This window comes from Flavobacterium piscis, assembly GCF_001686925.1.
In the GTDB taxonomy this organism is placed as follows: Bacteria; Bacteroidota; Bacteroidia; order Flavobacteriales; family Flavobacteriaceae; genus Flavobacterium; species Flavobacterium piscis.
Map to the genome: position 1 here is coordinate 1 of NZ_LVEN01000008.1, position 57,671 is coordinate 57,671.

31 protein-coding genes (1 of these 31 running past the window's edge) are annotated in these 57,671 nt (G+C 36.0%); 30 read left to right on the forward strand and 1 reads right to left on the reverse strand.

The window, feature by feature from the left end; all coding sequences use genetic code 11:
* The 5 genes from FLP_RS04915 to FLP_RS04935 form a co-directional block, all read left to right on the forward strand.
* Nucleotides 1-3,579 (forward strand): DUF7507 domain-containing protein (locus FLP_RS04915; protein WP_131798886.1); only part of this gene is annotated, 3,579 nt, incomplete at its 5' end.
* A 66-nt stretch (nucleotides 3,580-3,645) separates the two neighbouring features.
* Nucleotides 3,646-4,551, forward strand: coding sequence for a PorP/SprF family type IX secretion system membrane protein (locus FLP_RS04920; protein WP_065448412.1), 906 nt, complete (start codon nucleotides 3,646-3,648; stop codon nucleotides 4,549-4,551).
* An 11-nt stretch (nucleotides 4,552-4,562) separates the two neighbouring features.
* Nucleotides 4,563-6,503 carry an OmpA family protein gene (locus FLP_RS04925; protein ID WP_065448413.1) on the forward strand — a complete coding sequence of 647 codons (1,941 nt, stop codon included), beginning with the start codon at nucleotides 4,563-4,565 and terminating at the stop codon, nucleotides 6,501-6,503.
* 347 nt (nucleotides 6,504-6,850) lie between these two features.
* Entirely contained in the window at nucleotides 6,851-9,838 is a 2,988-nt protein-coding gene (locus FLP_RS04930; RefSeq protein ID WP_065448414.1) for a SusC/RagA family TonB-linked outer membrane protein, read from the forward strand.
* An 11-nt stretch (nucleotides 9,839-9,849) separates the two neighbouring features.
* Nucleotides 9,850-11,457 carry a RagB/SusD family nutrient uptake outer membrane protein gene (locus tag FLP_RS04935; RefSeq protein ID WP_065448415.1) on the forward strand — a complete coding sequence of 536 codons (1,608 nt, stop codon included), beginning with the start codon at nucleotides 9,850-9,852 and terminating at the stop codon, nucleotides 11,455-11,457.
* A 519-nt stretch (nucleotides 11,458-11,976) separates the two neighbouring features.
* Here FLP_RS04935 and FLP_RS04940 read toward each other — a convergent pair.
* Nucleotides 11,977-12,819, reverse strand: a complete 843-nt coding sequence (locus tag FLP_RS04940) for an AraC family transcriptional regulator (protein ID WP_065448416.1) — start codon at nucleotides 12,817-12,819, stop codon at nucleotides 11,977-11,979.
* Nucleotides 12,820-12,956: 137 nt separating this feature from the next.
* On the opposite strand from FLP_RS04940, the gene FLP_RS04945 reads away from it, so the two are divergent.
* The 25 genes from FLP_RS04945 to FLP_RS05065 all read left to right on the forward strand — a co-directional run.
* The gene (locus FLP_RS04945; protein ID WP_065448417.1) at nucleotides 12,957-13,871 is read left to right on the forward strand and encodes a dihydrodipicolinate synthase family protein; all 915 of its coding nucleotides are present in this window, start codon (nucleotides 12,957-12,959) and stop codon (nucleotides 13,869-13,871) included.
* Between the two features lie 20 nt (nucleotides 13,872-13,891).
* Complete coding sequence (locus FLP_RS04950; protein ID WP_065448418.1) at nucleotides 13,892-15,460, forward strand: aldehyde dehydrogenase (NADP(+)); 1,569 nt, start codon at nucleotides 13,892-13,894, stop codon at nucleotides 15,458-15,460.
* A gap of 3 nt (nucleotides 15,461-15,463) precedes the next feature.
* Entirely contained in the window at nucleotides 15,464-16,474 is a 1,011-nt protein-coding gene (locus tag FLP_RS04955) for a 4-hydroxyproline epimerase (protein ID WP_065448419.1), read from the forward strand.
* 77 nt (nucleotides 16,475-16,551) lie between these two features.
* Nucleotides 16,552-17,787 carry an NAD(P)/FAD-dependent oxidoreductase gene (locus FLP_RS04960; protein WP_065448420.1) on the forward strand — a complete coding sequence of 412 codons (1,236 nt, stop codon included), beginning with the start codon at nucleotides 16,552-16,554 and terminating at the stop codon, nucleotides 17,785-17,787.
* Nucleotides 17,788-18,560: 773 nt separating this feature from the next.
* On the forward strand, nucleotides 18,561-19,976 hold the full coding sequence (locus FLP_RS04965) for an APC family permease (protein ID WP_065448421.1): 1,416 nt from the start codon (nucleotides 18,561-18,563) through the stop codon (nucleotides 19,974-19,976).
* Nucleotides 19,977-20,354: 378 nt separating this feature from the next.
* The gene (locus FLP_RS04970) at nucleotides 20,355-22,604 is read left to right on the forward strand and encodes a S9 family peptidase (RefSeq protein ID WP_065448422.1); all 2,250 of its coding nucleotides are present in this window, start codon (nucleotides 20,355-20,357) and stop codon (nucleotides 22,602-22,604) included.
* Nucleotides 22,605-22,626: 22 nt separating this feature from the next.
* Complete coding sequence (locus FLP_RS04975; RefSeq protein ID WP_065448423.1) at nucleotides 22,627-25,677, forward strand: beta-L-arabinofuranosidase domain-containing protein; 3,051 nt, start codon at nucleotides 22,627-22,629, stop codon at nucleotides 25,675-25,677.
* Nucleotides 25,678-25,796: 119 nt separating this feature from the next.
* Nucleotides 25,797-27,488 carry a DUF885 family protein gene (locus tag FLP_RS04980; RefSeq protein WP_065448424.1) on the forward strand — a complete coding sequence of 564 codons (1,692 nt, stop codon included), beginning with the start codon at nucleotides 25,797-25,799 and terminating at the stop codon, nucleotides 27,486-27,488.
* A gap of 312 nt (nucleotides 27,489-27,800) precedes the next feature.
* Nucleotides 27,801-30,491 (forward strand): DUF5695 domain-containing protein, encoded by a 2,691-nt coding sequence (locus tag FLP_RS04985; protein WP_065448425.1) that lies wholly within the window; start codon nucleotides 27,801-27,803, stop codon nucleotides 30,489-30,491.
* A gap of 2 nt (nucleotides 30,492-30,493) precedes the next feature.
* On the forward strand, nucleotides 30,494-32,593 hold the full coding sequence (locus FLP_RS04990) for a beta-galactosidase (RefSeq protein ID WP_065448426.1): 2,100 nt from the start codon (nucleotides 30,494-30,496) through the stop codon (nucleotides 32,591-32,593).
* Between the two features lie 386 nt (nucleotides 32,594-32,979).
* Complete coding sequence (locus FLP_RS04995) at nucleotides 32,980-35,124, forward strand: family 43 glycosylhydrolase (protein WP_065448427.1); 2,145 nt, start codon at nucleotides 32,980-32,982, stop codon at nucleotides 35,122-35,124.
* A 45-nt stretch (nucleotides 35,125-35,169) separates the two neighbouring features.
* Nucleotides 35,170-36,381 carry a M24 family metallopeptidase gene (locus FLP_RS05000; RefSeq protein ID WP_065448428.1) on the forward strand — a complete coding sequence of 404 codons (1,212 nt, stop codon included), beginning with the start codon at nucleotides 35,170-35,172 and terminating at the stop codon, nucleotides 36,379-36,381.
* 222 nt (nucleotides 36,382-36,603) lie between these two features.
* The gene (locus FLP_RS05005) at nucleotides 36,604-38,814 is read left to right on the forward strand and encodes an alpha-galactosidase (protein WP_083195791.1); all 2,211 of its coding nucleotides are present in this window, start codon (nucleotides 36,604-36,606) and stop codon (nucleotides 38,812-38,814) included.
* 196 nt (nucleotides 38,815-39,010) lie between these two features.
* Nucleotides 39,011-41,242, forward strand: a complete 2,232-nt coding sequence (locus tag FLP_RS05010) for a DUF6055 domain-containing protein (RefSeq protein WP_065448430.1) — start codon at nucleotides 39,011-39,013, stop codon at nucleotides 41,240-41,242.
* A 338-nt stretch (nucleotides 41,243-41,580) separates the two neighbouring features.
* Nucleotides 41,581-42,270 (forward strand): SGNH/GDSL hydrolase family protein, encoded by a 690-nt coding sequence (locus tag FLP_RS05015; RefSeq protein ID WP_065448431.1) that lies wholly within the window; start codon nucleotides 41,581-41,583, stop codon nucleotides 42,268-42,270.
* 286 nt (nucleotides 42,271-42,556) lie between these two features.
* A complete protein-coding gene (locus FLP_RS05020) occupies nucleotides 42,557-43,498 on the forward strand; it encodes an ROK family protein (protein WP_065448432.1) in 942 nt (313 codons plus the stop codon).
* A gap of 32 nt (nucleotides 43,499-43,530) precedes the next feature.
* On the forward strand, nucleotides 43,531-44,046 hold the full coding sequence (locus tag FLP_RS05025) for a cupin domain-containing protein (protein WP_065448433.1): 516 nt from the start codon (nucleotides 43,531-43,533) through the stop codon (nucleotides 44,044-44,046).
* Between the two features lie 572 nt (nucleotides 44,047-44,618).
* Entirely contained in the window at nucleotides 44,619-45,644 is a 1,026-nt protein-coding gene (locus FLP_RS05030) for a LacI family DNA-binding transcriptional regulator (RefSeq protein ID WP_065448434.1), read from the forward strand.
* 538 nt (nucleotides 45,645-46,182) lie between these two features.
* A complete protein-coding gene (locus FLP_RS05035) occupies nucleotides 46,183-49,227 on the forward strand; it encodes a SusC/RagA family TonB-linked outer membrane protein (protein ID WP_207797813.1) in 3,045 nt (1,014 codons plus the stop codon).
* 11 nt (nucleotides 49,228-49,238) lie between these two features.
* Nucleotides 49,239-50,861: a RagB/SusD family nutrient uptake outer membrane protein gene (locus FLP_RS05040; protein WP_207797814.1), complete on the forward strand. Its 1,623-nt coding sequence runs from the start codon at nucleotides 49,239-49,241 to the stop codon at nucleotides 50,859-50,861.
* A gap of 29 nt (nucleotides 50,862-50,890) precedes the next feature.
* On the forward strand, nucleotides 50,891-52,015 hold the full coding sequence (locus FLP_RS05045) for a SusE domain-containing protein (protein ID WP_065448437.1): 1,125 nt from the start codon (nucleotides 50,891-50,893) through the stop codon (nucleotides 52,013-52,015).
* Between the two features lie 61 nt (nucleotides 52,016-52,076).
* Nucleotides 52,077-53,258 carry a glycoside hydrolase family 76 protein gene (locus tag FLP_RS05050; RefSeq protein ID WP_065448521.1) on the forward strand — a complete coding sequence of 394 codons (1,182 nt, stop codon included), beginning with the start codon at nucleotides 52,077-52,079 and terminating at the stop codon, nucleotides 53,256-53,258.
* Nucleotides 53,259-53,434: 176 nt separating this feature from the next.
* A complete protein-coding gene (locus FLP_RS05055) occupies nucleotides 53,435-55,243 on the forward strand; it encodes a glycoside hydrolase family 2 protein (protein WP_089477430.1) in 1,809 nt (602 codons plus the stop codon).
* 3 nt (nucleotides 55,244-55,246) lie between these two features.
* Nucleotides 55,247-57,550, forward strand: a complete 2,304-nt coding sequence (locus tag FLP_RS05060) for a GH92 family glycosyl hydrolase (RefSeq protein WP_065448439.1) — start codon at nucleotides 55,247-55,249, stop codon at nucleotides 57,548-57,550.
* A 36-nt stretch (nucleotides 57,551-57,586) separates the two neighbouring features.
* On the forward strand, nucleotides 57,587-57,671 hold the 5' portion of the coding sequence (locus FLP_RS05065; protein ID WP_065448440.1) for a glycoside hydrolase family 125 protein. Its footprint extends 1,346 nt past the window's final position; 85 of the gene's 1,431 nt are visible here — the first part of the coding sequence; it begins with the start codon at nucleotides 57,587-57,589; its stop codon lies off the right edge, out of view.

Here is a 57,671-nt window from a genome sequence, read left to right on the forward strand (position 1 = left end):
AAGCGCTACATGTGTGTCAGAGACCTAAATACGTCACCCGGTACTTTTCCTGTTACTTATACTATTTGTCAGGTTGCCAATCCAACCATTTGTGACCAACCTGTAACAACAGTAATTGTCACTACAATTGACGCCAAAGATGATACACCAGCTCCAATCAACGGAACAACAGGCGGAACTGTTGCTACTATTTTTGGAAATGATACTTTGGATGGATTACCATTCTTGCCGGCAGATGTAACTTTAACTACGTCAACAGTTCTTCCAACAGGAGTAACTTTAAATACGGATGGAACGATAACGGTTGATCCAAATACGACGCCGGGAACTTATCCTATCACATATTCAATTTGTCAAAAAGCGAATCCAACGATTTGTGACCAGGCTGTAACAACGGTAATTGTCACTACAATCGATGCCAAAGATGATACACCAGCTCCAATCAACGGGACAACGGGAGGAACAATCCCAACTGTTTTTGGAAATGATACTTTGGATGGATTACCATTCCTGCCAGCAGATGTTACCTTAACTACGTCAACAGTTCTTCCAACAGGATTAACTTTAAATACTGATGGAACGATAACGGTTGATCCTAATACGACACCTGGAACTTATCCTATCACATATTCAATTTGTCAAAAAGCGAATCCAACGATTTGTGACCAGGCTGTAACAACAGTAATTGTCACTACAATCGACGCCAAAGACGATACACCAGCTCCAATCAACGGGACAACAGGCGGAACTGTTGCTACTGTTTTTGGAAATGATACTTTGAATGGATTACCATTCTTGCCGGCTGATGTAACTTTAACTACGTCAACAGTTCTTCCAACAGGAGTAACTTTAAATACTGACGGAACGATAACAGTTGATCCTAATACGACGCCGGGAACTTATCCTATCACATATTCAATTTGCCAAAAAGCGAATCCAACGATTTGTGACCAGGCTGTAACAACAGTAATTGTCACTACAATTGACGCCAAAGACGATACACCAGCTCCAATCAACGGGACAACAGGCGGAACTGTTGCTACTGTTTTTGGAAATGATACTTTGAATGGATTACCATTCTTGCCAGCTGATGTTATTTTAACCACGTCAACAGTTCTTCCAACAGGATTAACTTTAAATACGGACGGAACGATAACGGTTGATCCTAATACGACACCTGGAACTTATCCTATCACATATTCAATTTGCCAAAAAGCGAATCCAACGATTTGCGATGAGGCTGTAACAACAGTAATTGTCACTACAATTGACGCAAAGGATGATACACCAGCTCCAATCAACGGAACAACAGGCGGAACTATTGCCACTGTTTTTGGAAATGATACTTTGGATGGATTACCATTCTTGCCGGCTGATGTAACTTTAACTACGTCAACAGTTCTTCCAACAGGAGTAACTTTAAATTCAGATGGAACGATAACAGTTGATCCTAATACGATACCTGGAACTTATCCTATTACCTATAGTATTTGTCAAAAAGCGAATCCAACGATTTGTGATGAGGCTGTAACAACGGTAATTGTCACTACAATTGACGCCAAAGATGACACACCAGCTCCAATCAACGGAACAACAGGCGGAACTGTTGCTACTATTTTTGGAAATGATACTTTGGATGGATTACCATTCTTGCCAGCAGATGTTACCTTAACCACGTCAACAGTTCTTCCAACAGGAGTAACTTTAAATTCAGATGGAACAATAACGGTTGATGCTAACACAGCGCCTGGAACTTATCCTATAACTTATAGTATTTGTCAGGTTGCCAATCCATTAATTTGTGATACAGCAACTGCTACAGTAATTGTCACTACAATCGATGCTACAAATGATACGCCAAGTCCAATCAACGGAACAACGGGAGGAACAATCCCAACTGTTTTTGGAAATGATACTTTGAATGGATTACCATTCTTGCCGGCTGATGTAACTTTAACCACGTCAACAGTTCTTCCAACAGGAGTAACTTTAAATACAGACGGAACGATAACAGTTGATCCTAATACGACACCTGGAACTTATCCTATCACATATTCAATTTGCCAAAAAGCGAATCCAACGATTTGCGATGAGGCTGTAATAGATCTAATAGTTCAGGTGCCTTCGATCGAAGTGATCAAAAAAGGATCTTTTAATGATGCCAATGGCGATGGTTTTGCTCAAAAAGGAGAAACCATTACCTATAATTTCTCAGTAGTAAACACTGGAACAATGCAATTAACCAATGTTGTGGTAACTGATCCAATGGTAACTGTTACAGGCGGACCAATTGCAGTAATGAATATTGGAACCAGAGATGATATAACTTTCAACGCTACTTATGTAATCACGCAGGCAGATGTTGATGCAGGTTTTATAAATAATCAGGCCTTAGTAACAGCAACTCCAATTGTTGGAACTCCAATAACTGATTTATCAGATAGCAATGATCCTGCGCTACCGGGGAAAAATGACCCTACTGTAACAAAATTATCTCAGAATCCTGGTTTAAAATTACTGAAACACGGAACATTTGAAGATACAAACCATAACGGGTCAGTAAACGAAGGCGATCGTATTAGCTATGTTTTTAAAGTAATGAATACAGGAAATGTTACTATGAAAGATATTGTAGTATCAGATCCTATGGTTACAGTTGTTGGCGGGCCAATTTCACTAGAACCATTAGCTTTTGATGAGACCACTTTTACAGCAAGTTATGTACTTACGCAAGCCGATATCGATTTGGGTGCTGTCTATAATTTAGCGTTGGTTACCGGAAATGATCCACAGGGAGTAAGTATCGATAATGATTCTGAAGATACTTCACCATTAACTCCAAATGATAAATTTTACATGCCTAGCTGTCCTACTTGTACGGTTACTACTTTGGAACAAAAATCAGGAATAGCCTTAATTAAGACAGCAGTGTTTAATGATGAAAACAACAATAAAAATGCCGAAGCAGGTGAAACCATAACGTATAATTTCGTGGTGACTAATACCGGAAATGTGAGGTTAACAAACGTTGTTGTCAACGATCCGCTTCCTGGAATTGTTATGACAGGAGGGCCAATATCGTTAGCTCCGGGAGAAGTTGACAGTACTACTTTTAAAGGAATATATGCTTTAAAACAAAGTGATATCAATGCTAAAAAAGTTTCTAATCAGGCAGTAGCAACAGGACAAAATCCTTTAGGTGTTATTGTAAATGATGCTTCTGATGACACAGATAATTTAGGAAATAATCCTACTGTTTTATCAATCGAAGGCTGTGTAATAAAAATCTTTAATGCGATGTCTCCAAATGGAGATGCCAAAAACGAACGATTCTACATTCAGGGCTTAGAATGTTATCCTGACAATACAGTCGAGATATACAACCGTTGGGGAGTTTTAGTATTCGAGCGTGAGAACTATAATAACGAAGAGCGTGCTTTTAAAGGAATATCTGAAGGACGTACAACAGTAAAACAATCCGATGGATTGCCGGTTGGAACGTATTATTATATTCTTAAGTACAAGGACAGCGATTCAAACGCACATCAGGAAGCAGGATATTTATACCTCACTAAATAATAGTTAAAACAAATTAAAATGGCTTAGTCCCTAAAAAAAGCTAAGCCATTATTAAAAGAAAAATAAATGAGAAAATTAGTTTTAGTTTTTATGTTTTTTTCCGCTGTAGGATTTGCACAACAAGACGCGCAGTACACACAATACATGTACAATACCATTAATATCAACCCTGCTTATGCAGGATCCAGAGGAGCAATGAGCATCTTTGGTTTGTACCGTACCCAATGGGTAGGACTCGATGGAGCACCGGAAACCAGTAGTTTTTCATTAAATACACCTTTAAGCAACAGTAATCTGGGACTTGGAGTTTCATTCGTAAACGATAAAATAGGGCCAACAAACGAGAATGCCTTATCAGCTGATTTATCATATACGGTACCAACATCTGAAACTTTTAAGTTATCTTTTGGAATCAAGGCAACCGCGAACCTTTTTAGTCTCGACGTCAACAAATTAAATCCGGAACATCAGGGCGACCCGCAATTTCAGGATCTAAAAAGCAAATTTTCGCCAAATGTTGGAGCAGGAGTTTACTACCATTCAGATAAGGCTTACATAGGCTTATCCGTACCCAATTTTATCGAAACCAATAGGTACGACGATAATGATACAGCGATCTTTAAAGACAAAATAAACTACTATTTAATAGCGGGTTACGTATTCGATTTAGATCCTTATATTAAATTCAAACCTGCAGTACTGACAAAAATGGTCGAAGGATCACCATTGCAGGTAGACCTTTCTGCTAACTTTATGTTCAATGATAAATTTGTAGCAGGATTAGCTTACAGATGGAGTGCAGCATTAAGTGCGATGGCAGGATTTCAGGTAACCGACGGATTATTTATTGGATATTCTTATGACCGCGAAACAACGAGATTAAATAATTACAATTCAGGTTCACATGAAATATTCCTGCGATTCGAATTCTTTAATAATTATAGCCGTATAACTTCACCAAGATTCTTCTAAATCCTTCAAAGATGAAAATTAAACATATAGTTTCTACTATTTTTTTAGCACTTATAGGGCTAAAAGGAAACACGCAGACAACAAGTCAAAATAAAGCTGATAAAGATTATTCACAATATGCTTATATTGATGCAATTGGAACTTATGAAAAAGTTGCAGAAAAAGGATACAAAGATGAAACAATGTTTCAGAGACTAGGGAATGCTTATTATTTTAATGGTGAACTGATTAAAGCAGGTAAATGGTACGATGCCCTTTTTGAAATGAATGCAGAACAGAAACCTGAATATTATTATCGTTATGCACAAACTCTAAAAGCAAAGGGAGATTACGCTAAAGCGGATAAAATCCTCGAAGCCTTCAATAAAAAAACGGTAACAGATAAAAGAGGGATTTTATTCGAAAATAATAAAAACTATCTCGAACAAATAAAAGCCAATTCAGGAAGATTCGAAATAGCGAACGCAGGAATAAATTCAAAGCAAACAGATTATGGAAGTGCTTATTACAACAATAAAGTGGTCTTTGCATCTGCCAGAGATACCGGTGGAGTAGTTAGAAAGACATTCAAATGGACGAATAAAGCATTTACGAATTTGTATGCAGCCGAATTAAAAGCTGATGGAACATTGGGAGAACCGGAACGTTTTCAAAAGAAAATCAATTCTAAGTTCAACGAATCGACACCTGTTTTTACAAAAGATGGCAAAACGATGTATTTTACCAGAAACAACTATCTTAAAGGAAAAAGAGGAAAAGATGATCAGAAAATTACCTTGCTAAAGCTTTATAAAGCAGAATTTATTAATGACAAATGGACAAATGTAACCGAGCTGCCTTTTAATAGTGACCAATACAGCACGGCACATCCCGCATTAAGCAATGATGAAAAAAAGTTGTATTTTGCTTCTGATATGCCGGGAACGTTAGGACAATCTGATTTGTACAGCGTAACGATCAATGATGATAAAAGCTTTGGTAAACCCGAAAATCTGGGAACGGCAATTAATACCGAAGGAAGAGAAACTTTCCCATTTATAGCTACAGACAATCAATTGTATTTTACCAGTGACGGACGACCGGGATTAGGCGGACTTGACGTTTTTGTATCGACAATTAAAACCGATGGTACTTTTACGGAAGTGCAAAATGTTGGCGCACCAATAAACAGTAAACAAGATGATTTTGCTTTTATCATCAATAGCGAAACCAGCAATGGATTCTTTTCTTCTAACAGAGAAGGGGGAATTGGAAACGACGATATTTACAAAATCACAGAAACAAGAAAATTGCTTTGCGAGCAACAACTAAAAGGAACTATTGTTGATTCAGAGACAGGCAAATTACTCGAAAATGCTAAAGTAACTTTGCTCGACGAACAATTTAAGAATATAGCTGAAGTTGTTACAAAAGCAGATGGAACTTACAGCTTTAATGTGGAATGCAGCAAAAAATACTACGTAAGAACTGCCAAAGAAGATTTTGAAACCAAGGAAGTTCCGGTAACTATAATAGAACAAACTGGCGAAACAAATTTAGTAGTACCAGTAGAAAAACGAATTAAATCTATAGGAGTAGGAACTGATCTGGCCAAAACGCTAAACATACCTATTATTTATTTTGATTTAGATAAATCATTCATCCGTAATGATGCAGAGTTTGAACTTGAAAAAATCCTGGTGGTAATGAAACAATATCCAAAGATGAAAATCGATGTTCGTTCTCATACAGATAGCCGACAAACTGCCCAATACAATATTGCTTTATCGAACAGAAGAGCAAAAGCAACCGTACAATGGTTAACAAAAAATGGTATTGCTTCTAGTAGATTAACTGCAAAAGGATATGGAGAAAGTCAGCTAATCAATAATTGCGCTGATGGTGTATCCTGTACAGAAGCGGAACATCAATTAAACAGACGAAGTGAATTTATCATTGTTTCGATAGAATAGTATTCAATACAATACTTGCATAATAAAAAGCCCTTTCTAAAAACAGAAAGGGCTTTCTGTTTTTATGAACTTATTTTTTTTAAAAAGAGATGCAATAACAAATTATGAGATAATATTATCGCAAAGTCATATTGAATAGTTGTAGGTGTTTTGGGTTTAAAAAGAGATATAATTTATTTTTTGACGTAATTTTCTGTTAAATTATTAGTCAATTTAGCAAATACAGATGTTTTTTTTAAAAAGAGGATAATATAGTATTAGCATATGGTAATATCAGCATTTCCGTTAACTCCAATTTAACATAATTTTACAAGTGTTAAAAATACACTAACCAATATAGTTAAATTATGAAACCAACCACGCATGTTTTTAAAAGTACTGCAACATCCTCTTACAGAGAAAAGATGTTCTTTACGATTTTGTTTTTGTTCGTTGTTTTTAGCTCATTTTCGCAACAGAAGATCAGCGGTAAAATTACAGATGCAAATAATATCCCCATACCTGGAGTATCAGTTTTAGAAAAAAACACCTCTAATGGCGCTGTAAGTGATTTTGATGGTAATTTTCAGATTACGCTTAAAAATAAAGATTCAAAATTGGTTTTTAGTTATATGGGCTTTATAACTCAGGAAATTGCTGTTTTGAATAAGAGTGTTGTAAATATAGCTCTTCAGGATAGTAAAGAAGAATTAAATGAAGTCGTAGTTGTAGGATACGGAACTCAGAAAAAATCAAGAGTCACCAGTGCAATAGCCAGTGTAAAGGAAAAAGATTTTACAAGAGGCGCCATTAATGATGCTTCAGATCTTATTAAAGGTAAAGTTGCTGGTCTAAGTATCAATAACGGTTCAGGTTCGCCGGGATCAACACCCAATATTACATTGCGTGGTTTCTCAACTTTAAAAGGAGGAACAGGGCCTTTGGTTTTAATTAATGGTGTACCCGGAAGTATTGATACGGTAGCTCCAAATGAAATTGCGTCGATAGATGTTTTAAAAGATGCTTCGGCGGCTGCAATTTATGGAACCAGAGGAGCAAATGGAGTAATTCTTATTACAACAAAAACAGTCAATTCAGAAATAGCGCCAACAATTACGTACTCGACATTTGCTACGACATCTAATTTTGCTAATAAAGCTAAATTTTTGGATGCAGGTCAGCAAAGAGGTTTGCGTGCACAAGGAGTTACCTTGCCTTTTACTGACGGTGGTGCCAGTACAGATTGGTTAGATGAAATTTCAAGAACAGGATTTTCTCAAAATCATAATTTAGCTTTTAAAGGTGGTACAGCTAAAACAAATTATATAGTAAACCTTAATTATGTAAATCAAACAGGAGCTTTTATTAATACGTTTAATAAAGAGTACCGATTTTCATTTGATGTTAATCACAGCATGTTCAACGATAAGTTAAAGATCAACTTAAGCTTACTAAACGGAACAAGTGATATGGGGATCGACGAAGGTATTGCTTCCTATGCTTACAGACAGGCAATGATAAGAAATCCTACTGCTCCTGTATATAACCCAAATGGAACTTATAATGAGGATTCAAATAAACTGCAGTATTACAATCCAGTCGCAATTTTGAATGAAACGACACAAGATAGAAATAGTACATGGCAAAGATTTACCGCTAATTTAACTTTGGATTTGTTACCGGGATGGGATGTTAGTGCACAGCTTTCAAAAAATAAAAATACAGGTTTAACAGGATATGCTGAAACCAAACAACATTATTCAAATACCATAAATAAAAGAAACGGCGTTGCCTCAAGAAGTACAGGAGTTACAGATAATGATTATGTAGAATTAACATCTAAGTATCATAAAAATTTAGGCAAACATGATTTTACAATATTAGGTGGTTATAGTTATCAATATACTGTGAATGAAGGATTTTCTGCCGGTAATTCTGATTTTCCAACAGATGCCTTTTCTTATAATAATTTAGACGCGGGTAATGGTTTGTCAGATGGTACCGCATCAATGGATAGTTATAAAAATGACAGTAAATTAATTGGATTTTTTGGTAGAGCAAACTATAATTTTGATAATAAATACGATTTGTTATTTAGTATCAGACGAGAAGGCTCATCTAAGTTTGGAGACAATCACAAATGGGGTAATTTTCCGGCAGTTTCTGCAGGATGGAGCATCAATAAAGAATCGTTCCTGACAGATGTTGTTGCTATAAATACTTTAAAATTAAGAGCAGGTTACGGAGAAACCGGAGTAATACCAAATGATCCTTATATGTCAATGACATTGTATAATTATGATGGCTATTTCTTTAGTAACGGAAAATGGGTTAAAGGTTTAGAGCCGGCAAGTAACCCTAATCCCGATTTGCGTTGGGAGAAAAGTGCTGAGGTAAATATTGGTCTTGATTTTGGATTTTTTGATAACAGAATTTCCGGAAGCTTTGATGTCTACAGTAAAAAAACAAGTGATATGTTATGGGATTATAATGTACCAACTCCTCCTTATTTGTTCCGTCAAATTACTGCCAATGTTGGAAAAATGGAAAACAAAGGATTTGAAATTCTTTTGAATACAGTTCCTGTCAGAACAAAAAACTTTAATTGGAATTCTTCTATGACTTTTTCGCACAATAAAAATAAGCTAACGAGTCTTTCGAATGATTTATACAAAATTGAAGGAGATTTTTTGAATACCGGAAACACAGGAGATCCAATTTCATTTGAAACACACAGATTAGAAGTTGGACAGTCAATAGGGAATTTTTGGGGATTAAAATCTGTAGACATTACTACTGATGGTAAATGGATTGTTGAATTGCCTGATGGCACAACAAAAACACTTACTACAGAAATGTATAACGATAAAAACAAGCAATATTTAGGAAATGGTATCCCGCAGTATTATGCCGGATGGACGAATACTTTTACCTACAAAAAATTTGACTTAAGCGTTGTATTAACAGGAGCTTTCGATTTTCAAATACTCAATACACAACGTATGTTTTACGAAAATCCAACAATTGCTTATAATACCTTGGAGAGTGCATATGATAAAGTATATGATAAAGCGGTATTAAACTACAATCAAACCTACGTAAGCTATTATGTTGAGCAAGGAGATTATGTAAAAGTAGATAACGTAACCTTCTCGTATAACTTTGATGTAGCACCATTTAAAATTATAAATGCAATGCGATTGTATGTATCCGGAAATAATTTGGCCACATTTACAAAATACAAAGGCCTGGATCCGGAGATAAAAAGAGCAGATCCTTTGTCGCAGGGAATGGACAATAGAGATAAATATCCAAGCACGAGAGGTGTGACTTTAGGTTTAAATGTAACTTTTTAAATTAAATCAAAATGAAAAATAAAAATATAGTATATAAAATTCTTATTTCCGGCTTACTTCTTTTAGGAACAGGATGTACAAATTTAGATGAGACCGTTTATGATAAGGTAAGTGCAGAGAATAGTAATTTAACTGCAGAGGATTTAGCGAGTATTATTGCGCCAGCTTACAACTCGTTTAGACAAATTTATGCAGATTGGGATGCCGTTTATAACTTGTATGAAGATTCTTCAGATCTAATGGTAACGCCTCAAAGAAACGGAATTGGCTGGGGAGATTATTACATTACCATGCACAAACATACCTGGGGAACTGCGCTTCCAATGGCAGAGGGCAATTGGTATTATATGTTTACAGGCGTAAATAAAGTCAATAGGGCGATATATCAGGTAGAGCAAATAGAAGGTATTGAAAACAAAGAAAATGTCATTCAGGAATTAAGAGCGTTAAGAGCTATTTATTATTATTTACTATTAGATAATTTTAGAAATGTCCCTATTGTAACATCATATATCAATCCTCCGGGATATTTACCAGTTCAAAACACAGGAAAAGAAGTATATGATTTTGTAGAAAGTGAATTAAAAACAGCTTTACCTTATTTAAGCGATAAGAATAATTCTTCGACTTATGGTAAAGTAAATCAGTGGGCTGTAAAAATGACCTTGGCAAAATTATACCTGAACGCAGGTGTTTATTTAGGTACTCCTAAATGGGATGAAGCTTTGGCTCAGGTGAATGATGTTATCAATAATGGTGGTTTTAGATTGACATCTAATTATCTGGATAATTTCATTATAAAAAATGAATCTTCTCCGGAACAAATATTATCCATCCCTTTTGATCAGGTAAAAGCTCCGGGAACAAGCTGGCCATACAGAACATTGGCGGCTGCAAGCCAGGCCACTTTTGACTTGGCAGGAGGTCCCTGGAACGGAACTGGCGGGATACCTCAATTTATAGATACGTATGACCCGGATGACCAAAGATTAAAAGATTGTTGGTTAGGCGGCAAGCAGTTTACCAGTAAAGGAGAACCGATAATGTTAGATGATAAAGTAACACAATTTGAATATATTAATTATATGACTAGTGTTGACGGTACCGAACCTAACGAAGGTTTTAGAATGGTTAAATATGAAATTGGTCCTGGTGTTGTAGGACAAGCAAGTAATGATGTACCTTTTTACAGATTGGCAGATGCTATGATGATAAAAGCAGAGTGTTTGTTAAGAAAAGGTGATGCCGGTGGAGCCGCAGCTATTGTTACTGAAGTGAGACAAAGAAATTTTAAAAATACCAATCCTGCAAAAGCAACAGTAACCGGAGCAAAACTTTTAGGAGGAAGTGTTTATAAATACGGAACTTATCAGGCTGGAGTAATTACCAATTATGAAGGTGGTGCAGATATTCAGTATGGTGGTTTCCTCGATGAACTGGCATGGGAATTTGTTGGTGAAGCGCATAGAAGACAAGATTTAATACGATTTGGAATATATTCGACAAAATCCTGGTTTTCAAAGAAAGGAGATCCTGCAGATAGTTTTAGAGCTATTTTTCCAATACCACAATCAGAAATGGCTAAAAATAGCAATTTGAAGCAAAATCCCGGTTACTAGAAATTAATATAAAGATTTTACAAGTTGGTTACTTGTAATTATAAGTGTGTGAAAAGCTGTTCCTTCTTTAGGAACGGCTTTTCACTTTTTTAATTATAATTGAAATAATTACAATCATTGTCACCCTGAGCGAAGTCGAAGGGCGCTCCAATTGGAACGTGGGCTTCTCCCGAAGTCTCGGGACGATCAGCCTGACAATATAATAATCACTTTTGGGTTAAAAGTTTTTTTATATTAAAATTATAGCCTAACAAAAAATAAAATCTGCTCAATCTGCAAGATCTGCGTGAAACAAATCTCCACAAGAAACTCACACAAAGTATTTCAAAAATTGTCGAGCCACTAACGGAGATCCCTCGTTCCTCGGGATGACAAAAATGCGCAGACAACTATAGGCTTTAGCCAAAATGTAAATATTTAGCTAAAGCCTTTATTTTTTTGACAATTTATAAAAACAAGTTAAATAAAAACTTTGCGTCTTTGCGCGATTAAAAAAATCTGCGAGAAACTAAAAAAAACTTAAAACTGCGCGCGATAATGCGAAGGCGAAATTCCTTTCAATTCCTTAAACTTTCTGTTGAAGTTGGCAATATCCTGAAAGCCGCAAAGTTCAGAAATCGACGCAATCGAAAGATCTTTTTTGTTGTGGAGTAATTTACAGGCATTCTCAATTCTGATTTCAATCAAAAACTGAAAAAAAGTTTTGTTGGTGCGTTTTTTAAAATAACGGCAAAAAGCATTTTTACTCATATTCGCTTTTTCTGCCACTTCATCTAAAGTAATATTCTGATGGTAATATTCTATGGCATATTCAAAAACGGCACTCATTCTGCGGCCTTCATCATCAGTATATTTCTTTTTGTAAACAAAAGAAGAAAGAGGCGTTTTTTCTGAAGAGATAATGATATTTATAATTTTCAGGAAAGAAGCAATACGCTGAATTTTATTCTGTTTTTTTAGCTTATTAAAATGATGTGTAATTTTCTTTTGATTCGAAAGTATTTTCATGCCGTACTCAGAATCCTTAAAAAAATCATCTACAGAACTCATATCATTTAGACTAAAAAAATCTTTGCCAAAAGAAGTTTTCGTAAAAAACAAAGTCAGCATTACTGATTCCGGACTTGCCTCTACATTACTTCTAAAAACATGAGGAACATTCTCACCAATTACTAAAATATCGTCTTCCTTATAATCATTTATAGAATCCCCTACAATCAAAGTTCCGGAACCTTTTGCAATATAACTGATCTGAATTTCTTCATGTTGGTGCAATTGGTCATAGAAAACACGCTCAATATCTTCCTGATAAATGAGAGCTTCTCTTTCGGTTTTGGGTATTTTAAAAGGTAGAATTTTCAACGTTTTGTTTTTAGATATGTAAATATTAACAAAAAAAACAGATTATGCAACAGATATGGTAATATAGTATTGATAAAGGCTAATAATGACACAGGAGCTCTTTTCTTTAAGCTTTATTTTTGATAAAAATTAAGAATATGAAAATAAAATGGGATGGCGTAATGCCAGCTGTAACGACAAAGTTTACAGCAGAAGGTCAACTGGACCTCGTAATGTTCGAGAAGAATATTAAAGCACAAATTGATGCTGGAGTGAATGGAATCATACTGGGCGGAACTCTTGGAGAAGCAAGTACATTGACAAAAGAAGAAAAAGAGGTTTTAATAAACAACACACTAAGAATTGTCGAAGGAAAAATTCCGGTTATTGTAAATATTGCCGAGCAAACGACCAGCGAAGCCATTACTTTGGCAAAACGTGCCGAAGAATTAGGTGTAAATGGTTTAATGCTTTTGCCGCCAATGCGTTACAAAGCAACAGATCATGAAACAGTAGTTTATTTTAAGGAAATTGCTCAAAGTACATCATTACCTATTATGATTTACAATAATCCTGTAGATTATAAAATAGAGGTAACGCTGGACATGTTTGAAGAACTTTTAAAACTCGAAAACATTCAGGCCGTAAAAGAATCTACCAGAGACATTAGCAATGTAACAAGAATCAGAAACCGTTTTGGCGACAGATTAAAAGTGCTTTGCGGAGTCGATACATTGGCACTCGAAAGTTTAGTGGCAGGAGCAGATGGTTGGGTTGCCGGATTAGTGGTAGCATATCCTGCAGAAACAGTGGCTATTTATAAATTGGTAAAAGCCGGAAAAGTAGATGAAGCTTTAGCAATTTACAGATGGTTTATGCCATTATTAGAATTGGATATTTCTCCGCAATTGGTACAAAATATAAAATTGGCAGAAGTAGCAACAGGACTGGGAACAGAAAATGTAAGAGCACCAAGACTTCCGTTACAAGGCAAAGAAAGAGAGCGTGTTTTGTCGATCATAGATTCAGCAATGAAAAACAGACCTGTATTGCCGGCATATAAAAATATTTAATTAAAATTGAAAAGAAAGCGATGACTACAGGAAAAAATTATATTGGAGATGTGCTTTCCGCAAAAGGTAAAACGACCTACAAAACAATAAACCCGGAACTAAATTCTGAGAATGAAACTGTTTTTTATGAAGCTGCAGCAGAAGAAATTTCACAGGCCGTAGAATTAGCCGAAGAAGCTTTTAAAACATACGGAACAATTGCAGATGTAAAAAAAGCAGATTTTCTGGATGCTATTGCCGAAGAAATTGAAGCCCTTGGCGAAGATTTACTAACAACTTATGTTCAGGAATCAGGTCTTCCTGCCGGAAGAGCAAATGGCGAACGCGGCAGAACAACCGGACAACTTAGAGCATTTGCTACGATGTTGAGAGAAGGTTCCTGGATAGAAGCCATCATTAATAAAACAGAAGGTAAACCCGATATTCGAAGACAGCAAATCCCGATAGGGCCTGTAGTCGTTTTTGGAGCCAGTAATTTTCCGCTTGCGTTTTCTACAGCCGGCGGAGACACAGCCAGTGCATTAGCCGCCGGTTGTCCTGTGGTGGTAAAATCACATCCGCTTCATTCAGGAACAAGTGAATTAGTAGCTTCGGCAGTTATAAAAGCAGCCAAAAAAACCGGAATGCCAAATGGTGTATTTTCGAACCTGAACAGCCATGGTATAGAAGTAGGTGTCTCTTTGGTCGAAAATCCATCCATAAAAGCAGTAGGTTTTACAGGAAGTATAAAAGGAGGCATGGCACTTTGCAAAATTGCAGCCAACCGAGCTATTCCAATTCCGGTTTACGCAGAAATGGGAAGCATCAATCCTGTTCTGATTTTACCATCAGCATTACAAACAGATGCTGAAAAATGGGCTAAAAATTATGCTGCTTCAATTGTGGCTGGTACAGGACAATTTTGTACAAATCCGGGACTTATTTTAGGTATAAAAAGCGCCTGGTTAGATAATTTTATTACTATTTTAGCTTTAGAGACAGATAAAATAGACCCAACTTGCATGCTGCATCCCAATATAAAAAGCCAATACGAAAGCCTGAAATCAGAAGTGCTTGGACAAGAAGGATATACGCAGCAAACCACTTTAGAGAAAGTGGTAAAACCAAATTATGCATTGCAAAATATAATTACGGTTGATGGTGAAACTTTCTTAAAAAATAAAACATTTCACAAAGAAGTTTTCGGACCTTTTTCTGTAGTAGTTAAATGTGATGACATTCAACAGCTCAATAAAATTATCTTCGATTTAGAAGGGCAATTGACCGGAACAGTTTTAAATTCTGATTTACAAGAATTCGACAATTTTAAGGAAGTAATCGAAAACCTTAAAAATAAAGTGGGAAGATTAATTTATAATAATGTTCCAACAGGAGTTGAGGTTTGTTCCGGAATGACACACGGCGGACCTTTTCCTGCAAGTTCAGACAGTAAATTTACATCAGTTGGATTAACAGCGGTAAAAAGATGGGTTCGTCCGGTAACTTTTCAGGATTGGCCGGATCAATTATTACCAGACGGTTTAAAGGACAAAAACCCGTTAAATATTACCAGAACCGTAAATGATATACTAACAAAGAACCCAATATAATTTATGCCAAGAAAAACCTTTTTTTGTGTAGATGCACATACGTGCGGAAATCCGGTAAGAGTTGTCGCTGGTGGCGGGCCCAATTTGGTTGGAAACAACATGAGCGAAAAACGACAACATTTTTTAAAAGAGTACGACTGGATTCGTAAAGGACTTATGTTTGAACCCCGCGGTCACGACATGATGAGCGGCAGTATTTTGTATCCGCCAAGTAATCCTGAAAATGATTTCGGAATTTTATTTATCGAAACTTCAGGTTGTTTGCCCATGTGCGGTCACGGAACTATAGGAACGATAACCATTGCTATCGAAGAAGGTTTGGTTATTCCGAAAATTCCGGGAAAAATCAAAATGGAAGCACCTGCAGGTTTGGTTCAGATCGAATACCAGCAAACCGGCAAAAAAGTAGACTGGGTACGATTGACGAACGTAAAATCGTATTTGGCTGCCGAAGGACTTACTATTGATTGTCCGGAATTGGGAGAGATAACTTTTGACGTCGCTTACGGCGGAAACTATTATGCTATTGTAGATCCGCAGCAGAATTTTTCAGGCGTGCAGGATTTTACAGCCGGAAAAATTGTGCAGTACAGTCAGGAAGTTCGCAAACGCATCAACGAAAAATATCCAAATCTTTTCATTCATCCGGAAAATGATACGATTCGTGATGTAAGCCATATGTTATGGACAGGAGATCCTATAGATCCAACTTCATCCGGACGTAACGCCGTTTTTTATGGAGACAAAGCCATCGATCGTTCGCCATGCGGTACCGGAACTTCGGCCAGAATCGCACAGCTTCACGCCAAAGGCAAACTAAAAAAAGGAGAAGATTACATACACGAAAGTTTTATTGGAAGTAAATTTATTGGAAGAGTAGAAGAAGAAACTTCTATAGGAGATATCAAAGCCATAGTACCAAGTATTCAGGGCTGGGCAAAAGTGTACGGTTACAATAATATCATTATTGACGAAGATGACGATCCGTATGCTTTTGGTTTTCAGGTGATTTAAAAAGAATGATAATGTAAAAAATTCATTGGTTTACAGAAAAACTTCTTTGCCAATGAATTTTTAAATTTAGAATACTAATGAAAAAAGTAAGTATAATTGGCGGAGGGATAATTGGCTTGTGTTCAGCTTATTATTTAGCCAAAGAAGGTTATGAAGTAGTTGTTTTTGATAAATCGGATATGAGCGACGGCTGTTCTTACGGAAATGCAGGAATGATTGTTCCATCGCATATAATTCCTCTGGCACAGCCCGGTATGATTGCGCAGGGAATAAAATGGATGTTTGACAGTCAGAGTCCGTTTTATGTAAAACCCAGATTAAATATGGATTTAATGAAATGGGGATTACAATTCTACAAACACGCCAATTTAAAACACGTCGAAAAAGCAATGCCCGCACTTTGCGACTTATCGCTTTTGAGTAAAGACTTGTATCAGGATTTTGCCAAACAAAACAATTCCTTTTTTTATGAAGAAAAAGGACTTTTGATGCTCTTTAAAACTGAAAAAACAGGCGAAGAAATTCAACACGAAGGAATTTTGGCAGAAAAATTAGGATTACAAGTCGATTTCCTTTCAAAAGATGAAGTTTCGAAATTAGAAAAAGGAACCGCAACAAATATCATTGGAGGCGTTCATTATAAAAGTGATGCGCATGTATATCCTCAAAAATTCATGCAGTTCATCAAAGAAGAACTGAACAGGTTAAACGTAAAAATTCATTCACAAACCACCGTAAATGATTTTGTTTTAAAGAATAATACCGTTGCAGAAATTATCACAGATAAAGGCAATTTTACCACAGATGAGGTTGTTTTGGCAACAGGATCGTGGAGTCCGCATATTGCCAAAAAACTGAATGTCAATATTTCTATTTTACCTGGAAAAGGATATAGTTTTACATTAAAAGATCAAAATCACAAACCATCGATTCCAACCATTTTATGCGAAGGAAAAGTTGCTGTAACTCCTATGAATAACGATATTCGTTTTGGAGGAACTATGGAAATTACGCATACCAATGATACCAAAATCAATCAAAACAGACTTCAGGGAATCGTGAACTCGGTGAATGACTTTTATCCGGATTTAAAAATCGAAATGCCAAAAGTAGAAGATACCTGGTTTGGTTTCAGACCTTGTACGCCTTCAGGAATGCCAATTATTGCAAGAGATAAAAAACTTAAAAATTTAACGCTGGTAACAGGACACGCCATGATGGGATTAAGTCTGGCGCCTGCAACAGGCAAAGTAGTAGAAGAAATCATTTCAGGGAAAACTACTTCGGTAGATACACAAATGTTTCAGCTCTAAAAAATCAGCTTCATTTTCTAACCAAACTTGAAGCTGATTTTTTTTATTTAAATAACGATTTTCATTTGTATTTAAAGTTTCCCGGGATATAAAAAATGGAAATAGTTTGTTTCTCGCAGATTTAGCAGATTAGGCAGATTTATTTTTGAATTTATTAATGATCTGCCAAATCTGCGAGAGAAAATTTCGCCATTAATTGTGAATTAATTTTCCAGTCCCAGCGGGGTCACAGATTTATCAGGAAGATATGGCGCTCCGCTGGAGCTCTAATATTGGAAGTATGAATTTTGTCTATAAATATAACGCTCCGCTGGAGCTCTAACATTGAAATCTATGAATTTGCTATAAACATGTCGCTCTGCTGGTGCTCAAATGTTGAAACGTATCAATTTGCAAGCAGATCTGGCAGATTTAGCAGGTTATTAATAATTCGATTTAGAATAAAATCAGCAAGATCTGCCAAATCTGCGAGAGAAAATTTCGCATTAATTGTGTGAATTAATTTCCTAGCCCCAGCGGGGCGATATATTTATAGAAATTAATTACCCAGTTTGTTAAAACCCCAGCGGGGTGACATATTTATCAATAATGAAGCTCTAATATTGGGCGTATGAATTTTGTCTATAAACATGTCGTTCCGCCGGACCTTATTACAAATAATAACAACAAAAACTCACATCCTAAAATTCTAAATACTAACCACATTTAAAATTTAAAAAAAAACAGATTACCACATTCCTAAACAAAAGACAACCAAAAAAACAAACCAAAAAATGACAGACAATAACCAGGAAGAATTTAAAAAAGAACTCGGGCTTCTAGACGGAACCATGCTTGTAGTAGGTTCTATGATTGGATCGGGAATATTTATTGTAAGTGCCGATATTGCCAGACAAGTAGGTTCAACAGGATGGCTTATCTTAATATGGCTTATTTCAGGAATTATAACTATGATTGCTGCAGTAAGTTACGGAGAATTAAGCGCCATGTTTCCTAATGCAGGCGGGCAATATGTCTATCTTAAAGAAGCGTATAATAAATTAGTAGCGTTTTTATATGGGTGGAGCTTTTTTGCTGTCATTCAAACCGGAACAATTGCGGCGGTTGGCGTTGCATTTTCAAAGTTTACAGCCTATTTAATTCCTGCTGTCAGCGATGAAAATATTATTTACGAGTTGGGGAGTTTTAAGCTCAACGTAGCACAAATCGTTTCTATCGTAACCATTATTTTCCTTACTTATCTGAATACCCGCGGCGTAAAAAACAGCAAGATTCTACAAACGATTTTAACCATTATAAAAATAGTTTCCATTTCAGGATTAATCATTTTCGGATTTACATTAGCAGCCAAATCTTCTATCTGGAATATGAACTGGACAGATGCCTGGACGCCGCGTCCTTTTAATACCGAAACAGGTTCCTGGATGCCAATTGGTACAACAGCTTTAATTTCAGGAATTTCTGCCGCAATGGTTGGAACCTTATTTTCTAGTGATTCCTGGACGGGAGTAACTTTTATTGCAGGAGAAATAAAAAATCCGAAGAGAAATGTGGGTTTAAGCATGTTTCTGGGAACTTTAATTGTAACTATTATTTACGTTCTGGTTAACGTAATGTACGTAGCGGTTATTCCGCTTAGCGAAATTGCCGGCGCAAAATCGGATAGAGTTGCGGTTGTTGCGGCTGACTATATTTTTGGAGATATAGGAACGCTGATCATCGCCATTATGATTATGATTTCGACTTTTGCATGCAATAACGGCTTGATTATGGCAGGAGCCAGAGTGTATTATACGATGGCGACTGATGGTTTGTTCTTTAAAAAAGCAGCAATATTAAACCATTCCAGCGTTCCTGCCTGGGCACTTTGGGCACAATGTATCTGGGCATCTGTATTATGTCTTACCGGAAAATACGGGGATTTATTAGACTTCGTAATCATCATCGTGCTGATTTTTTACATTTTAACGATCTATGGAATTATACGTCTCCGCAAAAAAATGCCTGATGCAGTCCGCCCTTACAAAGCGATCGGATATCCTTTTTTACCATTGCTGTATATTGTAATTGCCTCGGCAGTTTGCGTGTCGTTATTGTTTACCAAATTTTCTACTTGTGGCTGGGGCGTTTTGATTATGTTAATGGGAATTCCAATCTATTATTTGATAAAAGAAAAAACGCCAAATTAATCTTTGACATCCTAACAGGTTTTAAAAACCTGTCAGGTCTATTAAAATAGAATCAGGTATTAATGTAGATGCATTACTGCGTTTCTAACATTTTGCATATAGACAAAGTTTGCTTAGACGCACAGCAGTGCGTCTCTACAATATGAAATGCTCAAATAGGTGTATTGAAATTTGTTTTGGCTTAAGCCAAAGAAAAATAATTCGATTTACTTCATTTCACTTTTGAGGTTAAGAAATACTGTTTTTCAACACCTTACTTGCATTTAATAACTGATTTTCCTCACATTTTGGTTTCGATGGGTAATATAATATTAGTATTTGTTAATATTAACCCATAGATCTCAATAAATAATATATATTTTTATTAATATTTAAATTATGAGAACAACTGGTAAAAAAATAAGTGTATTTTTAACACTTTCGTATTGTTTAATAGCTCAGGCTCAGGGAACTTTAAAAGAGTACAAGAGAGCTAACGCTGTAGATTCTTTATTCAAAAATAAAGTAATTAATACTCCAAAAGAGTTTCATTGGGTAGGAAATGACTGTGTATGGTATAGCAATAACCTATTAAAAGGAAAAGAATTTCTTTTGGTAGATACCAAACAGCACAAACAACAACAGGCTTTTGATCATCATAAATTAGCACAGTCGTTATCAAAAATAGCGGGGAAAGAAATAAACGCCAAAGACCTGCCAATTGAAAATTTAGAGTTTGACAAAACCTTGTCTACAGTAACTTTTACAGCAGATACAATCAAAATCTCTTGTAATTTAAGTACTTACGAATTAAAGAAATTAGGTGCGTATAAAAAGCCTTTAAGAACAAATGAGTATTGGGGCGGAAACTTTGATGAATTGGGCAATAAACCTGTAGGTTCTCCGGACTCTTTACACACAGCATTTATAAAGAATTATAATTTATATATCAAAAACAAAAAGACTAAAGTAGAAACCCAGTTGAGTTATGATGGCTCAAAAGGTTTTTATTATTCATCATACATGCAGTGGTCCCCAAATAGCGGTGAGATCATGGCGTATAAAGTGAGACCCGGCGAAGAACACAAAATTTATTTTGTAGAATCGAGTCCAAAAGATCAGTTTCAGCCCAAATTACAAACCAGGGATTATTTAAAACCAGGCGATCAGTTGCCATTTAAAAGTCCGCAATTGTTTGTAGTGTCTTCAAAAAAACAAATTCCGGTCGCGACTGATTTATTTCAGGAACAATATGGTCTTTCAGGTTTTGAATGGAAAGAAGATAATAGCAGTTTTACCTTCGAATACAATCAAAGAGGACACCAGGTATATCGGGTTTTAGAAGTAAATGCGACAACTGGAAAAGTGAAAGTTATTATAGAAGAAACGAGTCCAACGTTTGTAGAATACAGCGGAAAAAGATACCGTTTTGACAGTAAAAAAAGCAACGAAATTGTTTGGGCTTCGGAACGTGACGGATGGAATCATTTGTATTTATACGATGCTCTTACAGGTAAAGTAAAAAATCAGATAACAAAAGGTAACTGGCCAGTTAGAGAAGTAATTAAAGTAGATGAAGAAAAGAAACAAATTTATTTTACCGCAAGCGGATTAGACAAAGATCAGGATCCTTATTTATTACAATTTTACCGAATAGATTTTAATGGAAAAAACTTCACAAGATTAACAACAGAAAACGGGAATCATAAAGTTACTTTTTCGCCGGATTACAAATATTATGTCGATCAGTATTCGCGTGTAGATTTTGCACCGGTTACAGTTTTAAAAAGTGTCGATACGCAGAAAGTTATTACTGAAATGCAAAAAGCTGATATTACCGAATTGCAGAAAACAGGCTGGACAGCACCAGAAGTTTTTACAGCCAAAGGAAGAGACGGAAAAACAGATATTTGGGGAGTTATTGTACGTCCAACCACTTTTGATCCTAATCGTAAATATCCCATTATCGAATACATTTATGCAGGTCCGCACGATTCATTTGTACCTAAAAATTTCCAGCCTTATTACTGGGCAATGTCATCATTGGCAGAATTAGGATTTATAGTAGTTCAGATTGACGGAATGGGAACTTCAAATCGTTCAAAAGCTTTTCATGATGTTTGCTGGAAAAATTTAAAAGACGGAGGTTTCCCCGACAGAAAACTCTGGATGAAAGCCGCAGCCGCCAAATATCCTTATATGAATATTGATAAAGTAGGAATTCACGGTACATCGGCCGGAGGACAAAATGCAGGAGCAGCCTTGGTATTTAATTCTGATTTTTATGATGTAGCCGTAGCATCTTGTGGCTGTCACGATAATAGAATGGATAAAATGTGGTGGAATGAACAATGGATGGGATATCCCGTAGGACCAGAATATGAAGCTTGCTCGAATACAGCAAATGCTGCACAATTAAACGGTAATCTGATGTTGATTCTGGGAGAGTTAGACGATAATGTCGATCCGGCATCAACCATGCAGTTTGCAAACGCACTGATAAAAGCCAATAAAAATTTTGAATTAGTAACCGTTCCGGGAATGGGACATTCGGCCGGAGGCGATTATGGCGAACGCAAACGCAGAGACTATTTTGTGCAGCATTTATTAGGTGTCACACCACCGGAGTGGAGCGAAGTTTATAAGTAAAAAAGTTTAAAAGATTTAGATTATGAAAAGATACAGGCTATTTATTTGTGTATTGTTAAGTTTTTGGGCATCTTGTTCAACAACGTTAATGGCACAAGGAGGCGATCAGATTTTAGACGGAATTGGGGAGACAGGATTGATTGCGCGCTATATATTTGACGGAAATGCAAAAGACTGGTCAAGAAATAATTTACACGGTAAGATTCAGGAATCACAAGCCAAATTTGTAAATGACGAACAGTTTGGCAAAGTACTCTCTTTACCGGCAGATGCTAAAGCTTTTGTAACACTTCCGGGTGACGCATTAGTAGGAGAAGAATCTGTAAGTATAACAGGCTGGATTTTCCTGCGATCTGCACAAAAAGGACAAATATTTTTTGATTTTGGAAAAAGTGCCAATGCTCATTTTTTTGCTGAACCAATAGCAACTGATGGAGGATTTCAGGCTGAAATAAATAGTGGGGCAGGAGCAAAATACAAAGCAAATGCACCAGCTCTGGAAAAAGACAAATGGTATCATGTGGCAGTTGTAATCAATATTCCATCAAAATCTATTACCACTTTCGTGAATGGAGTACAGGTAAGCGAAACTAAAAATGTAGCACTCAATTTAGATCAGATTTTTGATAATAAATCAGGAGATAAAAATGTGCTTTATATTGGTAAATCATTAACATCAGAAAGTGCTTCTCTGAATGCTAAACTACATGATTTTAGAATTTACAGAATTCCTTTAAATGATAAACAAGTTGCCAGAATCTATCATAATTCTTTAAAAGAAGAGCAGGAAGAAGAAACAGGAGAAGAACAGGCTAAAGATCTTCCGTCGTTTCCTAAAACAAGTCCGCAACTTTATAATCAGTATTTAACCAGCGTTTCAGATATTTCGGTAACAACCGGAGTTGGATATCTGCCGCGATTGCCAAGTTATATCAAAGGAATTTACAAAGATGGCGTTCAGGGACCGGAAGTCCGCGTAATCTGGCCGGCACCAACAGACAATAGTCAGGTACTAAAAACAGGGCAATATACTGTAACCGGAATCATTCCCGGAACAGAGCTGAAGCCAAAAGCAGTTGTAAAAGTAATTACAGCACAAGCAAACCAAACACCACAACGTAAACTAGAAGTATTTCATCTCGATCAGGTTTCTTTGAATAATGATCTTGACGGAAATCAGACAAAATTTATAGAAAACCGCGATAAATTCATCACAACACTTGCGACTACAGATCCGGATTCTTTTTTATATATGTTCCGTAACGCTTTTGGACAAGCACAGCCAACAGGCGCAGAACCATTAGGGGTTTGGGATACACAGGAAACCAAATTACGCGGACATGCAACCGGACATTACCTAACCGCCATTGCTCAGGCATATGCAAGTACAGGTTATGATAAAACGCTTCAGGCCAATTTTAAGGATAAAATGGAGTACATGGTCAATACGTTGTACGACTTAGAACAGCTTTCAGGAAAACCAAAGGAAGCCGGAGGTAAATCTGTGTCGGATCCTACGGAAGTTCCTTTTGGCCCTGGAAAAACAAGTTACGATTCAGATTTGAGTCCGGAAGGTATTCGTACTGATTATTGGAATTGGGGTAAAGGTTTCATTAGTGCCTATCCGCCGGATCAGTTTATTATGCTCGAAAATGGAGCAACTTACGGAGGACAAAAAACTCAAATTTGGGCACCTTATTACACTTTGCATAAAATCCTTGCCGGATTAATGGATGTTTACGAAGTTAGCGGCAACGAAAAAGCGCTTGAAACAGCCAAAGGTATGGGAGACTGGGTGTATGCCCGTATGAAAAAGTTACCTACCGAAACGCTTATTAGCATGTGGAACCGATATATCGCTGGAGAATTTGGCGGAATGAACGAAGCCATGGCAAGATTGTACAGAATAACAAAAGATCCCCATTATCTGGAAGTAGCCCAATTATTCGACAACATCAAAGTGTTTTACGGCGATTCAAAACACTCACACGGACTGGCTAAAAATGTAGATACTTTCCGAGGATTACATGCCAATCAGCACATTCCGCAAATTATGGGAGCGCTCGAAATGTACCGCGATTCTAATACGCCGGAATATTACAACGTTGCAGATAACTTTTGGTACAAAACCGTAAACGATTATATGTATACGATTGGGGGAGTTGCTGGAGCAAGAAATCCTGCCAATGCAGAATGTTTTATAAGCCAGCCCGCGACTATTTACGAAAATGGGTTTTCATCGGGAGGTCAAAATGAGACTTGCGCGACTTATAATATGCTGAAACTAACTGGTGATTTGTTCCTTTATGATCAGCGTGCAGAATATATGGATTACTACGAGCGTGGTCTTTACAATCATATTCTGGCTTCTGTAGCACAAGATAGCCCTGCCAATACGTATCACGTACCGTTAAGACCAGGTTCAGTAAAACAGTTTGGAAATGCTCATATGACGGGTTTTACTTGTTGCAACGGAACTGCAATCGAGAGTAATACAAAATTTCAGAATTCGATTTATTTTAAAAGTACAGACACCAATACATTGTATGTCAACCTTTATGTATCATCTACTTTAGAATGGACAGAAAAAAAGGTAACCATAGTACAAACAACAGATTTTCCTAATGAAGATTTTACTCGATTGACCATCAAAGGAAATGGCAATTTTGATATTAAAGTTCGTGTACCACATTGGGCAACCAAAGGATTTTTTGTGAAGATAAATGGAAAAGAGGAAAAAATAAAAGTACAACCCGGAAGCTATCTTACTTTGAATAGAAAATGGAAAGACGGAGATACAGTTGAATTACGCATGCCATTTCAGTTTCATTTAGAATCTGTAATGGATCAGCAAAATATCGCGAGTTTATTTTACGGACCAATATTGCTTGCCGCGCAGGAACCGGAACCAAGAAAAGACTGGCGTAAAGTAACATTAGACGTAAAAGATATCAGCAAATCGATACAGGGCGATCCTAAGAAATTAGAGTTTACTATCGACGGAATTGTGTACAAACCATTTTACGAAAGCTACGGCCGCCATTCGGTTTATCTGGATGTTACGCTGAAATAGTTTATTAAAAAAAGCTAAAAAATAATGCCACAGATTACACAGATTCGCACTGATTAAAAAATCATTTTAATCTTTTAATCTGTGGCAAAAAAAACATTCAGAATCATCAAACCAAAAACATGAAAAAATATTTCCTAACCCTTTTTTTATTTTTAGCAATGGCAGTTCCCTCATTTGCAAACGATCTCATTGATGTTATAAATACTTTTCAGGCCGATAAAACAGCCTTGCAGAATTTTTATTCCAATAATGAATCAGAAGAATATTATGTTCGATTTTCAAAGTTTTATGCCGATTGGGAAAAAACAGTAAAAGCTATCGATTTTAAAAATTTATCTAAAGACGGAAAAGTAGATTATTTGCTGTTGAAAAATCTAATTAATAAAGAGAATTACTTTTTACAAATAGAATATAAAGGGTATAAAGAAGTCGCTTCGGTATTGGATTTTTCAGATGATATTACGCTTTTTATCAAAGAAAGAAGAAGAGGCAAAAGACCCGTTTCGAGTCAATTGGCAAAAGCATTTGACCTTGCCGGAATTAGTATTGATAAAAAAACAGAGGTATTAAAAAATAAACCTTTTAAAGACTGGTTTGCAGCAGATAAAGCAGCCAAGTCAGTTGTTTCTTTCGAGAAATCATTAAAAGAAGCTTATGAATTTTATTATAGTTACGATCCTGATTTTACCTGGTGGATGCAGAAACCGTATAAAAACCTATCGGATAAACTTAAAGTTTACGAAGAATTTTTGCGAGGTAACTATTCTAAAAACAGCGTAAAAGATGACGGAAGCGGTATTATAGGAAAACCAATTGGCAGAGAAGCTATTATCAAAAGTTTATCGTACGAATATATTCCGTATTCGCCTGAAGAACTTATTGCTACGGCACAAAACCAATTTGAGTGGTGCAAGAAAGAAATGATAAAAGCATCGACAGAATTAGGTTACGGAAACGATTGGAAAAAAGCACTGGAACATGTAAAAGATACTTATGTTCCGGCAGGCGAACAACCGCAAGCTATTACAAGTTTGTATGAGCAATCGGTTAAATTTATCGAAGACAGGGATTTAATCACCTTGCCGGATTTGACAAAAGAAACCTGGCAAATGATTATGATGACACCGGAACGCCAGAAAATAAATCCATTCTTTACAGGTGGATGGGAAATTAGCATTTCGTATCCAACCGAGGATATGGACCAGAAAGACAAGCTGATGAGTATGCGTGGCAATAATCCAAACTTTTCTTTTGCGACTGTACAACATGAATTATTGCCGGGACATAATTTGCAATTTTTTATGAACAGCCGTTACAAATCCTACAGACAGCCTTTTGATACACCGTTCTGGATGGAAGGCTGGGCTTTGTATTGGGAAATCAACCTTTGGAACAAACAATTTCCGCAAACGCCGGAACAAAAATTAGGAATGTTATTCTGGAGAATTCACCGTTGCGCCCGAATCATTTTTTCATTAAAATACCATTTAGGAGAAATGACGCCGCAACAATGCATTGATTTATTAGTAAACGAAGTAGGACACGAAAGAGCCAATGCAGAAGCTGAAGTAAGACGTTCTTTCGCCAGCGGAGATGCACCATTATATCAGGTTGCTTACATGACAGGCGGATTACAGTTTTATGCTTTAAGAAACGAATTGCTGGCCAAAGGTTGGACAGAAAAGCAATTTCACGACCGAGTTTTAAAAGAAAATATAATGCCGGTTGAAATGCTCAGAATTATACTGGAAGATTTACCTGTTGCTGAAGATTATAAAACGAATTGGAAGTTTTCGACTGATTTTAAATAATTAATTCAAGCTGGTATTTAATAAGTATAATCCTTATGAACATGTCATTAAGTTAAGTTTTTTAAAAAGCAAAAAATAAAATTTTACCGCAAAGTTCGCAAAGGATTACGCAAAGTTCGCAAAGGATTACGCAAAGTTTACAAAGCTTTATGAATTGCGCTTTGCTTTAAGATCGCAAAGCGGTTATGTGAAATTTTAACTTAATGACATTGTCATTAGCAACTTGAATTAATTAGAATAAAATTCATCTCTAAAAAGTATAAATAAAAAGAATAAATAAAGTCTGTTTAGATTTTTTAAATAATAAGAAACATGAAAAAAATAACATTATTAGCCGTGATGATTTGTTGCTCAATGGCTTCAAATAATCTGCAAGCGCAGGAGTATTGGGATAAAATCAAAGCCGAAAAATCGACATTGGAGATAGATAAAGGATTCATTAATGTAAGCACCAAATCATTTCAGCTGAAATTATTAAAATCATCTCAAACCGTAGCAGCTTTATCTCCTGTAACAGATAAAACCTTTGATTTTACTCCGGGTGAGCGACTTTCGATCAGGGACAAGGATGGACTTTACCAATTGGGAGATATTAATTTTAGAATTAAAGATGCCAACGGAGCCTGGAAAAATTATTCGAGTGCTGCCAAACGTGCTTCGGTAAAAGAACTGTCGGTTTCAGGAACTAAATTGGCGGGGGCAGATCTTTCGAATACATTTCCGGCCGGAACTCCGCTTAGCGTAAAACGTTATTACGAAGATAAAAACGGAGATTTAGTGATGCGTTTTGAAATTACAAATACTTCAGGCGCAGCAATAGAAATTGGAGCTTTAGGAATTCCTATGGTTTTTAATAATATTCTTGAAGGAAAATCACTGGATGAAACACATGCCCATAATGTGTTTTTTGATCCGTACATTGGTAAAGATGCAGGTTATCTTGAAGTAAAAAGATTAAGCGGTCACGGTCCGGCATTATTATTACTTCCGGAAGAAAATATGCCATTTGAAGCTTATCGTCCGTTATTGGATGACGCTACGCCAAGAAGTATCGTTTTTGAAGGATTTCATGAATGGATGCCATTGAGTAAAGCCTATGCTGAGAATGAATGGAAATCAGCAGAACAATGGAATACTCCTTCTTCATTAACACTTCAGCCCGGAGCCTCTAAAAATTTCTCTTTGAAATTGGTATTGGTTGATGAAATTAAAAACATCCAGAAAACATTAATCGAAAAAGAACGCCCGGTAGCGATAGGAGTTCCCGGATATGTATTGCCGCAAGATGTAGATGGCCAGCTTTTTTTACAATATAAAAAAGCCGTTAAATCTTTTAAAATTGAACCGGAAGGTGCTTTGGCAATTGAGACAAAAGGAAAAAATGATAAAGGATATTTTCAATACAAAGTAAACGGAAAAAAATGGGGCAGAGCCAGATTGACCGTGACTTATGAAGATGGTTTACAGCAAACTATTAATTATAAAGTAATAAAAGCTGAAAAAGATGTTGTGGCAGATTTTGGTCATTTCTCTACAACCGCGCAATGGTTTGATGAGAAAAATGATCCTTTTCACAGAAATCCTTCTGTAATTTCGTATGATTATGAAACTAAAAAACAAGTAAGTCAGGACAGTCGTGTATGGATTGCAGGTTTAAGTGACGAAGGTGGAGCAGGAGGCTGGTTGGGTGCTATTATGAAACAATTGATCGAACCCAATAAAGAAGAAATAGTAAAACTAGAGCAATTTGTTGACAAAACATTGTGGGGCGGAATTCAATACAATACAGCAGATACGCTTAAATACGGTGTTAAAAAGAGTGTTTTTTATTACGAACCTACGTTAATGCCGGACGGAACGTACAGTAAAGATGTAAATTACAAAACATGGGCTGCATGGGACAAAAAAGGATCTGATGATCCGGGAAGATCATACAATTACCCACACGTTGCCGCTGCACACTGGACGATGTATCGTTTGGCCAGATACCACAAAGGTTTGGTCACAAATCACAGTTGGGACTGGTATTTAAAAAATGCTTACGAAACGAGTATCGCAATGACAACACTGGCGCCTTATTATGCACAATTTGGACAAATGGAAGGAACAGTTTTTTTATTGATTTTAAAAGATCTAAAAACCGAAGGATATACAGAAATGGCTAATAATCTGGAAGCTAAAATGAAAGCAAGAGCTGATCATTGGAGAACGCTAAATTATCCTTTTGGAAGCGAAATGCCTTGGGATTCTACAGGTCAGGAAGAAGTATATATGTGGTCAGATTATTTTGGATACAATGACAAAGCAAAGATCACGCTGGATGCCATTTTAGCCTATATGCCAACAATGCCTAACTGGGCTTATAACGGAAACGCGCGCAGGTATTGGGACTTTTTGTATGGAGGAAAATTATCAAGAGTAGAGCGTCAGATTCATCATTATGGTTCAGCGTTGAATGCAATACCGGTTTTGGAACAATTCAGAAAAACACCTGAAGATTTTCATTTACTAAAAGTTGGTTACGGCGGATTATTAGGCGGAATTTCGAATATTACCGAGGATGGTTTCGGCCCATCTGCTTTTCACTCTTATCCTGAAACGCTTAGAATCGACTATTTATCTGGGGATTATGGTTCCGGATTCTTTGGTTATGCGGTAAATACAGCTACTTTTATAACCAATGAAAAAGACTTAGGCTGGCTGGCTTTTGGAGGAAACTTAAAAGAAAAAGGCGATGAAGTTGAAGTAGAAATTACAACAGCAGCTAAATCTAAAGTATTCATTGGGGCAAAAAAAATGTGGCTGACATTAGATGCAGGAACATTCAATAAAGTAAGCTACAATACCAAAACAGGTGAAGTAAAAATTACTTTAGATCCTAAAACAGCGTATACGCCTGATGCTTATTTAAGAATAGATCAAGAGGTAAAATTACCTTACGAAAAAGTAAGAGGAGCGTATAAAATTGCGTTGAAAACAAAAGCAATTCAAATTAAATTATAAGAATGAAACAGTCATCAAAACATCTTTTCAAAAAACTGCTATTTGTTTTATTCGGAATAGCAGCGAGTTTAAATTCCATTGCACAAAATTTCGATAAATTTTTTCCCAAAAAAGACCTGACCACAGTAGGGGTATATTATTATCCGGAACATTGGGATCAGAGTCAATGGGATCGTGATTTGAAAAAAATTGCCGAAATGGGTTTCGAATTTACCCATTTTGGAGAATTTGCCTGGGCACAATTAGAACCACAGGAAGGTGTTTATGATTTTAAATGGCTGGATAAAGCGGTTGAAATTGCTGCAAAATATAAGTTAAAAATTATTATGTGTACATCGACAGCAACTCCTCCGGTATGGCTTGTTCGCCAGCATCCGGATGTTCTTGCTACTTATGAAGATGGTACGAAAACCGATCATGGTTCGAGACAACACGCATCGTTTTCAAGTAATTATTATCGTTCTTATTCTTTAAAAATGATCGGGGAATTGGCCAAAAGATATGGTAATAATAAAAACATTATTGGCTGGCAGGTTGACAACGAACCGTCCCGCTTTCTGGATTATGGTGCAGATGCGCAAAATCGCTATCGCAATTGGTTACAAACAAAATATAAAACCATTGATGCCTTAAATCAGTCTTGGGGAAACAATTTCTGGAGTGGCACTTATTCTGACTTTAGTCAAATTAATATTCCGTTGCATAAAGAATGGGGAATGAACCTGCATTCGCAATTAGATCATTATCGATTTGCTGATGAGGAAACGGCTACTTTTCTGGATAGTCAGGCAGTTACCATAAGAAAATTGGTAAGTAAAGACCAATGGATTACGTCTAACTACAGATCCAACTACGATGAAAGTTTCGTTGGAATGTCTAAAGAATTGGATTTTGATTGTTACACAAGATATTTGGTCTACGGAGGAAGTTTAGGAGTAGGTTCAAAAGGATATCGTTTAGGCGATTATACCAGTATTGGTATGTCGAATGACTTTTTTCGCCCTTTAAAAGGAATGTATGGTTGTATGGAATTACAGCCGGGACAAGTAAACTGGGGCAGTATTAACCCGCAACCGTTGCCGGGAAGTGTTCGCATGTGGTTGTGGCATGTTTTTGCCGGCGGAAGTAAATTTGCGTGTACCTATCGTTTTCGAGCGCCTTTATACGGTTATGAGCAATTTCATTACGGTATTGTAGGTACCGATGGTGTAACGCCAACGGTAGGTGGTAATGAATTTGGTCAGTTTATAAAAGAAATTGATACGCTGCGAAAAAAGTATGATGCTAAGGCAACATTGCCGGATTATTATGTAAAGCGAAAAACAGGAATTCTGTTCAATCCGGATAATGTAATGGGCATTGAATTAAACAAGCAAACAAAAGAGTGGAATACTATTGGACACTTTTTAAAATATTACAGAGCGACGAAATCTTTTGGTGCTCCGGTAGACTTTGTTCGCGACACTACTAATTTTTCTAAATATCCTTTTTTGATAGTACCTGCTTATCAGATGATTGATCAAAAAATGATTGATAAACTAACCTTGTATGCAAAAAACGGAGGGAATTTAATCCTAAGTTGCCGATCCGGAATTCAAAACCGTCAGGGACATCTTTGGGAAGCAAAGTTTTATGAACCTATGTGGAATTTAATAGGTTCTCAAATAGAATCATATGATTTACTAATGCCGCAATCTCCGGGTGTTATTAAATTTAATAATCAGGAATTTGCCTGGACCAGTTGGGGAGATTTATTAAAACCAAATAAAGAAACCGAAGTTTGGGCCACCTACGATGGCGATTTTTATGCCGGAACACCTGCGATTATTTCGCGTAATTTAGGTAAAGGAACTGTAACTTATATTGGTGTAGATTCTAAAAACGGTGAACTTGAAAAACAGGTATTAAGAAAGTTGTACCAAAAACAAAATGCCCTGATAGAAAATTATCCTGAAGGAATTATGGTTGAATATCGCGACGGATTTGGTATTGCAGTCAATTATTCTGATAAGTTTTATAATATGAATTTACCGGAAAAAGCAAAAGTTATTATTGGCAACAAAGCAATAAAAACCGCGGATGTATTGGTTTGGAAATATTAATAGAATTCATTGATTGTGAATTGTCAGGCTGCGCGTCGCTAGACTTAGGGAGAAGTCCCGCTTGTTAAAAGAGAAACATCTTTTTTTATTAAAAAAACTATGTTGCTACGCGTTTAAAATTTTCTCTCGCAGATTTGGCAGATTTAACATATTTTTTTAAAATTAATTACTGTAGATATAGTTACTGAGCTGTCAAAAAAAGGCTTAATTCTTTTTATATATTTTTAAGAAATGTAAACAAGAGTTTATAAAAAAATCTGCTAAATCTGCCAAATCTGCGAGAAAATAAAATACTGCATTTGCAAATCAATAATGAATTGCTGTCTCAAAAAATCATATCCAACGTTTAAAATAAACAAAAACTCTTCAAATAAATAATAACTACAATGCTGAAAAAGAAACTATTTTACAGTCTTATCATACTTGTTTTTACAGGAACTGTTTTTGCTCAAAAAGATATCCCTGTAAACACGCCGGGAGCCGGAAATCCTATTTTGCCGGGTTGGTTTGCTGATCCTACCATTAAAAAGTTTGGCGATATTTATTATATCTATGCCACGACAGATAATGAAATGCTGGCATCGGGCGCACCTACAGTCTGGTATAGTAAAGACTTCAAGAATTGGGTCAATTATATCATGGAAATACCATCATTTTCAGCAAAATCAATTACAAATTTTTGGGCTCCGGATATTGTAGAAGGAGACGATGGTAAATACTATCTGTATTTTGGAAATTGCGAAATAGGCTGTAATATTTACGGCTATGTTTCAGACACGCCTGTTGGGCCTTGGAAAAAATTAAGCGAAAAGGATATTCCCGTAATTTCAAACGGATATCCACGAGAAGGTTATCCGTCTCTGGATGCTCAGTTTTTCAAAGACACCGATGGTAAAATTTACGGGTATTGGGGAACATGGGTACATTATAACGGAGGATATGCAGTGGGTGAATTAAACAAAAAAACAATGGGAGAAATGGTACATTCTACCAATATTCCGCTTGCGCAAACTCCCGCGCCGTTTGAAGCTGCCTATATGATGAAAAAAGGTTCTAAATACATTTTAATGTATTCCGGAGCTTCTTGTCACGACGAAACTTATAATGTTCGCTATTCGTATTCTGATTCTCCTTACGGCCCTTTTACTCCGGGGAAAAACAATCCTATTTTGAGTACCAATGAAGATCAAACCGTTCATGGTCCGGGTCATCACTCTGTTCTGAAAGAAAATGATGATTATTACATCGTGTATCATAAACACGATTATCCTATGACAAGAGGAGGTTTGGCGAGACAGGTTTGTATTGATAAAATGATTTTTGAAAATGATTCTACCATACAAAAAGTAGTGCCTACAAGTAAAGGTATAAGTGATCTTGTGAAATCAATTGTACCAAAGGATATTGCTTTCGGATCAAAAACAACAGCATCATCTTATTATCATTTAAAATCGACTCAATACGATTACGAGTATAAAGCTTCTTACGCTACAGATGATAATAATGCCACGATGTGGAAAGCGGCGAATAATACGACACCTGAAGACTTAACCATCGATTTGGGAACCGTTCAAACCATAAAAAGAATAATGACGCAATTTGAATTTGCGAGTTACTATTACCAATACAAACTGGAATATTCTTCAAACGGAAAAAACTGGTTTCTGTATGCTGATCAATCTAAAAACCGTACTGCGGGAAGTCCAATGATTGATGATAATGATGTAAAAGCCCGTTATATCAAACTCACCGTTTTGGGTACAGAAAAAGTGGGACTTTACCCTGCAGTCTGGAACATAAAAGTGTATAGTTCTTTATTTGATCTTCCTTTACCATTAAAAAACGTAACATCGAAAACACTTCCTGCAGTAAAAAGCACTAAGAAATTAATAGTTGATCTTGATGCAAGCAAAATTTCAGATAGTTCATCCTTAAATACAATTTCGAATAAAGGTTCGATTGGCGGAACTTTCACAAAAAGCGGAGATATATCATTAGAAAAACCAGACGGCATTAAAGCTTTTCATTTTAAAAACGGAGCATTGACATTAGATAAGCCAGTTCCGAAATCTTTAGCATGGAATGGCTCATATACAGTGGCAACCTGGGTTAAAAATCCTGATGTTGCCAAAGAAGGAGAAATTCTGGCATCATGGTGTGATCGAAACGAATTTAATTTAGCCAATTCGTACAATGCTTTGGCTTATAATAGCAGCAACTACGGAGCTGCACCGCATCTGGACGGACATTTTGATATGCGTTACAATACGATTCCGGAGGCCAATAAATGGCATTATATCGTGCTGACATTTGATGGTGTGGTAGAAAAAATATATGTAGATGGAGTTTTGGATAATTCGCAAAATATGCTGCTATCGTCTGCCATTGAAAAAGCAAAAATTATCATTGGAGCTTCAGATATTGGAGAAAATTTCTCTGGTTTTATGGCTTCTTTGCGTTTGTACGATTATGCACTTGATCAAAAAGGTGTATTGGAATTAATGAAACAGACGAAACCTAAAAGAGAATAACCAATATTGATTAATTTAGCTTTTCATTATAAAAATAATTAGAAGATGACAATAGGTATAGGCGGTTCTACTGCTGCAATCGAATTAGAAAAAATAGAAAACAGAACTCAGGATGTACAGCCAATTCAGTTGGAGGAATATCTGGAACGCATCAAAAAGGCAACTGGCTTGATGAAAGAGCTTTCTGTTCAGGCACTTTATCTGAATGCGGGAACGAACCTGTATTATTTTACAGGAACGAAGTGGAATGCTTCTGAAAGAATGGTTGGCGCTTTATTATTTAATGATGGCTCTTTAGAATATATAGTGCCAAAATTTGAAGAAGGTACTTTTAAAAAATACATGAAAGTTCAGGCCAATATTAATTGTTGGGAAGAACATGAATCGCCCTATATTTTATTCGGAAAATTATTGAATGATAAAAGCACTGAATACGGCAGAATTGCAATTGATGAATCTTCGCCTTATTTTTTAGTTGATGGAGTTTCAAAAGCCAATACGTCATACACTTTTATAAACGCACAAGAGATTACAGCCGCTTGTAGAATGCAAAAATCTAAAAATGAAATTGCCATTATTCAAAAAGCAAAAGACATTACGATGGAGGTTCAGCGCGCTGCTGCTAAAATTTTAAGACCCGGAATTTCAGTTGATGAAGTGGTTGATTTTATTCATAAAGCACACATTAATGCCGGAATATCTTCGGGTTCTTACTTCTGTATTGTTTTATTTGCCGATGATACACAATATCCTCATGGCGTTTCGGTTCCTCAGCCTTTAAAAGAAAATGATGCTGTAATCGTAGATACAGGCTGTAGATTAGAGGGTTATCTTTCTGATATTACAAGATCTTATGCATACGGAACTCCTTCTGAAGAATACAGAACTATTTGGAATCTAGAGCAAAAAGTTCAATTTGCTGCTTTTGAAGCGGCTAATATCGATGCTTCCTGCGGATCAGTAGATGACGCGGCGAGGAAAACTTTGGCGGAAGCCGGATTAAGCCCTGACTATGATTTACCGGGATTGCCCCACAGAGTAGGGCACGGAACCGGATTAGACATTCATGAATTCCCGTATTTAGTACGCGGAAGCGAAATAAAATTAAAGGAAGGAATGGTCGTGAGCAACGAACCTATGATTTGTATTCCGGGGAAATTTGGAATCAGACACGAAGATCATTTTTACATGACCGAAAACGGGGCAAAGTGGTTTACTGAGCCAATGCATAGTGTTGATAATCCTTTTGGATATTAAATTTTACGGATATAAGTCCTGTGTTTCATTCTCTCGCAGATTTAGCAGATTTGGCAGATTTATTTTGTAAGCTTCTATTTTATTTCTAAGATATAGTGCTGAAGTTTTGTGATAGATTTTTTAGATATATCAAAAAGAATAAAAAAAGAATCTGCCAAATCTGCGAGAAGATTAGAATTATTGTAATAAAATCTCGAAAGATTAATTTAAAAAATAAAAAAAATGAAGCAATTTTTACTGTTATTATTGACCATTACATATTCGGCTATTCAGGCGCAGGAAAGTTCTTTAATTAAGATTGAAACTCAAAATTCTGCGTTAGTGCTTAAGGTTGGTAAAAACAAAAAATTGTATCAGACTTATTTGGGAACAAAGCTGAATAACAGTAGCGAATACGAAGCCGTTTCCAAAGAAAACACCAAGAATTTCGTGGTGAATGACGGGAATCCTTTAATCGATTTGCGCCATTCGGCATACCCAACTTTTGGAACCGATAATTTATTCGAACCCGCTATCAGAATCACGCATAACGACGGAAATCCTTCATTAGAATTAGAATATCAAAATCATACCATTCAAAAAATAACGGATAATACAGCTGAGATTATCATCAAATTAAAAGATCCTCAATATCCGGTTTTTATCAACCTTCATTATAAAACATTCTACAAAGAAAACGTAATCGAATCGTGGACAGAAATTCAGCACAACGAGAAAAAAGCTGTAATGCTGTACAATTATGCTTCATCTGCATTGCATTTGGATGCGGATCAGTATTGGCTGACACAATTTTACAGCGATGTGGTCGAGGAAGTTCGAATGGAAGAAAGTCAGCTTACAAGAGGCATTAAGGTTATCGACTCGAAATTGGGCGTTCGAACAAATATGTTTGCGTCACCTAGTTTTTTTCTTTCATTAAATTCAAAATCAGGAGAAAATACAGGTGAAGTAATTGCGGGAACAATTGCGTGGTCCGGAAACTTCAAGTATACATTTGATATTGATAATAATAATGAGTTGAGAATTATTTCAGGTATTAATGAATTTGCATCAGAATACAATCTTGAACCCGGAAAAACATTCAAAACACCTGTTTTTATTTATACCTTTTCAAATCAGGGCAAAGGTCAGGCGAGTAGAAATTTGCATGCATGGGCCAGAAAATACGGCCTTAAAGATGGCGAAAAACCACGTCTTACTTTATTGAACAATTGGGAAACTACTTTTTTTGATTTTGATGAAAAGAAACTCGCCAATATGTTTACAGATGCTAAAACATTGGGAGTAGATATGTTTTTGCTTGATGACGGCTGGTTTGGCAACAAATACCCAAGAAGCGGTTCTACATCAGGATTAGGAGATTGGCAGGCTACAAAATCAAAATTGCCAAATGGGATTGGTTTCCTGATGGAAAAAGCCTTGGAAACTAATGTAAAATTTGGTATTTGGATAGAACCTGAAATGATCAACGAAAAAACTGAACTGTACGAAAAACATCCGGATTGGGTATTAAGTTTACCTAACAGAGAAAAGAATATTTATCGCACACAATTGGTTCTTGATTTATGCAATCCGCAGGTTCAGGATTTTGTTTTTAAGGTTGTTGATGACATCATGCAAACCAAATCAGGAGTTGCCTTTTTTAAATGGGATTGTAATCGTATGATGACCAGTGCATATTCGACCTATCTTAAAAATCAGCAATCGCATTTATTCATAGAATACACAAAAGGCTTGTATAAAGTTCTTGATCGAATAAAATCGAAATACCCCAATTTACCTATGATGCTTTGTGCCGGAGGAGGAGGCAGGGTCGATTACGGAATGCTCAATTATTTCACCGAGTTTTGGGCCAGCGACAACACAGATCCGTTTGATCGTGTTTTTATTCAATGGGGATATTCTAATTTTTATCCTGCGCTCGCAACTTGCAATCATGTAACTTCTATGGGCAATCAGTCCATAAAATTTAAAACAGATGTTGCCATGATGGGGAAATTGGGTTTTGATATTCACGTAGGCGGATTAAAACCAAACGAATTGCAATTTTGCCAGGAAGCAGTTGCCAATTACAAACGATTAAGTCCCGTAATTTGGCAAGGAGATTTGTACCGATTGATTTCGCCTTATGAAGAAAGCAGAGCGGTATTAATGTATGTGAATCAGGATAAAACCAAGTCGGTCGTGTTCTCTTATACCTTGCATCCATTAACCGATCCTAATTACAGTCTGGTACGATTAGAAGGACTTGATCCTTTAATGAAATACGAAGTCAAAGAAATAAATCTTATGCCCGAAGCAAAAAATACTTTTGAAGCATCAGGAAATGTTTTTTCGGGAGATTTTTTGATGAAAGTAGGTTTGAAAATTTCTTCTGCAAGAGAGGAAAGCAGTGTTGTATTAGAGGTTACAGCTGCCGGTTTGAAGAATTAATTGGTATTAATTTTTGCGATTTTGGTTTTTAAATATAAGTATTGATGTTTTGTAACTTATTGTAAAATAGGTTAGTATATTTTATTAAATAGGTAAAATAGTATTAAATGTAGATAATATTGTCTTACAAGATGATTAGTGTAGTTTTTACATTTACAAAAGAATGCTATTTCTTAACCTATTAATTAAATAAACTATGAAAAAACTTTTACTACTTGTTGTCGTTTTTCTATCCAGTTATTTTGCAATTGCACAGAAAACGCTTTTTACTCCCACAGAATGGAGTGATCCTAATAATGAATTTTATAATAAAGTATCCAACACCAGAAAGTACGAGTCGACCAATTTTGTACTCTACTGGGGCGATAAAGTTGGGACGAATCCTGCGGCATATGCTGATGCAGCACTAAGGTTTACACCAAAATCAGTTGCAGATACACTCGAGACTAGCTTTAAACGCTATATTACCGATTTGCATTTTGTAAACAATGCGCCAACAACCAATTTTGGGAAGTACAAGATCATTATTATGATGATGAGCACCTGGAATTCTACAGATCCAAGGTTAGAAGCTTTTGCACAAGCGAGTTCCTTTAGTAATACCATAGGCGCTATGTTTGTACATCCTGAAGCCACGAGAGATGGCGGAGCGTTATCGCATGAATTTGCCCATACACTGCAAATGATGATGAGCATTCAGGAAAATCCGGGAGCCGGAAGAGCATTTGCCGGATATGATTGGGCGAGTCCATTTTATGAAGGACACGCCAATTTTATGCGTGCACAGGCTTATCCGCAATGGGCAGAAATCGACGGAACTTTGACCCGCTGGATCCAGACCAAACATTTTATGTGGTCCTCGAACAGGCATCATTATACTAATTTTCATTTGATGTACTATGTTCAGGAAAAAGAGGGATTTGATTTTACAAGAAGAATGTGGGCAGAATCTATGAATGAAGAACATCCGCTGGAAACCATTAAGCGATTAAAAGGTTTTACACAGGATCAGCTTGATGATTATCTGTGGGGATATGCACAGCGACAAGCCGCATTCGATTATCCCATTCAATGGAATTCCCAAATAAACACCACCAGTAATTTCGGAAAAACCATTAGAAACGTTTACAATGCGATAAAAACAAATATGCCTCGTTATACCAGCAGACAATATACGCTGCTGACAAAAGTAACAGGAACAGCGGATCAATATTATACCAATAACGATTGGGCTCCACAGGATTACGGAATGAATTTAATTCCGTTATACCCAACCTGTACAGGAACACAAAAAAAAGTAACCATTAAATTTAAAGGACATACTGAGGTAAATACCACTCAGGCCGGATGGCGTTATGGTTTTGTAACCACAAAAACCGATGGAACTATTTCTCGTTACAGTCCAATGTATAAGACCGATGGCGAAGCATCATTTACACTCAATACAGTGACAGAAGCTAACATTTATCTGGTTGTTTTTGCGGCACCAAAAGTGCATGTCAATTACAATATGGATGTGGGTTATCCAAAACAAAGAAGATATCCTTACGAACTAAAAATTGCAAATGCTACTCCGGAAGGATTTCAGCCTGCAGCTAACTTTAGAAGCTTTCTTAAAACAAACGGACATTTACATACCAACGGCGGCGGATGGGTGTCTAACAATGCAACTGTAGCTTCTACAGTATATGTGGGTCCGTATGCAATTGTACGAGCCGGAACGATTTCAGGAAATGCCCGTATAGATGATTACGCAATGGTAGATGGAGGTACTATAAACGGCAATGCGATTGTAAGAGGCAATGCATGTGTGTACAACGCCACTTTGGCCAACAGCGCCATTGTTGAAGGAAATGCCTGGATGGAAGGTGGTTCTGTAAAAAATACTGCCAATATCAAAGGAAATGCTATGTTGTTTGCAGGAGATTTTGCCAGTTCAGTTGTTGTAGGCGGGGATGCAGAAATTGGCAGTTGCGCTACACCTGGTGTTTATTTGCAATTTCCTTACTGGAGAAACGGAAGAGATAATTGCGATGGTAAAGGTGCAAGCGATACTTCTAATATTGATATCAATGCAACATTTACCAATTTTACAGCTGCGCAAATGGCTTTTAGTACAACGCCCAATTGTACGGTAACCACGCTGGCGACTAACAAAGCAGTACTCGATCCTGAGGTAGATTTAAGTGTTTATCCCAACCCTACAAAAGGCATCCTGAACATTTCGTTTTTGCAGGCAGAACAGGAAAAAGTAACCATTGTCTTGTTTGATATCAACGGACAAAAAATAGTTACCATTACAGATAAAGAATATAATGCGGGCAAAGTTGATATTGCCTACAATTGCAATAATTTGATCAAAGGTGTTTATTTGCTCAATATTCAAAGAGGAGGTGAGATCGTAAGTAAATCATTTCTAAAAGAATAATACATTAAAAATGAATGTTTTCTGCAATTTCGAGAATACAGAAACTAAAATTGATCCTTTATAATTCCTTATAAAAATGCTATTATTTTTAATAGCATTTTTTTTATGATTCATTCAATTAAATTTTTTTAAAAATATTTTTTATACTAAAACGTTTTAGTATATTTGCCAACATGATATACCTTTTTTGCGTATTAAGGAATGTTTGTAGTGTATATTTTTTTAATTGTAATACAGACTGTTAAAATTTTAGTCATACTACTTATTGTTCGTTAATGTTTGAATGGTGAAAGAGTTCTCTAATCTAGATATATAACCGAATACACATTGCGAATTAAATGAAAACACCTTTATTTTTCTGTTACGTCCTGATACTTTTTTTTTCTGCAACTTATTCCCATGCTCAGGATTGGCCTAACTTAAATCGTTATAAGGATGAAAATTCTAAAGTTCCGGTATTGAGTGCTAAAGATCATAGTAGGGTAGTTTTTATGGGAAATTCAATTACAGAAGGATGGATCAACAAACGACCTGATTTTTTCAATTCAAAAAAATATATCAACAGAGGAATAAGCGGTCAGACGACACCACAAATGTTATTGCGTTTTAGACAAGATGTAATTGCTTTAAAACCTGCTGTGGTGATTATTTTGGCAGGTATAAACGATATCGCTGAAAATACTGGACCTTATTCTGCTGAGACAACTTCGGGAAATATATTTTCGATGTGTGAACTGGCCAGACAAAATGGGATAAAGGTGATTCTTTGCTCGGTTCTTCCTGCATTAGATTTTAAATGGAAGCCCGGTTTAGAACCAGCTAAAAAAGTTGTAGCCCTAAACAGTGTCCTAAAAGCATACGCAGATAAAAATAAACTTTTTTATACGGATTATTTTTCAGCAATGGTAAATGAAAAATTAGGTTTAAAAGATGAATTAGGTACGGATGGCGTACATCCTAATGAAGCAGGTTATGCCATTATGGAACCTATTTTAGAAAAAAACATTTTTAAAGCACTTAAAAAATAAATTAAATTCTTTCTGAATCTGCAAATGCAATTGCATAATATTTTTGAAATGACCGAGATAAGTTTGTTCAATCTCATTTGTGAAAATAGAACAAGAGTAAAAGTAATTCAGGAGAATAGTATTGTTTTTTGACAATATAGTATCGGATGTTAAAAGTCTTTCTTTTTAGGTTTGAATATTATTTTTTAAATCCTTCAAAGAGGCTAATCCACAAAGAAATAGAGAAAAAACAGAGATAATTAATTGAATTGATTATGAGTAAAAAAATAATTAAAATGAGTAACAAATGTCAATAACAATAGGTGTAGATATTGGAGGGAGCCACATCAGCAGTGCTGCCGTAAATGGTAATGATTTTGTGATAATTCCGGGAACATATTTTAGCGGAGCTGTTGATAGTAAGGCTTCTAAAGAAGTAATTATTAAAAAATGGGCCGAAATAATCAATCAGACTATTCAGGTAATTCAGGAAAACTATGACTATTCTTCAAGTGATGTTATTGGAATCGCTTTTTCTATGCCAGGCCCGTTTCAGTACGAAACAGGAATAGCTATGTTTGAAGGAAATGATAAATACGAGTCCCTGTATAATGTATCGGTTGCAGATGAACTTTTAAAATACCTAAGCACACAAAATGTAAGCTTCAGGTTTCTTAATGATGCCAGTTGTTTTGGAGTAGGAGGATCGCTTACACAAGAATCTGAATTGAATAATAAAGTAATTGCTATAACTTTAGGAACTGGTTTTGGAGCCGCTTTTTTAGACCATAAACTGCCAATTACACAAGGAAGTAATGTACCGCATAATGGTTGTTTATGGGACAAACCTTTTCAGGATAGTATTGCTGATAACTACTTTTCGACCAGATGGTTTTTAAATCAGTACGAAAATAGTACCGGAAAGAAATTGACAGACGGTGTTAAGGAAATAGCCGGTATTGAGGATTATTCGACTGCAAAAATATTTGATGATTTCGCCCATAATTTAAGTGAATTTTTAGCGCCTTTTATTCTTGATTTTGATGCAGATCTTTTGATTATCGGAGGGAATATTGCCAAATCAAATCGATTGTTTTTGACTAAATTTCAGGAGAATTTAAAAAGCAAAAATGTAGACATAGCAATTTCTATTATCGAAAATACAGAAAAGACCAGTATTCTGGGATCAAGTTATTTATTTAATGAGGTTTTCTGGGAACGCATTAAAGCAGAATTACCGTATTTCTAGAAAAAATAAAAATTGTAAAAAAAAAAGAAAACATGAATATCAAGATAGAAGATAAAGACAGTAAAGCATTGGTCTTTGATAAGATTAGAAATGAAATCGAAAAACACAATTTTACGATCATCAACGAAGACCAGACAAGACCTTGGGGTGGTTTTTTTGTGATCGAAGAAAGCCAGGCAAGTGCTTTTATAACAAAGTTTTTTTCGCACTTAAAGCTTGACGAGGTTCAAATCACCAATAAATTAAGCCCAAAGATCTTAGTGGTAGCTCCGGAAAAAAGATTATCGTGGCAATATCACTTTAGAAGAGCCGAAATCTGGAAAGTGGTTGAAGGTCCCGTAGGAGTAAAAATTAGCGATACAGATGTTGAAGGAGAATTAAAAACATTGCAAAACGGTGATTTTATTGAGATGGACAAAGGAGAACGTCACCGCCTGATAGGTTTGGATTCGTGGGGTGTGATTGCAGAAATCTGGCAGCATACAGATCAGGATAATCCTTCGGATGAAGAAGATATTGTTCGTCTTCAGGATGATTTTGGACGTTAATACAAAAAATAATCTCGCAAAGACGCAAAGGCGCAAAGTTTATTTAGCCTAAACGATTAAAATGATTAAAAAAATAAGATTAAATTAATTTAAATCTGCGTGAAACAAAAAAACTTTGCGCCTTTGCGTCTTTGCGAGATTAAAACATTACAACTGATAAATTAACTGAAAAAAAAATAGGAGATGCACAGGCTAAAAGTTTTATTAGCCACTGATTAAACGATTAAAAACGATTAAAAAAAACAGCTTTAATCAATTTAAATCTTCGTGAAACAAAAAACTTTGCGCCTTGGCGTCTTTGCGCGATTAAAATATTACAACTGATAAATTAACTGAAAAAAAAGGGGAAATGCACAGGCTAAAAGTTTTATTAGCCACTGATTAAACAATTAAAACGATTAAAAAATCAGCTTAAATCAATTTAAATCTGCGTGAAACAAAAAAACTTTGCGTCTTTGCGAGATTAAACTTTTGAACTTACTTTAAGTAAAATAGTACTAATTTAACGTCACAATTATAACTTTACTATATTTGAGCAAAAATTGTGGTTTTAAATTAAAAATGATTTTAAAATGAAGAAAAAACCTGTTTCTATTAGAAATATTGCCGATGAATTGAAGATATCTGTTACTACGGTATCTTTTGTATTAAATGGTAAGGCAAAAGAAAAACACATTTCTAAAGAGCTTACAAAAAAGGTTTTAGATTATGCAAAATTAATAAATTACAGACCCAATCAAATTGCACAAAGCCTAAGAACCGGAAAATCTAAAATTCTGGTTTTTATGGTCGAAGATATTTCCAATAACTTCTTTTCTAAACTTGCCCGAATTTTTGAAGATATTGCATACGAAAAAGGATATAAAGTTATTTTTTGCAGCAACGAAAATGATGATGAAAAATCAAACGAATTAATCAATTTATTTAATTTTCGTCAGGTAGATGGTTTTATTATTGTGCCTTCTCCGGGAATAAAAGATACCATCGAAGGTTTAATAAAAGATAATATTCCAGTCGTTTTATTAGACAGGTTTTTTCAAGGATTAGATTGTAATAGTGTTGTTATTGATAATGTTCAGGCGTCTTTTGATGCGACACAGCATTTGATACAAAACAAGTTTAAAAATATTGGCTTTATCACAACCGCTTCAGATCAGAGCCAGATGATGGGACGTTTGTCCGGATATGAAAAAGCAGTCGCAGAAAATGGTTTGAAATCCCATACGCTTCAAATTCCTTTTAATGAAATTATTAAAGGAAGAGGTAAGGAGTATGTTAAGGATTTCTTTGAAAAATATACTGATTTGGATGCTGTTTTTTTTGCTACAAATTATCTTGCACAAAGCGGACTGGAAGTTTTAAAAGAAAACAATCCAAAATTAATTAAAGAGTTGGGTATCATTGCGTTTGATGATAATGATATGTTTAAAATCTACGATCCTACCATAACATCTGTTGCACAGCCTTTGATAGAAATAAGTACGAAGCTGATGGAATTGATGCTGCCTCTTTTAAAGAAAAAAGATGTGAGCGAAACCCATCATAATATTGTATTAAAAACAGAACTAATACTGCGCGAATCATCACTTGTGAAGTAAGGCAATTACTACGGTAATTTGCTGAAAAACAATACTACTTTTTTTAGAAAATCCGAGACTCAATAAGTATTTATTGATTCTCGGATTTTTTTTTATCCCATTTACTAAAAATAAGCTTTTTAAGTCTTATAAATTGATTTATATCATTTTTCGAGATCAATAATTTTAACAATTAATATAACGTTTTCGTTGAATTTTATTGCGTAATATTTAATATAAGTCACCTAATAAGCGCATATCTTATAAAATTAACATTAAAATTATATTTAGCAAAAAAAGTTTTTTTTTACTAAAACGTTTTAGTATGTTTGCTATGAATTAATAAGTTATTGTAGCTCGTTTGGTTTTTAACGATTAAAATTTACCGGAAACTTTTAACCGATCAAAAAACGAGACCAGCTAATTTTTAAATATTTGAAGTGATTTTAAATTTTAAAAAAACAGTTCTTAAAACTTCAGAATTAATTCAGTAAAAACTAACTAACCAAAATTTTTCATGATGAAACAATCAAATTGCAGAAAGAAAAAAATGCTCTGTATGCATTTTTTCCTCACAATTATTCTCATTTGTGGCGGGTATAACAATGTTACTGCCCAGAATCAAAAAACTCAGGTTACTGGGGTCATCACTTCACTTTCAGACAAACTGTCTCTTCCGGGAGTTTCTATTATTGATGTCAGTGATCCAAGAAATGCAGTAAATGCTGATTTTGACGGGCATTATTCGATAATATTAAAAAACGGAACAGGTTCTTTACGCTTTACAATGATTGGTTACAAACCAATAGAACTAAAAGTAAATAACAGAAGCGTTATTAATGTGGTTATGGACTTAGATGTCTCAGCTTTAGATGAAGTAGTTGTTGTAGGTTATGGTACACAAAAGAAAAGAAAAGTTGTAGGTGCCATTGATCAGGTTAATAATGATGCGTTCAAAGACAGACCAAACGTAAATGCAACACTGGCTTTGCAGGGTAAAGCGCCAAGTTTAACCATTCAGCAAACAAACTCAGAGCCGGGTGCAGGCTTAAACCTTAACATTCGTGGGATAAGTACATTAGGAAACAATAGTCCGCTGATAGTTATAGACGGTATAGTAGGAGGAGATATTAATGCTTTGAATCCTGCTGATATCGAAAGTGTATCTGTATTAAAAGATGCCGGTAGTGCTGCGATCTACGGATCCAGAGCAAGTAATGGAGTGGTGCTTATTACAACCAAAAAGGGAAGTAAAAGTAAACCAATGTCTATTCAGTACAGCAGTCTTACCGGATTTAATAGCCCAAAATACTTTACAAAACCGGTACACGGATACGAAAATGCGATGTTGAGAAATGAAGCAGCTTTTAACTCCGGAGAAACTACTGCAGTGTTTTCGGCAGCTAAAATTGCAGAGCTAAAGGCAAACGGGGATACAGAATGGTTTGCAGAAGAAATTGTAAAACCGGCACTTCAATTAAACCAAAATTTATCTTTTTCGGGCGGAAGCGACAACTCTACTTATTTAGTATCATTAGGATACCTGGATCAGGAAAGCACATTCGTTGGTCCCAAAAAAGGTCAGGAACGTTACAACTTTAGAATAAATCTTACGAACGAGTACGGTAAATTTAAGTTGACGTCGACATTGGCTTATTCAAAACAAAAAATTACAGATCACTCCTCAAGCACAGGTACCTTAATGGCTGATGCTTTCAGGGTTCCGTTATATTATACGCAAAAAGATAAGGATGGTAATTACCTGACCAATGATGTGTTACAACAATTTAATTCATTAGGAATTCTGGAACAGGGAGGTTTTAGAAGATACGATAATGATGATATTTTTGGAGCTTTTAATGCAGAGTTTAAATTATCGAATTCCTTAAAAGTAAAAGGTGTTTTTGGAGGACGTTTATGGTCTGGAAGTATGTACAGCAGAGTAAAAGAAGTGAACTTTTCGCCTCAGGGAGTTTATGGTGCTGACAGAGATACAAATGATGAAACCAGAAAAAGTCTTGACCTGAACACACAGTTTATGTTAGAGTACAGTAAAAGTTTTGGTAATCATAACGTAGGCGGATTGATTGGAGTTTCTAACGAAAATCATTCAGACAGAGGAATCGGGATCTACAAAAAATATACTGATCCGGATTTGGGAACTCCAACCAGCGAAACAGTAATTGGAGAGAACTCTTATAACTCTAATGGAAGTTCATCAAAAAACAGTCTTAATTCTCTTTTTGGTCGTGCATCATATGATTTTAAAGATAAATATTTTGCAGAATTCAGTTTTAGATATGACGGATCATCAAAATTCAGAGATGAATTAAGATGGGGATTCTTTCCTTCGGGAACACTTGGTTATGCATTGACCAAAGAAAGTTTCATGGAAAACTATAACGATAAGGTGGGTAACATTAAACTAAGAGCTTCTTATGGTATTTTAGGAAACCAAAACGTGGGTAACTATCAATACCAAACGACTTATTTTACTTTTCAGAATGCTTATGGTTTCAACAATAGCGGTGTGAGCGGTACAGGATATAATTTTGCAAATCCTGATATTCAATGGGAAAAAGCAGCCACTTTTAATGCAGGAATCGATGCAGATTTCTTTAAAGGAGCCTTATCATTTTCATTCGACTATTTTGATAAAGTAACATCAGACATTCTTGTTCCACCGCAAGTACCGGGAGTTTTTGGTACGGGACTACCAATGTTTAATGCCGGTAAAGTAGGAAACAAAGGATGGGAAATTAGTGCCACTTACAGACATAAAGGAAAAGTATTAAACCATAGTTTGATGGTGAATTTTGGAGATTCGAAAAATAAAGTGCTGGACTACGGCGGAAAAGAAAGATTGAGCGGAGTAGAAGAGTTACAGGTTATTCTTCGTGAAGGACTGCCTTTCAATTCTTATGTGGGATTAAAAAGAGATGGAATTTTCCAGAACTGGGATGAAATCAAAGGAGCAGCAGTTCCTGAAGGATTAAGTGTACAGCCGGGTGATAACCGTTATGTAGACGTAAATAAAGATGGTAAAATTGATGACAATGACAAGTTTGTTTTCGGTAATCCTTTTCCAAGATATACTTACGGAGCTACTTATAATTTAGATTACAAAAATTTTGATTTAAGCATTTTTATTCAGGGTGTTGGAAAAAGAACCATGATGATTAGAGGAGAGCTTGTAGAGCCGTTTCATTACAATTATGGTATGACAATGTACACACACCAATTAGATTACTGGACGCCTCAAAATCCGGATGCAAGATATCCAAGATTGGCAAACAATGGTACACAATCTAATACAAACAACTTCAGAAGAGGTTCTGACATGTATTTGTATGATGGTGCCTATGCAAGGCTAAAAAATGTGCAAATAGGGTATTCATTATCAGATGATGTGGCACAAAGGTTAGGAATGAGCAGATTTCATGTTTATGTTTCAGGACAAAATCTACTTACATTATCTAAAGTGAAATTTGTTGATCCGGAACTTTCTGAATTCAACAATAGCATGACACCTTCGGGAGCTAACAGCGGAAGAGCTTATCCAACGCAGGTTTATTACGGAATGGGTATTGATATTACCTTTTAAAAAAAATGAAAATGAAAAATATACTTAAACAAATAAAATTCATACCAGTTGTACTCTTACTATTGGTAAGCTGTGAAGATCTGGACCTTGCGCCTGAAAATCAATTTACAGATTCTAATTATTGGACAAGTGTAGATAAAGCCCAGACTTTTCTAAATACGGCTTATTCGCAAATGCAAACCAGTCAATATTTCTTTTATAATGAAGCACTATCGGATAATGCTTTTAACGGAAGAGGAGATAATGCAGGAGCTGCATCAATCGGAGCCGGAATTTATGATCCTTCTTTAGGAAGAATAAAAGAAGAATGGAATAACCGATATGCGGGTATTAAAACCTGTAATCTTTTATTAGAAAATATCGACCGTGTTCCTAATGCAGATGCAACTGTAATTGCAAGAATGAAAGCAGAAGCCCGTTTTTTGAGAGCTTTCCAACATTTTCAGCTAACAACCTGGTTTGGAGATATTCCTTTAATAAAGAAAGATCCTTCTCTTGAAGAAGCAACATCAGTAAGCAGAACATCGCATGCAGAAGTGATTGCCTATATTTTAAGTGAATTGGATGCCATAATTCCGGCATTGCCAAAGAACACACAATATGCCGCTGCAGACAGAGGAAAAATCACGGTAGGTGCTGCAGTAGCGCTAAAAGCAAGAGTTCTTTTATATGAAGGTAAATGGGATGAAGTTGTAAAAACAGTAGAACCATTTATAGCGATGAGTTACGGAACCTATAGTTTGTTTCCTTCTTACGAAGGTTTGTTTCAACAACAAAACGAGTACAACAGTGAGGATATTTTAAGTTTACAATATGTACCACAATTTAGAATGTGGGGAGAGTTTTTTGATATGGCTCCGCTTTCTGCCGGTGCAAGGTTAAATGCTTTGGCTCCAACTCAGGAATTAGTAGACAGTTACTTAATGATGAACGGAAAAAGAATTAACGAAGCCGGATCAGGATACAACGAAAATGATCCTTATATCAACAGAGATCCAAGACTAACGAATACTGTAGTTTACGATAAATACAATTGGAAAGAAGGAGACGGAAGTTCTCATATTATTTACATCAAACCAGGCACTTCAGTAGGAAACGCTGCAGATGAATTTGTACAAGGATCATCTTCGACTCCTACAGGATATTATACTCGTAAATATTATGATACGCAACATTTAACTTCTTTGCAGTCAGGTTTAAATTTAATGTTGTTTCGCTACGCCGATATATTGTTGATGTACGCAGAAGCAAAAAATGAGCTGAACCAAATGACAAGTGCAGTTTGGGATCAAACCATTAAGCCATTAAGAACCCGTGCAGGTTTTACTGATGCAGCAGCTTTATCTTTTAATAGTGCTTTAGGACAAACAGGACTTAGAGAAGTAATTAGAAATGAGCGCCGTACAGAATTTGCTATGGAAGGTTTAAGAATCTTTGACATTAGAAGATGGAAAACTGCCGAAGATGTTTTGAATGGTTATGCACATGGAGCCAAATTTGGTGTGTCATCTGTAGACAATGGTTATTTAAGAGTGAACTTAAGAACTTTTGATCCTGATAAACATTATTTATGGCCAATACCAAGAGATGAGCGTTTGATTAATACAAATTTATCTCAAAATCCAAACTGGTAAAACTATCTAACAACCTAAAAATAAATAACATGAAAAATATATATTCAAAATTATTATTACTAGTATGCGCAATCTTTGTGGCAAGTTGCGACAACGACGATACAATGAGTCATACTAATGTAAGTGCTGTTAATGCGCTTTATTCTCCGGCGAATAATAAATTTTATGATCTTGGTGCACAAAGTTCTGCTGTTTTCGAATGGGAAGGAGCTAAAGCAGAAGACAACGGAGTGGTACTGTATGATGTGGTTTTTGATGTTGAAAACGGAGATTTCTCTAAACCGATTTACGTAAGACCATCTGACGGAAACGGATTTCAAAAAACATTAAACCTTTCTTTTACAGAGCTTAATAAAATTGCCGGATTGGCAGGTATTGCATCTGAAACTATCGGAAAATTGAAATGGACTGTTTATTCTTCTAAAGGTGTAAATGTTCAAAAATCAAGTGTTTCAGGTATTATCGAAGTACAAAGACCAGGCGGTTTTCCAACTCCGGATCAGTTGTTTATTACAGGATCAGGTTCAGAAACAGGAGAAACAGTGGCAGATGCGCAGGCTTTTAAGAAAACTGGTGCTACGACTTTTGAAATCTATACGAAGTTACAAGCAGGAAGCTATAAATTTATATCAAGAAAAAATGGAACTCCTGAGGTTTTCTATATCAGCGAAGCCAAATTAAAACAAGACGGAGCAACGACTTATACAGGAGATGCAAAAGTGTATAAAATTAAAGTTGATTTTAGTGATGGTTCAACGACTATGACAGAAATTAAAAAGATCGAATTATGGTTCCCTCCACTTAGCCAATATTTATTTGAATATACATATTCAGGAAAAGGAATCTGGAAAGCTGCCAATAAAAAAATCACTTTCAAAACAGAATCATGGGGTAAAGACGAGCGTTACAAATTCAAATTTACAGTCGTAAACGGTGCAACTTCAAGCGAAGAATGGTATGGCAGTGTTAATAATGATAACAACAGACCAGACGGTAACGTTGCAGCATCATACTGGTATATGGTTCCTGTAAGCAATGATGTATGGAATAACAGTTTCAAATTTGCATCTGCAATAGACGGTACTAACGTAAATGCCGAAATTAATTTTAGTGCAAGTGTACCGGCATATACACACAGTTTTACAATTCTATAAATAACCCTCGACGTCTCTTAGAGATTGTTTCTAAGAGACGTTTTATTAAATGAAATATATTATGAAAAAATTATTTTCAACACGTTATAACATCATGTTACTTTGTGTAATAGGATTAGGGTTATTGACTACTTCATGTGATGATGATGCAGTTCCGTTGCGTGATCCTAATACCACAACCGGTCCTGAATTTAAATATACATGGGCACAAACAGCCGATTCTTTACAGCTTTCGACCTATAATAATTATTTGGGATCTAACGGAACTTTCGTAGAAAACAACACAGGAAACAGTACATTTCATTACTGGCCAAATGCTCACGTTCTTGACGTTCTTACAGACGGTTATTTAAGAACCGGAAATGAAAACTACAAAACCAAAATGAAAGCATTGGTTCAGGGAATTAAAGTAAAAAACGGAAATACCTACAACAATGTTTTTAATGATGATATGCTTTGGCTGGCCAATTCCTGCCTTCGTGCTTACAAAGCAACAAACGATCAGGAATATAAAGATGTTGCCGATTTTTTATGGGAAAGATTAAAGCTAAGCTGGAGTGATGTTTTTGGAGGAGGTATTACATGGAAACAAGATTCTCCAAAACAAAAAAATGCCGTATCAAACGGTCCTGCAGTAATCCTTGCGATGAGATTGTATGAAATAGATAATGATGCTGATGATCTTGTTTGGGCTAAGAAAATTTATGCATGGCAAAAAAACAATTTGGTAGATCCGGTTTCAGGAGCAGTTTGGGATAATATAGCAGAAGTAAATGGAGTCGTGACCACCAATAAAGACTGGGTATTTACTTATAATATGGGAACCTGGATTGGTGCCGGTTTAAGATTGTACAAAGCTACAAACGACCAGACGTATCTTGATGATGCGGTAAAATCAGGAAGAAACGTTTTGACTAATCCAAAATTAGTTTCAGAAGGACTTCTTAAAGATGAAGGTCAGGGCGACGGAGGATTATTCAAAGGTATTTTGGTACGTTATTTTACAGAACTAATAGAGCAGCCAACGATCAATTCGACGGATAAAGAAACTTTTGCAGCATTTATGAAATTTAATGCGCAGTCATTTTATAAAAAAGGAATCCTGAGACCTGCAATGCTTTCAGGAAATAACTGGAAAGTAGCTCCTGCAGCGGGAGGAAAAGTAGATTTAACCACGCAATTGAGCGGAGTTATGTTAATAGAAGCAGCAGCCAAGCTGGATAAAGATGGTTATTTTGATTAATTATTTAGTGGTAGTTTAAGTAGTAATTTTTGTAATGCCTGAAGGAAATAAACAGCCTTCAGGTTTTATACTGTTTATCAGTTTAACAGAAATAGCATGTAAAGCACGAAGTAAGAGTATGATAATCATTCAATAAAGTACTTTCCGGAAATTTGTAAAAAAAATAAAATATTATAATGAAGAATAAAATCACAATTATACTTTTTCTTTTTGTAAGTCTAGTATCCTTTGCACAATGGAAACCACAAGGCGATAAAATAAAAACAAAATGGGCAGAGCAGGTTGATCCCAACAATACACTTCCTGAATATCCACGTCCGATAATGGAAAGAGGTCAATGGAAAAATCTTAATGGTTTATGGAACTACGCAATACAACCGGCAGGACAAACAGCGCCAAAAGGCTACGACGGAAAAATCCTCGTTCCTTTTGCTGTTGAATCAAGCCTTTCCGGGGTAATGAAAAAAGTAGGTTCAGAAAACGAATTATGGTATGAAACCAATTTCACCATCGACAGCAACTGGAAAAGTAAAGATATTTTATTGCATTTTGGTGCAGTAGACTGGAAAACAGAAGTGTGGATAAACAATGTAAAAGTAGGAACACATACAGGAGGATTTACGCCTTTTACTTTTAATATAACACCATTCTTAAACGGAAAATCGCAAAAATTAGTGGTAAAAGTTTGGGACCCAACAAACGACGGAACACAACCAAGAGGAAAACAAGTTAAAAATCCTGAAAGTATCTGGTACACGCCGGTAACAGGAATCTGGCAGACCGTTTGGTTAGAACCGGTAAGTAAAAAATACATTACCAATTTAAGAACCACACCGGATATAGATCGCAACACCATTACTATCGTTCCGGAAGTTGAAGGAAGTACACCAGGCGATATTGTTGAAATTACAGTATTCGATGGTATCAAAACGATTGCATCAGAAAAAGGAGTAGCAGGCCAGTCTTTGGATATTGTAGTAAATAATCCAAAATTATGGTCGCCTGATACACCATTTTTATATGATATTAAAGTAAAATTAATTAGCAGTGGCAAAGTAACAGACGAAGTAAAAAGCTATTTTGCAATGCGTAAAATTTCTTCAAAAAGAGATGATAAAGGGATTGTGAGAATTCAGTTGAATAATAAAGATTGCTTTCAGTTTGGTCCGCTTGATCAGGGATGGTGGCCTGACGGATTGTATACTGCGCCAACAGACGAAGCTTTAAAATATGACCTTGTAAGAACAAAGGAATTAGGTTTTAATATGATTCGTAAGCACGTAAAGGTTGAACCGGCAAGATGGTACACACATTGCGACAGAATGGGATTTTTAGTATGGCAGGATATGCCAAACGGAGATGATGGCCCAATCTGGCAAATGCATAAATATTTTGAAGGGACAGAACTAAAAAGAACAGCACAATCTGAGGCGACATACAAAAAAGAATGGAGAGAGATTATGGATCATTTATATTCGTATCCAAGTATCGTAGTTTGGGTTCCTTTTAATGAAGCCTGGGGACAATTTAAAACAGTTGAAATTACAGAATGGACGCAAAATCATGACCCAAGCAGATTGGTGAATTCATCAAGTGGAGGAAACCATTTTCAAACAGGGGATATGTTAGACATTCACCATTATCCTGAACCTAACTTAAAATTGTATGATGCACGCAGGGTTACAGTGTTAGGAGAATACGGAGGAATTGGTCTTCCGGTTACAGGACATTTATGGCAAACAGATAAAAACTGGGGATATACACAGTTTAAAAATAATGACGAAACCACAGCCAAATACAAAGAATATGCAGATCAGTTAATAAAATTATCCAAAGTAGGTTTTTCAGCAGCTGTTTATACTCAGACTACTGATGTTGAAGGCGAAGTAAACGGTTTTATGACCTACGATCGTAAAGTGGATAAAATGAATTTTTCTGAGGTTAGTAAAATAAATAAAGAAGTAATTAACGCTATTAATAATTAAGTTGTGGTAAAAAATAAACATAAAATAGTTTTTAGTTTATTCACATTCTTCTCATTCGTGCCTACTAATGCACAAAGTGTAGCTGTTTGCGAAACTAAACTTCCTGTAGAATGGGTAAATCCTTTAGTAGGTACAGATTCTGATTACGGCATCTCAAACGGAAACACCTATCCCGCGATTGCAATGCCGTGGGGAATGAATTTCTGGACACCTCAAACAGGCAAAATGGGAGATGGCTGGGCGTATACATATAAATCAAACAGAATAAAAGGTTTCAAACAAACCCATCAGCCTTCGCCGTGGATGAACGATTACGGTCAGTTTTCGATTATGCCGGTTACTGGTGAATTAAAATTTAAAGAAGAAGAAAGACAAAGCTGGTTTTCTCATAAAGCAGAAACTGTTACGCCTTATTATTACAGTGTTTATCTGGCAGATCATAACGTTACAACCGAAATTACCCCCACAGAAAGAGCCGCGAGATTTAGATTTACATTTCCCGAAACAGATAAAGCGTACATTGTTATTGATGCTTTTGATAAAGGGTCTTACGTGAAAATAATTCCTTCTGAAAGAAAAATTATCGGTTATACCACTAAAAACAGTGGTGGCGTTCCGCTTAATTTCAAAAACTATTTTGTGATCATTTTCGATAAAGAATTGAAGTTAAATTCAACCTTCAACGGAGATATTTTAGGAAATGCACTTGAAATGCAGGCAGATCACGCCGGCGCGGTAATTGGCTTTAAAACAAAAGCAGGCGAACAAGTAAACGCTCAGGTAGCGTCGTCATTTATAAGCTATGAACAAGCAGAAAGAAATCTCAAAGAAATAGGAAAAGCCAACTTTGATGAATTGAAAGAAAAAGGAAAAGAAACCTGGAACAAAGAATTAAGCCGTATAAAAGTAGAAGGCGGAACAAACGACCAAATGGGAACTTTTTATTCCTGTTTGTACAGATCGCTTCTTTTTCCGAGAAAGTTTTTTGAGTTCGACAAGAATAAAAAACCGGTTCATTACAGTCCTTACAACGGAAAAGTTTTGCCGGGTTATATGTTCGTAGATACTGGTTTCTGGGATACTTTTAGAGCTTTATATCCTTTTTTAAATTTAATGTATCCGGAATTGAATGCGCAAATGCAGGAAGGACTTTCGAATGCATTCAATGAAAGCGGATGGTTACCGGAATGGTCCAGCCCGGGATTACGAGATATTATGGTGGGGAATAATTCAGCATCAATTGTGTCCGAAGCGTATTTAAAAAGCGGAAAAGGAAATAAATACGATATCGAAAATTTATACAAAGCGGTGATTCATGGCGCTAATAACGCCGGACCGCTAAAAGCAGTAGGTCGTGCAGCAGCAGATTCATACAATACATTAGGTTATGTACCGCACGATATTGTAAACGAAAGTGCCGCCAGAACATTAGAATATGCTTACGATGATTTTGCGATTTACCAATTGGCGAAAGCTTTAAACAAACCGCAGTCAGAAATTGATTTATATAAAAAGAGAAGCTTAAATTATAAAAACCTTTTTGACCCGAAATACAAATTAATGCACCCAAAAAACAGTGACGGAAAATTCATGGAACCTTTTGATCCTTTTCAATGGTTCAACGGATTTACCGAAGGAAACAGCTGGCATTATTCATGGTCTGTTTTTCACGATATCCAAGGTTTAATTGATTTAATGGGAGGCAATCAGTCATTTGTTTCACAATTGGATAAAGTGTTTTCGTCGCCTCCAATTTTTGCCACTTCAAATTTCACCGGAGGAGTAATTCACGAAATGAGGGAAATGCAAATTGCCAATATGGGACAATATGCACACGGAAACCAGCCAATTCAGCATATGATTTATCTTTATAATTATGCGGCAGAACCTTGGAAAGCACAATATTGGGTAAGAGAAACCATGAACAGAATGTATCATGCAACACCGGATGGTTATTGCGGTGATGAAGATAACGGACAAACTTCGGCCTGGTATGTATTTTCTGCTTTAGGTTTTTATCCGGTTACTCCGGCCTCAGACCAATATGTTGTAGGAGCTCCATTGTTCAAAAAAGTAACAATTGAACTGGAGAACGGAAATAAAGTAGAAATTAATGCTCCGGACAACAGCGATACAAGCAGATATATTAAAGAGATGAAATGGAATGGAAAAACGTATTCAAAAAACTGGATCAGTCATTCTGAATTGATGAACGGTGCAACATTAGATTTTGATATGTCGACAACACCGGACCTTAAAAGAGGAACTGAAAAAGAAGACGCTCCGTACTCATTAACAAACGAATAAAAAAGATATCTCCCTATAATTTAAAAACATACAACAATGCAAAGAAGAAAATTTATCCAGAATGCTGCTTTATTCGGCAGTTTAGCCCTTATCGATCCTATGGAAATAATTGCAGGAACTA

Bases quoted from the DNA above. Each gene is read 5' to 3' on its own strand.
- FLP_RS04980 (WP_065448424.1), top strand. From the start codon at position 25,797: ATGAAAAAATATTTCCTAACCCTTTTTTTATTTTTAGCAATGGCAGTT.
- FLP_RS05040 (WP_207797814.1), top strand. From the start codon at position 49,239: ATGAAAAATATACTTAAACAAATAAAATTCATACCAGTTGTACTCTTA.
- FLP_RS04970 (WP_065448422.1), top strand. From the start codon at position 20,355: ATGAGAACAACTGGTAAAAAAATAAGTGTATTTTTAACACTTTCGTAT.
- FLP_RS04985 (WP_065448425.1), top strand. From the start codon at position 27,801: ATGAAAAAAATAACATTATTAGCCGTGATGATTTGTTGCTCAATGGCT.
- FLP_RS04935 (WP_065448415.1), top strand. From the start codon at position 9,850: ATGAAAAATAAAAATATAGTATATAAAATTCTTATTTCCGGCTTACTT.
- FLP_RS04930 (WP_065448414.1), top strand. From the start codon at position 6,851: ATGAAACCAACCACGCATGTTTTTAAAAGTACTGCAACATCCTCTTAC.
- FLP_RS05025 (WP_065448433.1), top strand. From the start codon at position 43,531: ATGAATATCAAGATAGAAGATAAAGACAGTAAAGCATTGGTCTTTGAT.
- FLP_RS05055 (WP_089477430.1), top strand. From the start codon at position 53,435: ATGAAGAATAAAATCACAATTATACTTTTTCTTTTTGTAAGTCTAGTA.
- FLP_RS05005 (WP_083195791.1), top strand. From the start codon at position 36,604: ATGAAGCAATTTTTACTGTTATTATTGACCATTACATATTCGGCTATT.
- FLP_RS04965 (WP_065448421.1), top strand. From the start codon at position 18,561: ATGACAGACAATAACCAGGAAGAATTTAAAAAAGAACTCGGGCTTCTA.
- FLP_RS04945 (WP_065448417.1), top strand. From the start codon at position 12,957: ATGAAAATAAAATGGGATGGCGTAATGCCAGCTGTAACGACAAAGTTT.
- FLP_RS05000 (WP_065448428.1), top strand. From the start codon at position 35,170: ATGACAATAGGTATAGGCGGTTCTACTGCTGCAATCGAATTAGAAAAA.
- FLP_RS04960 (WP_065448420.1), top strand. From the start codon at position 16,552: ATGAAAAAAGTAAGTATAATTGGCGGAGGGATAATTGGCTTGTGTTCA.
- FLP_RS05015 (WP_065448431.1), top strand. From the start codon at position 41,581: ATGAAAACACCTTTATTTTTCTGTTACGTCCTGATACTTTTTTTTTCT.
- FLP_RS05010 (WP_065448430.1), top strand. From the start codon at position 39,011: ATGAAAAAACTTTTACTACTTGTTGTCGTTTTTCTATCCAGTTATTTT.
- FLP_RS05035 (WP_207797813.1), top strand. From the start codon at position 46,183: ATGCATTTTTTCCTCACAATTATTCTCATTTGTGGCGGGTATAACAAT.
- FLP_RS04990 (WP_065448426.1), top strand. From the start codon at position 30,494: ATGAAACAGTCATCAAAACATCTTTTCAAAAAACTGCTATTTGTTTTA.
- FLP_RS05020 (WP_065448432.1), top strand. From the start codon at position 42,557: ATGTCAATAACAATAGGTGTAGATATTGGAGGGAGCCACATCAGCAGT.
- FLP_RS04975 (WP_065448423.1), top strand. From the start codon at position 22,627: ATGAAAAGATACAGGCTATTTATTTGTGTATTGTTAAGTTTTTGGGCA.
- FLP_RS04925 (WP_065448413.1), top strand. From the start codon at position 4,563: ATGAAAATTAAACATATAGTTTCTACTATTTTTTTAGCACTTATAGGG.
- FLP_RS04995 (WP_065448427.1), top strand. From the start codon at position 32,980: ATGCTGAAAAAGAAACTATTTTACAGTCTTATCATACTTGTTTTTACA.
- FLP_RS05050 (WP_065448521.1), top strand. From the start codon at position 52,077: ATGAAAAAATTATTTTCAACACGTTATAACATCATGTTACTTTGTGTA.
- FLP_RS05030 (WP_065448434.1), top strand. From the start codon at position 44,619: ATGAAGAAAAAACCTGTTTCTATTAGAAATATTGCCGATGAATTGAAG.
- FLP_RS04920 (WP_065448412.1), top strand. From the start codon at position 3,646: ATGAGAAAATTAGTTTTAGTTTTTATGTTTTTTTCCGCTGTAGGATTT.
- FLP_RS04950 (WP_065448418.1), top strand. From the start codon at position 13,892: ATGACTACAGGAAAAAATTATATTGGAGATGTGCTTTCCGCAAAAGGT.
- FLP_RS04955 (WP_065448419.1), top strand. From the start codon at position 15,464: ATGCCAAGAAAAACCTTTTTTTGTGTAGATGCACATACGTGCGGAAAT.
- FLP_RS05045 (WP_065448437.1), top strand. From the start codon at position 50,891: ATGAAAAATATATATTCAAAATTATTATTACTAGTATGCGCAATCTTT.